42 protein-coding genes (1 of these 42 running past the window's edge) are annotated in these 57,671 nt (G+C 64.0%); 16 read left to right on the forward strand and 26 right to left on the reverse strand.

Annotation, left to right across the window (positions count from 1 at the left end):
- The 3 genes from V7066_RS01135 to V7066_RS01145 form a co-directional block, all read left to right on the forward strand.
- On the forward strand, positions 1 to 1,575 hold a 1,575-nt coding region (locus V7066_RS01135), incomplete at its 5' end, for a TonB-dependent siderophore receptor (protein WP_334181411.1).
- 22 nt (positions 1,576 to 1,597) lie between these two features.
- Positions 1,598 to 3,418: a M14 family metallopeptidase gene (locus V7066_RS01140; protein WP_334181412.1), complete on the forward strand. Its 1,821-nt coding sequence runs from the start codon at positions 1,598 to 1,600 to the stop codon at positions 3,416 to 3,418.
- Between the two features lie 161 nt (positions 3,419 to 3,579).
- Positions 3,580 to 3,924 carry a DUF2322 family protein gene (locus tag V7066_RS01145; RefSeq protein ID WP_334181413.1) on the forward strand — a complete coding sequence of 115 codons (345 nt, stop codon included), beginning with the start codon at positions 3,580 to 3,582 and terminating at the stop codon, positions 3,922 to 3,924.
- Between the two features lie 92 nt (positions 3,925 to 4,016).
- Here the strand turns inward: V7066_RS01145 and V7066_RS01150 are convergent, their stop codons facing one another.
- Positions 4,017 to 4,808: an AraC family transcriptional regulator gene (locus V7066_RS01150; RefSeq protein WP_334181414.1), complete on the reverse strand. Its 792-nt coding sequence runs from the start codon at positions 4,806 to 4,808 to the stop codon at positions 4,017 to 4,019.
- A gap of 93 nt (positions 4,809 to 4,901) precedes the next feature.
- On the opposite strand from V7066_RS01150, the gene V7066_RS01155 reads away from it, so the two are divergent.
- On the forward strand, positions 4,902 to 6,119 hold the full coding sequence (locus tag V7066_RS01155) for an MFS transporter (RefSeq protein ID WP_334181415.1): 1,218 nt from the start codon (positions 4,902 to 4,904) through the stop codon (positions 6,117 to 6,119).
- A gap of 72 nt (positions 6,120 to 6,191) precedes the next feature.
- On the opposite strand, the gene V7066_RS01160 is transcribed toward V7066_RS01155, so the two are convergent.
- Positions 6,192 to 8,252 carry a TonB-dependent receptor domain-containing protein gene (locus V7066_RS01160; RefSeq protein WP_442947286.1) on the reverse strand — a complete coding sequence of 687 codons (2,061 nt, stop codon included), beginning with the start codon at positions 8,250 to 8,252 and terminating at the stop codon, positions 6,192 to 6,194.
- A gap of 514 nt (positions 8,253 to 8,766) precedes the next feature.
- Here V7066_RS01160 and V7066_RS01165 point away from each other — a divergent pair.
- Both V7066_RS01165 and V7066_RS01170 read left to right on the forward strand, forming a co-directional pair.
- A complete protein-coding gene (locus V7066_RS01165) occupies positions 8,767 to 9,204 on the forward strand; it encodes a TonB-dependent receptor plug domain-containing protein (RefSeq protein ID WP_334181416.1) in 438 nt (145 codons plus the stop codon).
- A complete protein-coding gene (locus V7066_RS01170) occupies positions 9,201 to 11,663 on the forward strand; it encodes a TonB-dependent receptor (protein WP_334181417.1) in 2,463 nt (820 codons plus the stop codon). Before V7066_RS01165 ends, V7066_RS01170 begins: the two co-directional genes overlap by 4 nt.
- Before the next feature lie 85 nt (positions 11,664 to 11,748).
- On the opposite strand, the gene V7066_RS01175 is transcribed toward V7066_RS01170, so the two are convergent.
- From V7066_RS01175 to V7066_RS01255, 17 genes are all read right to left on the reverse strand, one after another.
- Positions 11,749 to 14,139 (reverse strand): glycoside hydrolase family 2 TIM barrel-domain containing protein, encoded by a 2,391-nt coding sequence (locus V7066_RS01175; protein ID WP_334181418.1) that lies wholly within the window; start codon positions 14,137 to 14,139, stop codon positions 11,749 to 11,751.
- A gap of 200 nt (positions 14,140 to 14,339) precedes the next feature.
- Entirely contained in the window at positions 14,340 to 15,476 is a 1,137-nt protein-coding gene (locus V7066_RS01180; RefSeq protein ID WP_334181419.1) for a cupin domain-containing protein, read from the reverse strand.
- A gap of 79 nt (positions 15,477 to 15,555) precedes the next feature.
- Complete coding sequence (locus tag V7066_RS01185; protein ID WP_334181420.1) at positions 15,556 to 16,167, reverse strand: hypothetical protein; 612 nt, start codon at positions 16,165 to 16,167, stop codon at positions 15,556 to 15,558.
- A 48-nt stretch (positions 16,168 to 16,215) separates the two neighbouring features.
- Positions 16,216 to 17,196: a sterol desaturase family protein gene (locus tag V7066_RS01190; protein ID WP_334181421.1), complete on the reverse strand. Its 981-nt coding sequence runs from the start codon at positions 17,194 to 17,196 to the stop codon at positions 16,216 to 16,218.
- 307 nt (positions 17,197 to 17,503) lie between these two features.
- Positions 17,504 to 17,848 carry a UrcA family protein gene (locus tag V7066_RS01195; RefSeq protein ID WP_334181422.1) on the reverse strand — a complete coding sequence of 115 codons (345 nt, stop codon included), beginning with the start codon at positions 17,846 to 17,848 and terminating at the stop codon, positions 17,504 to 17,506.
- Between the two features lie 114 nt (positions 17,849 to 17,962).
- The gene (locus V7066_RS01200; protein WP_334181423.1) at positions 17,963 to 18,280 is read right to left on the reverse strand and encodes a hypothetical protein; all 318 of its coding nucleotides are present in this window, start codon (positions 18,278 to 18,280) and stop codon (positions 17,963 to 17,965) included.
- A 378-nt stretch (positions 18,281 to 18,658) separates the two neighbouring features.
- A complete protein-coding gene (locus tag V7066_RS01205) occupies positions 18,659 to 19,597 on the reverse strand; it encodes a LysR family transcriptional regulator (protein ID WP_334181424.1) in 939 nt (312 codons plus the stop codon).
- A gap of 115 nt (positions 19,598 to 19,712) precedes the next feature.
- The gene (locus tag V7066_RS01210) at positions 19,713 to 20,654 is read right to left on the reverse strand and encodes a Vgb family protein (protein ID WP_334181425.1); all 942 of its coding nucleotides are present in this window, start codon (positions 20,652 to 20,654) and stop codon (positions 19,713 to 19,715) included.
- A gap of 29 nt (positions 20,655 to 20,683) precedes the next feature.
- A complete protein-coding gene (gene atzF, locus V7066_RS01215; RefSeq protein WP_334181426.1) occupies positions 20,684 to 22,465 on the reverse strand; it encodes an allophanate hydrolase in 1,782 nt (593 codons plus the stop codon).
- Complete coding sequence (uca, locus tag V7066_RS01220) at positions 22,462 to 26,058, reverse strand: urea carboxylase (protein WP_334181427.1); 3,597 nt, start codon at positions 26,056 to 26,058, stop codon at positions 22,462 to 22,464. The genes atzF and uca overlap by 4 nt, the downstream gene beginning before the upstream one ends.
- Positions 26,055 to 26,690 (reverse strand): urea amidolyase associated protein UAAP2, encoded by a 636-nt coding sequence (locus tag V7066_RS01225; RefSeq protein WP_334181428.1) that lies wholly within the window; start codon positions 26,688 to 26,690, stop codon positions 26,055 to 26,057. The genes uca and V7066_RS01225 overlap by 4 nt, the downstream gene beginning before the upstream one ends.
- 14 nt (positions 26,691 to 26,704) lie before the next feature.
- On the reverse strand, positions 26,705 to 27,529 hold the full coding sequence (locus V7066_RS01230) for an urea amidolyase associated protein UAAP1 (protein WP_334181429.1): 825 nt from the start codon (positions 27,527 to 27,529) through the stop codon (positions 26,705 to 26,707).
- Positions 27,526 to 28,005 (reverse strand): CopG family ribbon-helix-helix protein, encoded by a 480-nt coding sequence (locus V7066_RS01235; RefSeq protein WP_334181430.1) that lies wholly within the window; start codon positions 28,003 to 28,005, stop codon positions 27,526 to 27,528. The genes V7066_RS01230 and V7066_RS01235 overlap by 4 nt, the downstream gene beginning before the upstream one ends.
- Positions 28,006 to 28,018: 13 nt before the next feature.
- On the reverse strand, positions 28,019 to 28,801 hold the full coding sequence (locus V7066_RS01240) for an ATP-binding cassette domain-containing protein (RefSeq protein ID WP_334181431.1): 783 nt from the start codon (positions 28,799 to 28,801) through the stop codon (positions 28,019 to 28,021).
- A complete protein-coding gene (locus V7066_RS01245; protein ID WP_334181432.1) occupies positions 28,798 to 29,613 on the reverse strand; it encodes an ABC transporter permease in 816 nt (271 codons plus the stop codon). Before V7066_RS01245 ends, V7066_RS01240 begins: the two co-directional genes overlap by 4 nt.
- A 52-nt stretch (positions 29,614 to 29,665) precedes the next feature.
- Positions 29,666 to 30,745 carry a putative urea ABC transporter substrate-binding protein gene (locus V7066_RS01250; protein WP_334181433.1) on the reverse strand — a complete coding sequence of 360 codons (1,080 nt, stop codon included), beginning with the start codon at positions 30,743 to 30,745 and terminating at the stop codon, positions 29,666 to 29,668.
- Between the two features lie 136 nt (positions 30,746 to 30,881).
- Positions 30,882 to 31,364 carry a CopG family ribbon-helix-helix protein gene (locus V7066_RS01255; RefSeq protein WP_442947287.1) on the reverse strand — a complete coding sequence of 161 codons (483 nt, stop codon included), beginning with the start codon at positions 31,362 to 31,364 and terminating at the stop codon, positions 30,882 to 30,884.
- 259 nt (positions 31,365 to 31,623) lie between these two features.
- Between V7066_RS01255 and V7066_RS01260 the strand changes: the two genes are divergently transcribed.
- The 4 genes from V7066_RS01260 (at position 31,624) to V7066_RS01275 (ending at position 37,545) form a co-directional block, all read left to right on the forward strand.
- Positions 31,624 to 32,703, forward strand: coding sequence for an MBL fold metallo-hydrolase (locus V7066_RS01260; RefSeq protein WP_334181435.1), 1,080 nt, complete (start codon positions 31,624 to 31,626; stop codon positions 32,701 to 32,703).
- Between the two features lie 23 nt (positions 32,704 to 32,726).
- Positions 32,727 to 33,743 carry an MBL fold metallo-hydrolase gene (locus V7066_RS01265; protein ID WP_334181436.1) on the forward strand — a complete coding sequence of 339 codons (1,017 nt, stop codon included), beginning with the start codon at positions 32,727 to 32,729 and terminating at the stop codon, positions 33,741 to 33,743.
- A gap of 255 nt (positions 33,744 to 33,998) precedes the next feature.
- Positions 33,999 to 34,964, forward strand: a complete 966-nt coding sequence (locus V7066_RS01270; protein WP_334181437.1) for a sterol desaturase family protein — start codon at positions 33,999 to 34,001, stop codon at positions 34,962 to 34,964.
- 169 nt (positions 34,965 to 35,133) lie between these two features.
- Positions 35,134 to 37,545 carry a TonB-dependent receptor gene (locus V7066_RS01275; RefSeq protein WP_334181438.1) on the forward strand — a complete coding sequence of 804 codons (2,412 nt, stop codon included), beginning with the start codon at positions 35,134 to 35,136 and terminating at the stop codon, positions 37,543 to 37,545.
- A 49-nt stretch (positions 37,546 to 37,594) separates the two neighbouring features.
- Here the strand turns inward: V7066_RS01275 and V7066_RS01280 are convergent, their stop codons facing one another.
- Both V7066_RS01280 and V7066_RS01285 read right to left on the reverse strand, forming a co-directional pair.
- Entirely contained in the window at positions 37,595 to 39,160 is a 1,566-nt protein-coding gene (locus V7066_RS01280) for a tetratricopeptide repeat-containing sulfotransferase family protein (RefSeq protein WP_334181439.1), read from the reverse strand.
- Positions 39,161 to 39,272: 112 nt separating this feature from the next.
- Entirely contained in the window at positions 39,273 to 40,238 is a 966-nt protein-coding gene (locus V7066_RS01285) for a GGDEF domain-containing protein (protein ID WP_334181440.1), read from the reverse strand.
- 200 nt (positions 40,239 to 40,438) lie between these two features.
- Here V7066_RS01285 and V7066_RS01290 point away from each other — a divergent pair, with 200 nt between their 5' ends.
- From V7066_RS01290 to V7066_RS01305, 4 genes are all read left to right on the forward strand, one after another.
- Positions 40,439 to 42,022, forward strand: coding sequence for an alkaline phosphatase D family protein (locus V7066_RS01290; RefSeq protein WP_334181441.1), 1,584 nt, complete (start codon positions 40,439 to 40,441; stop codon positions 42,020 to 42,022).
- Positions 42,023 to 42,189: 167 nt separating this feature from the next.
- Entirely contained in the window at positions 42,190 to 44,568 is a 2,379-nt protein-coding gene (locus V7066_RS01295; protein ID WP_334181442.1) for a TonB-dependent receptor, read from the forward strand.
- A 300-nt stretch (positions 44,569 to 44,868) separates the two neighbouring features.
- Positions 44,869 to 47,280 carry a TonB-dependent receptor gene (locus V7066_RS01300; RefSeq protein ID WP_334181443.1) on the forward strand — a complete coding sequence of 804 codons (2,412 nt, stop codon included), beginning with the start codon at positions 44,869 to 44,871 and terminating at the stop codon, positions 47,278 to 47,280.
- 2 nt (positions 47,281 to 47,282) lie between these two features.
- On the forward strand, positions 47,283 to 48,437 hold the full coding sequence (locus V7066_RS01305) for a glycerophosphodiester phosphodiesterase family protein (protein ID WP_334181444.1): 1,155 nt from the start codon (positions 47,283 to 47,285) through the stop codon (positions 48,435 to 48,437).
- A 220-nt stretch (positions 48,438 to 48,657) separates the two neighbouring features.
- Here the strand turns inward: V7066_RS01305 and V7066_RS01310 are convergent, their stop codons facing one another.
- Positions 48,658 to 49,062 carry a MarR family winged helix-turn-helix transcriptional regulator gene (locus V7066_RS01310; RefSeq protein ID WP_334181462.1) on the reverse strand — a complete coding sequence of 135 codons (405 nt, stop codon included), beginning with the start codon at positions 49,060 to 49,062 and terminating at the stop codon, positions 48,658 to 48,660.
- 86 nt (positions 49,063 to 49,148) lie between these two features.
- On the opposite strand from V7066_RS01310, the gene V7066_RS01315 reads away from it, so the two are divergent.
- Positions 49,149 to 50,906 (forward strand): chloride channel protein, encoded by a 1,758-nt coding sequence (locus tag V7066_RS01315; protein ID WP_334181445.1) that lies wholly within the window; start codon positions 49,149 to 49,151, stop codon positions 50,904 to 50,906.
- 305 nt (positions 50,907 to 51,211) lie between these two features.
- On the forward strand, positions 51,212 to 51,670 hold the full coding sequence (locus V7066_RS01320) for a substrate binding domain-containing protein (RefSeq protein ID WP_334181446.1): 459 nt from the start codon (positions 51,212 to 51,214) through the stop codon (positions 51,668 to 51,670).
- Positions 51,671 to 51,859: 189 nt separating this feature from the next.
- On the opposite strand, the gene V7066_RS01325 is transcribed toward V7066_RS01320, so the two are convergent.
- The 4 genes in view from V7066_RS01325 to V7066_RS01340 are tightly spaced (at most 56 nt apart) and all read right to left on the reverse strand, a layout consistent with a single transcriptional unit that may run on beyond the window.
- On the reverse strand, positions 51,860 to 55,123 hold the full coding sequence (locus tag V7066_RS01325) for an efflux RND transporter permease subunit (RefSeq protein WP_334181447.1): 3,264 nt from the start codon (positions 55,121 to 55,123) through the stop codon (positions 51,860 to 51,862).
- Positions 55,124 to 55,126: 3 nt separating this feature from the next.
- Positions 55,127 to 56,278 (reverse strand): efflux RND transporter periplasmic adaptor subunit, encoded by a 1,152-nt coding sequence (locus V7066_RS01330; RefSeq protein WP_334181448.1) that lies wholly within the window; start codon positions 56,276 to 56,278, stop codon positions 55,127 to 55,129.
- Positions 56,279 to 56,283: 5 nt separating this feature from the next.
- Positions 56,284 to 57,561 (reverse strand): TolC family protein, encoded by a 1,278-nt coding sequence (locus V7066_RS01335; protein ID WP_334181449.1) that lies wholly within the window; start codon positions 57,559 to 57,561, stop codon positions 56,284 to 56,286.
- A gap of 56 nt (positions 57,562 to 57,617) precedes the next feature.
- On the reverse strand, positions 57,618 to 57,671 hold the 3' portion of the coding sequence (locus tag V7066_RS01340) for a hypothetical protein (protein WP_334181450.1). 276 nt of this gene lie beyond the right edge of the window; only the last 54 of its 330 coding nucleotides appear in the window; its start codon lies beyond the right edge, outside the window; the stop codon is at positions 57,618 to 57,620.

The raw sequence follows: 57,671 nt of genomic DNA on the forward strand, positions 1-57,671 counted from the left end.
CTCGCCCTGACGGCAGGGCTCACCGCGCGGCTGATCGCCTATGCCGAGGACGGCGATACCTTCCGCGATCACGTTCACCAGTCGCGCTGGGGGTTTCTGCCCTCGATCGGCCTTGCTCTCGGCCCGGACACACGCCTCACTTACGATTTCGAGAAGACGCGCGTGGCCGTGCCGTTTGATCGCGGCATCGTCGTGCTTGACGGCAACTTCGATACGGTGCCGCGTTCGCGGTTCCTCGGCGAGCCGGGAGACGGCGACACCGTGGCCCGCGCCACCGGCCACCAGCTGCGCCTGCAACACGAGTTCAGCGACAGGTGGAGCCTGCTGGTCGGCGGCAGCCTGCGCGATACGCTGCTCACCGGCTTTTCCTCGGATGCCGAGACGGTCGCCTCGCGGCAGGCGCTCTACACCGACGGTCGCTCGCTTTCACGCCAGCGCCGGTCGCGGCGCTACGATGCCCGGCACTATGTTATCCGCGCCGAGCTTGCGGGCGAGTTCGACACCGGCTCGCTCCGCCACCGGGTGCTGATCGGCGCCGACTACGACAGCTTCGACTACGATCAGGTGTTCCTTCGTTTCCGCCCGCCCGCGCTGAGCACGAACCCCACCGAACAGCAGGGCAATGTCATCGACATCTTCAATCCGGTCTATGGACGTTTCCCGCTGCCGACCGGCACGACGATGATGGACCGCGTCGATCGCCAGCGCTCCATCGGCGCCTATGTGCAGGACCAGATCGAGATCACCGAGCGCCTGCAAGTGCGCGTCGGCGGCCGCTACGATCATCTGGAACTGGAAACCGACAACCGCCTGAGCGACGTCTACAGCCGCCGCAAGCGCAGCCGCTTCAGCCCTCAGGCGGGCGTGGTCTACAAGCTGAGCGAGCCGCTGACGGCCTATGCCGCCTACGGCCAGGGCTTCCGCGCCAATGTCGGCACCGACGTAAGCGGCTCGATCTTCGATCCCGAGACCAGCAAGTCCATCGAGGTGGGCGTGAAGCTCACCCTGCTGGGCGGGGCGCTGAACGGAACATTGGCGGCGTTTCAGCTGACCAAGGCGAACGTGCTGGCCACCGATCCCAATGCGCCGGGCTACTCGCTCGCCATCGGCAAGGCACGCAGCCGCGGCGTGGAGTTCGATCTGGGCGGCCGCCTGCCGGGCGGCTGGGACGTGCTGGTGAGCTATGCCTTCGTCGATGCCGAGGCGCGCTCGACCATGGTGGATCCCAACACCGCGTTCCAGGTCCTGCCGGGCGATCCGCTGGTGAACATTCCCCGGCACAACCTGAACATGCAGGTCGCCAGGACTTTCACCCTCAGCGAGCGCGAAGCGCAAGTCGGGGCGGGCATGCAGCATGTCGGCAGGCGTTCGGGCGAGACGGGCACCGATTTCAGGCTGCCCGCGCACACGCTGTTCCGCCTGTTCGGCAAAGTCGACCTGATGGACCGGCTCGAACTGTTCGGATCGGTCACAAACCTGTTCGATGCGCACTGGTACGCCAACAGCTATTCTCCGCTCTGGGTGCAGCCCGGTGCGCCGCGCACCGCGACTGTCGGTCTGCGCGCCCGGTTCTGAATTCCGTCTCAAGGACAATTCGATGTTGAAGTTCGGCACTATCGCCGCCGCTCTCGCCTCCACCTTGCCCCCTCCTGCGCTGGCCGCGACGGAGGGACCTGCTCCTGCCGCAGTCTTGCCGCCCGCGTTGTCATGGTCGGGTGCAAGCGAGAAGCTCGTCGTTCGGGCCGAGGATCCCTGGATCACTCCGGCGGAAGCGGCGGGTTTCCGCACGACGCCGACCTATGATGAAGTGCGCGGCTGGCTGGAGAGGCTCGCAAAGGCCTCGCCGCTCATCAGCGTGGAGAGCTTCGGCAAGACCGGAGAGGGGCGGGATCTCCTGATGGTGCGCGCCAGCATTGGCAAGGGCGGCACGGTGCGCAAACCCGTCGTGCTGGTGCAGGCGGGCATCCACTCGGGCGAGATCGACGGCAAGGACGCCGGGCTCATGTTGCTGCGCGACATCGCCGTGCGCGGCAAGGCGCATTTGCTCGACAAGGTCGATCTCGTCTTCGTGCCGATCCTCAATATAGACGGGCACGAGCGGGCAAGCCCCTGGAACTTCCTCCACGTCCGCGGCCCCGAGGCCAAGGGCACCGAGGGCAATGCCCGCGCCATCAATCTCAACCGCGACTACGCGAAGCTAGACACGCCCGAAGTGCGCGCCATGGTCGCGCTGCTGCGGCAGCTGGACCCGGTGCTCTACATCGATTGCCACGTCAGCGGCGGCTTCGACATGCAGTATGACGTGACGTATACCTACGCCGGTTGGGGCAAGTATGCGCGCCACCGAGCGACCGCGAACTGGCTGGAGCAGCGCTTCGGCCCCACCGTGCAGGAAGCGCTGACCAAGGCCGGGCACGAGCCGATCATCTATCCCAGCCCGATCGACACCCGCAATCCCCAAGCGGGCATCCGCTACAGCCCGGAAGGTCCGCGCTATTCGACCGGCTACGGCGATTTCATCGGAGTTCCGACCGTGCTGGTCGAGAACCACATGCTCAAACCCTATCGCCAGCGCGTACTCGGCACTTACGTTCTGCTCGAGGCGGCGCTCAAGCTGGCTGCACAGGATTCAGGCCGCATCGCCGAGGCCAAGGCGCTGGACCGTGCGGAACGGCCCGCCCGGCTGCTGACCCGCTGGACGCCCGCGAAGGAACCGATCGGCTGGGTGGACAGCTTCAAGGGCGTCGCCTTCGAAACCTACCGGTCTGCCGCGACTGGCCGGATGGAGCAGCGCTGGACCGGACAGCGGATCACGTTCCCTATGCCGATCATCGGTCAGGACGCCGCCGAATCCGTGCGACTGCCCAAGGCCTGGCTGATCCCGGCGGCCCAGACCGAGGTAATCGAAAAGCTGCGTCTCCACGGCATCGGCTTCGAGACGATCGAGGCGGATCGGACTTTTTCGCTCGACACCGTTCGCCTCCAGGACGTGAAGCTGGCGGCAGCACACGATGGCCGCATTCCGCTGGAGGCGCATTTTACCCATGAGCTAGGCGAAGCGACCGTTCCGGCCGGAACCGTGCGGGTGCCGTCCGACCAGCCTCTCGGCTTGCTGGCCGCGGCGCTGCTGGAGCCGGAGAGCCAGGACAGCTTCCTGGCCTGGGGGCTGTTTCCGGAAGTCCTGTCCGCACCGGCCGGGACGGAAGACTTCGTCATGGCGCCCTTGCTGGATGCCCTGCTGGCGTCCGATGCAAAGCTCCGGGCCTCTTTCGAAAGCAAACTGGCCGCCGATCCGGAATTCGCCGCCGATCCCGCCGCAAGACGAAATTGGCTGGCCGAACACCTCCCCAGACGCGAGGCCTTCAGCCGCGTCTATCCGGTAAAACGCGAATTCGCCCCCGCAAACAGCATCGAGTAATCGGCACTTCCGGGATTTATCTGCCGCATTTTTCGGATGCAGCTATCCCCAACCTCATGCAGGGCCGTTCGTCCATCGCGCTGGTCTGACGGCAGGACGATTGATGACCTGCGCGGATGGTGTAACAGCGCGCGCAAATGATCCCTTCAGGAGAACCCAAAATGTCGGCGACGATCGAGCCCAGCGCAACGTTCAAGGAAAATCTGGCGAAATTGCCCTCCATCGAGGGCGTGGGGCGTATCGACCTCGTCAATGCCGAAGGGACTGTCGTTGCCGCCATCGAAAACCAGCCGGGCAAGCAAGGTTCGTTGGCGGTCTATCAATACCTGAACCAGAACTTCGACATCCTGAGCGCCGAGGCGGCAGAGGCAGGTCTGGTCGTCTTCGCCGAACATACGCAAGATGCCCGCAATCGTCCGGGCGCCCATCCCAATATCGACCGCCTGCTCGATATCGCAGCCGGTGCCGATCCTCTGCGCATCGAAGTCGTCGCCAGCCAGGCCTGATCTTCGCGAAACGCGCTCCCGGTCGCGGCCAGCCCGAAGCCTTTCGGATCGGCCGCGACCCGCCCGCAGCGCAACCTGATCGACAGGAACGATCAGTCTCCGCCGCTCTCGGGACGATAGCGGCTCGGCGAAGCGCCCAGGACGCGCCGGAACATCGTCGAGAAATTGCCTGGGCTGTCATAGCCGAGATCGAGCGCGATCGCGGTAACGGAATCTCCAGATGCCAGCCGAGGCAGGGCCACCGACAGGCAGGCCTGCTGCCGCCATTCGGCAAAGCTCATCCCGGTTTCCCGCCGGAACAGCCGCGTGAAGCGGCGTCGGTTCATGGCCAGCGCCTCGGACCACTGGTCGATCGTGTCGTTCGCCTGCGGGCGTTCGAGAAAGCGATGGCACCGCTGCGCCAGAGCGGCATGGCGGGGAAACGGCACGACCAGCGGGATCGCCGGTGCCCGGCCGATCTCGGCTACCAGAAGGTCCATCACCAGCCCGTCGCGGCCACCCTCGTCATATTCGGCGGGCACTTGTGATGCGGCCACCAAAAGCTGACGCAGGAGCGGCGATACCGTGACGACCCGGCAGCTACCGGCGAGGTTTGCACCCGCCTTCTGGTCGATCAGCACGCTGCGCGTCTGCACCGCTCCGACCATGCGCACGGAATGCGGTGTCCCCGCCGGAATCCAGACCGCCCGTTCAGGCGGTGCCACCCAGGCCCCCTCTGGCGTGCTGACGGCAACCACGCCGTGTGCGGCGTAGAGGAACTGGCCACGCCGATGGCTGTGCTCCGCCAGTTCGAAGGAAGGCGGATAGTCGTTGCCGATACCGACGACCGGGCGCGGCACGTCTTCAAAGTCCGCCGAATTGCGCAGGAGGAAAGACTGTCCCATTTGCATAGTTGATTGACCCATATGCGGAAGCGGGACAATCGTAAAACGAATAAGCGGACCTGACGAGAATAAAGTCATAAGGACATGCAGGACATGGCAGCGAGCAGCCCCGGTGCGGCGATGCGCACAGCAGACGATCACACGATCAACGGAACGGTATTCGGAGTGATCGTCGCGATCAGTTTCTGTCACCTTCTGAACGACATGATGCAGTCGCTGCTGCCTGCCATCTATCCTGCGCTCAAGACCGACCTGCACCTGAACTTCGGCCAGATCGGGCTGGTGACGCTAGCCTACCAGATCACCGCCTCGATCCTTCAGCCTCTGGTCGGTCTCTATGCCGACAAGCGGCCGACTCCGCTGGCCCTGCCGGGCGGCACGCTGTTCTCCCTCGCAGGGCTGACCGTGCTCTCCGCCGCCCACAGCTACGGACTGGTTCTTATCGGCGCCTCGCTGCTGGGCATGGGTTCCTCCGTGTTCCATCCCGAGTCCTCACGCGTCGCGCGAATGGCGGCGGGTGGACGGCACGGACTGGCCCAATCCCTGTTCCAGGTCGGCGGCAACGCCGGACAGGCGCTCGGCCCGCTGGCCGCGGCCCTCGTGGTGGTACGGTGGGGACAGTCGAGCCTGGCCTTCTTCGCCCTGCTGGCACTGCTTTCCGGCGCCGTGCTGTGGAACGTCGCCGCCTGGTATCGCAGCCACGGCCTCCAGCGGCTGGCCGCCGGTCGCAAGGCGAAGCCGGATATCGCCCTCCCCAAGGGCCATGCGGCACGCGGCATCGCGATCCTGCTGGCGCTCATCTTCTCCAAGTACGTCTACCTCGCCAGCCTGACGAGCTACTTCACCTTCTACCTGATCCACCGCTTCGGGCTTTCGGTACAGAACGCCCAGTTCCATCTTTTCGCGTTCCTGGCGGCGGTTGCCGTCGGCACCGTCCTGGGCGGACCGCTCGGCGACCGTTTCGGCCGCAAGTACGTGATCTGGTTCTCGATCCTCGGCGCCCTGCCGTTCACCCTGCTGCTCCCCCATGCCAGCCTGTTCTGGACCGGCCCGCTGACCGTGGCGATCGGCCTGATACTGGCCTCGGCCTTTCCGGCGATCGTCGTCTTCGCGCAGGAACTCGTGCCGGGCAAAGTCGGGATGATCTCGGGCCTGTTCTTCGGTTTCTCGTTCGGCATGGGCGGCCTTGGGGCGGCCGTGCTGGGCTGGCTGGCCGACCGGACGAGCATCGACACGGTCTACCAGATCTGCGCATTCCTGCCCGCCATCGGCCTGCTGACAGCCTTGCTGCCGCGCGTGGGCAAGGACTGATCCACGTCCGAAAGCACACGCCCCCACCGGCGACATTGTCTGTCGCCGGTGGGGTTGCGGCATGACCGGCCTTTAGAAGTCAACCGTGGCGGAGAGCCACAGTCGGCGGCCTTCCTGGTTGATCGAGTAGGCCGGGGTGTAGGCGGTCAAAGTTCCGCTCTGATACGGCACATAGACGGCATAGTCCGTGTCGAACACGTTGTAGACGGTCGCCGCCAGGCGGAAAGCGGGGGCGATCTGGTAGGAACCGCCAAGGTGGAAGACTTCGTAGCTGCGGAAGTCTCCCACCGCCGTCTGCTGGGCGTTGTTGCCGCGATAGCGGCTCGACCGGACTTCGGCCCGCGCCCAGAGGCTGGCGGCATCGCTGACCTTCCAGCGCAAGTTGCCGTTCAGCATGTGCTTGGGCATGCCGATCAGCGGCAGGCCCTTCTCCGCCCCGCTGAGCTGCTCGGTCTCGGTATAGGTATAGTTGACCGAGAGCGAGACCGCAGGCGTGAAGGCCAGGCGCGTCGCCACTTCCACGCCGCGCGTGCGCGCCTTGTCGATATTGATCGACTGGCCGAACAGGTCGACAGCGGGGAAGTTGCCGACATCGAGACAGCCCGGACGGTTCGGATTCCCCGCGAAGGAACAGTTGGGAATACCCGGACCGCTGGCGATCTTGTCGTCGAAGTCGTTGTTGAACAGGGTGACGTTGCCGCTGAACATGCCCTTGTCGTCGAAGTAGATGCCGGCTTCGTAGCTGGTGCTGGTCTCCGGCGTCAGACCGGGGGTGCCGATCAGCGGCACGCGGCCCTGGCTGCCGAAACCGATGATGCCGCTGGCGATCTGCTCGACCCGCGGAGTCTTGAAGCCGCGACTGACGCCACCCTTCACCGTCAGTGCATCGGTCATGTTCCAAACCGCATAGGCACGGGGCGACCACTTGTTGCCGAACGTGGAATGATCGTCGTAGCGGGCGCCGCCGGTCACATTGAAGCCGTCCACGACCGTGACCGTCGCCTCGGCAAAGCCCGCCCACTGGGTGAACGTGAAAGGCGCCGGGGCCACGCCGTCGACCATCCTGGCCCGCCAGTACTGACCGCCGACCGTGAAGGCGACCGGCCCCGCCTTGCCCGCGAAACGGCTGTCGACGATGTCGTTGCGCGCCTTCAGGCTGCGCGCGCTGCCCGGCGTGGCGCCGGGAGTGCCGTTGGGAATCAGGCGGCCGATAGTCTCGGTCTCGTTGCGCGTCAGCGTGGTGTCGAGCTGGCCGAAGTCGCCCGCCCGCCAGGTATGGGCGACAACGTAATTGGTACGGTTGAACTTCTGCCGGGGCGCGTAACCACCCGATCCCAGGGTGCCAAGCTGGCCCTCGGTATTGTCGTAAATCTGTTCGTTGCGGTCGAACTCGAACCAGAGGTCGTGGTCTGCATGGGGCGTCACACTGAGACGGCCGCCGTAAGTATAGATGTCGGAGCGCACCGGATTGCGGCCCAGGGTGAGCGCGGGATCGCCCGGAATCTCGATGTTGGAACTCTCGCGGTGCAACACGCTGCCGCGCAGGGTCAGGCCGACCAGATCCTTGACCACCGGTCCCTGCGCGAAACCGTTGATGGACTGGATATTGCCGAAGCGATCGTCTTCCTGGATCGTGCTTTCGGCCGTCGCCGTGCCCACCCAGCGGCTTCCGACCTTGCGGGTGATGATGTTGACGACGCCGCCCATCGCATCCGAACCGTAGAGCGTGGACATCGGGCCGCGCACGACCTCGATCTGCTGGATGGCCGAGAACGGCGGCATGAAGCTGGTCGACGTTTCGCCGAAGCCGTTGGGAGTGACGCCGCCCGGCGCATTCTGTCGGCGTCCGTCGATCAGGACCAGCGTGTAGTCGCTGGGCATGCCGCGGATCGAGATGTTGAGGCCACCGGTCTTGCCCGCCTCGCCGCCGACGTCGATGCCCTGAACGTCCTGGAGTGCCTCGGCCAGACTGACGAAGCGCTTGTCCTGAAGCTCGGTGCGATCGATCACCGTGATGCTGGCCGGCGCCATCGAGATATCCTGCGCATAACCGGCAGCGGTCACCACGATCGGCTCCCCTGCTCCGTCTCCCGCTTCCTCGGCTCGGCCCGGCTGCGCCGCCAGCGCTGCCATGACCATGATGCTTGCTCCCGCCAGTCGGCGCTTCGGTTGCCCGGAAAATGTCGTCACACCTGTTCCCCTGAATTCTGCAAGTGCGAATGACTTGCATTTGCAGGCCACTGGTTATGACAACGGCTCTCTGTCAATCTCCGGTCGGGGCCCGCGCACTCCAGACATCAAATGTTACGACGTGCAAACCTTCCACACATCGAAACTATGAGGTTTGCTAATAGAATATTGTCGGATGTTTCCGAATACGCGTGTGAATTCCAAAGATCCGCTTGCACCGCGCAGAGTACCGACACGCCGAATCCTGCTTGTCGATGGACTTGCCTCGGGGCCTCTTCGCTCCGGTCGACAACACCAACGATCCCGCAATATGGATCATTATTCCAAATATATAGAAGATGTTGACGGCCGGAAAACAATAATTTGTCGGACTAATAGGCGCATCCGCCATCCATTCTCCACCGATTCAGTTGAGAACAGGGTGCGATAGATGACGAAGGACCGACAATGGAAACGAATGGCCTGCCATGCCGCGGCAACCACGATCCTGGCAGGCAACTGGGCCGTTGCCGCTGGGGCCGAGGAGGTATCGCCGCCCGAGGATCCGCAGATCGTGGTGGTCGGCACCCGCGCCAGCCTTGAGTCGGCGATCGCCCGCAAGCGCGGCGCAGACACGGTGGCGGATTCGATCGTGGCGGAAGACGTCTCCCAATTCCCGGACAAGAACATCGGCGAGGCGCTCCAGAGGATCACCGGCGTCCAGTTGCAGCGGGAGTTCGGCGAAGGCGTCGCCGTATCGATCCGCGGCGTCGAACCGGACCTCAACCGCGTCGAGATCAACGGCGTTTCCCTGCTCGGCAACAGCGGCAGCGGCGAACGCGGGGCCGACTTCCGGGAACTGGCCTCGGAACTGGTCAAGTCGATCGACGTGTTCAAGGCTATACGGCCGACATGACCGAAGGCGGCATCGGCGGCACGGTATCGATCCAGACCCGCAAGCCGCTGGAACTGAAGAAGCCGCTGCTCTCGGCCATGCTCTCCGGCCAGGTTCTGGACGGCGCCGACAAGACGGTGAGGCCCCGCGCCAACCTGACGGCGGGGCGCAAGTTCCTGGATGACCGCCTGGGCGTACTGTTCAACGTCACCTACGACCACAATCTCACGCGCGGCGACTTCATCCGCAATACCGAATGGGTGCGCCTCGCAGACTTCAACGGCGACGACCGGATCGTCGTGCCCAATCCGAACTTCAGCGACATCACCTCGCTCGCCGGTTGCCGCCGGGTTCCGCAGGGGCCGGACTTGCGCGCGGCCTGCCAGCGGCAGTTCTACGACAATACCCCCCGCATTCCCCGCTACGGCATCTGGACGCGCGACGACAAGCGCATCTCGGCAATGGGCACGCTGCAATACAAGTTCACCGACAATCTCAACGCCTGGGTCGAAGGGCAATACAACCGCCGCCGCAACCGGATGATCGATTACAACTATGCGATCAACCTTGCCGCCGCCACGCGCTTCGCCACGGGCACGGTGGTCACGGACGAGAACAACAACGCGATCGAACTGATCACGGCGCCCACCGCCCCCACCGACACCACCGGCGCGGGATCCATCTTCAGTTCCACCAAGCGCGACTTCATCTACAACCAGCGCTCGCGCTATCTGTCGGGCGGCTTCGACTGGGAGGCGGATCGCCTTCACCTGACCGGCCTTGCCGTCTCCTCCAAAGCCACGGTGAAGAGCGACAGCAAGACGATCAGCCTCAGCGCTTCGATCCCCTCGATCCTCATCGCGCTCGATCCCGATACGGGCATCCCTCGCTTCACGTTCCCGGCAGGCTACGATCCCTCCGATGTTTCCACCTATACGAGCGGAATCCGTCCTGTCGGCCCGTCGCTGGAGTATCGTCCCGACGAAGTGACCACGAAGGAAACCCAGTTCAAGCTCGACGCCGATTACGATCTGGACAGCCCGGTTCTGCGCAGTCTGGAGGCAGGCGTACAGTACCGGAAGTCGGGATCGCTGCGCTATCGCGGCGGCGGGCGCGTCGAGCCGGACGGAACCACCGAGCCCACCGCCAATGTCGACTACGACGTCGCCATCCGGCCGAACGGCACGACAGCGCTGGTCTGGACTCCGGAAAAGCTCGCGCAGTTCATCGCGGAATCCTCGGAACAGACCCCCGGCACTTTCTTCAACGGCGGCGGCATCGACACCACCGGCCTGCCGCAATCCTGGCTCGCGCCGAATTTCGATGCCGTGGCAGACTATTTCGACCTGTCCGGTTTCAATCGCGACTGCATCCGGACCTGCAACGGGCTGGCGCAGATTCCCGACCACGACTTGTCCGAAACGATCGCCGCGACCTATCTCAAGGCCAATCTCGAAGGCGAACTCTTCGGTCTCTCACTCTCCGGCAATGTCGGCGTGCGCTATGTCACCACCCGCACCCATGTGACCGGCTCCAACGTCCGGCGCGAGCGGGTGACCGATCCCGTCAGCGGCACCAACAGCATCGTGATCGTCGGCACCCAGTCGGTAACGCTGAACAACCGCTACGACGACATCCTGCCCAGCGCCAACCTGGCGGTGGATTTCGGCCGCAACGTCACGCTTCGCCTCGGCTATGCGAAAGTGATGGCCCGTCCCAAGCCGACCGACCTCGTGCCCAATGCCAACTGCATCTACGACCTCACTCTCGATGCCGAGGAGGGAGCGCTGGATACCTGCGCGGCAGGCAATCCCGACCTCAAGCCCTACCGCGCGAACCAGTTCGACGTGAACCTGGCCTGGTATGCCAACCGCGACACGCTGTTCAACGCCTCGTTCTTCTACAAGGACGTGAAGAGCTTCATTCTTGGACGCACGCTGCGCACCGGGGTGGACCTGTTCAAGGACGGGATCCTCTACGACGTGACCCAGCCGATCAACGGCGGCGGCGCCAAGGTCCGCGGCGTGGAGCTTTCCGCGCAGACGGCCTTCACCTTCCTGCCCTCCCCGCTCGACGGCTTCGGAGCCATCGTCAATTACACCTACAGCACGGCGAAGGATGTCGGCCTGTTCAACGAACTGGATGGTTCGGAACTGGACTTTCCCGGTCTCTCCAAGCACAGCTACAACCTGATCGCCTATTACGACAAGTACGGCATCAATGCGCGACTGGCCTATAACGGCAGGAACAAGTACCTGCTGACCGCCGCCGAACGTTCCGGCAATCCGGTTTACCGCGACGGTACCGGCTATCTGGACGCCCGCGTCTCCTACCGGATTCCGGGAACCGGCGTCTCGGTCTTCGTGGAGGCCAAGAACCTCACCGGCGAAACGGAACGCGCGACGGCGGGAGACATGCGCCTGACGGAGATCAGCTATCCGGGCAAGCGTTACCTCGCCGGTGCGACGATGCAGCTCTGAGAGAACCAGCCCGGTCCATGGTCGCCCTCGCCGCCATGGACCGAGCTAGAACAGTTACCGAGTCATCAGGTGATTCCAAAATGCCCTAATCGACAGCCCGCAATTCGGCCGTGCCGGATTTCAGCCCCCCGGCCGTTGCGGTGATCGTGAAACGCCCCCTCCCCGTGCCGCGCACGAGCGCGACGGCCATACCGCCCTCGGCGGCACGGTCGTGCGAGGGGAACGGCGTGTGATCGACCGACGAACCGTTGTCGGTTGCAACGATCTCGCCCGCACCGCTGACAGCGAAGTGCAGGCGATGGCTGGCGGAAGGCACCGTGACGCCGTTCGCATCGACGACCCGCGCACGCACGTAGGTCATGTCGTCGAAATGCGATCCCACCTGGGGTTCGTCTGCCTGCAAGGCGATCCGGACCGGTGCGCCAGCCGTCCGCAGACTGTCCGAAACGCTCGCGGCACCGGCATCGTGGCAGACGGCGCGCACTTCACCCGGCACGTAGCGAACCGGCCAGCGGCGCGGAGACGCATCCTGATGTAGCGGCAGCGTGCCGAGCGAGCGGCCGTTGAGAAAAGCCTCGACCCGCTGGCAATTGCTGTAGACTTCGATCGTTTCCTCGTGCGGAGTGCGGTCGTCTGGCGTCCAGTCGTCGAACAGCGCGACTTTGGGCTTGGGCGTGGCAACGGCGATCATCGTCGGCAGGGCCGGCTGGTTCGGCCCGCCCGCGCCGTCTGTGGCGGGTCCGGCCGCAGCCGGATCGGCGTTGCGAACGAGATGGACGACCGGACGCTGCGACCACCAGCTCTCGCGCTCCATGCCGCTGATCTTCTGGCGCCCCGTGCGGTCGAGCAATCCCGCCGGGTTCTGGATATTCGGCCAGCCGGACCGGTTCGCTTCGCCCAGATAATCGACACCGGTCCACAGGAACATGCCGGAGAACGGCGCATAGTCTCGCACCGGCACCCAATTGCTGCGGTTATGCGCGTTTTCGGTGCCGACGATGCTGCGCTTGGGGTTCTGCTGGCTGGCTGCGATCAGTTCGTTTTCGCGGTAGTTCTGGCCGACGACGTCCAGCATGTCGGCAAGGCCGTTCTCGTAGTCCTTGGTGACGTTCGGGCGAAACAGCGCCATCGTCACCGGGCGCGACGGATCGGCGGCATGCACGATATCGAGGATACTGCGCAGCGCCGCCTTGGCCTGGACGGGATAGGCGGTGTCGTGAATCTCGTTGCCCGCACTCCACAGGACGATGCTGGGGTGATTGCGGTCCCGGCGCACCATGTCGAGCGTATCGCGCTTGTGCCAGTCACCGAAGAACAGGTGATAGTCCTCCGGCGTCTTGGCGACGTTCCATTGGTCGAACAGTTCGTCCATCACGACCAGTCCCAATCGGTCCGCCAGGTCCAGGAACTCGGGACTGGGCACATTGTGGGCCGTTCGAACGGCGTTGACACCCTGTGCCTTCAACGCCGTCAGCCGCTGCCGCCAGACGGCAAGGGGAACCGCCGCGCCCACGGCACCGCCATCATGATGCAGCGCTACGCCCTTGAGCTTGAAATTGCGGCCGTTGAGCCAGAATCCGGTCGCCGGATCGAACCGCGCCTCACGGATGCCGAAAGCCACGTCCTCATTGTCGAGAACGGTGCCGTCGGCGTCGAGCACGCGAAACGAAGCGCGATAGAGCGCCGGATCGTCAATGTCCCAACGATGCACCTGGGTGAGCGACAGATCGAGCGGTAGCGTCACGGTACGTCCACCGGCAAGGTTAGCGATCGGCGTGATCCCGCGTGCGGCTTCGCGGCCGTCGGGATCGGTAAGGACCACCTCCACTTTCGCTTCTCCGGCGCTGTCGGCAGCGTTGCTCACCTCCGCGACGACGGCGATCGTCGCCCGGTCCCCGGCTATCGCGCTGGCCCGGACATAGGCGCCACCCTGCGGAATATGAATATCGCCGGTCTCGATAAGACGGACGTGCCGATAGATGCCCGATCCGGTGTACCAGCGCGAGGAAGGCGCCGCCGAAGTATCGGCACGCACGGCGATGACATTGTTGCCGTCCGGGCGAAGATGGCGCGTCAGGTCGTAGCGCTGGCTGACATAGCCCATCGGGCGATAGCCGACATGGTGCCCGTTCACCCAGATGCCGCTGCGCTCCATGATCCCGTCGAACTCGACGAAATAGCGGCGGCCCGGCTGCGGCCTGATATCCAGCGTCTTGCGATACCAGGCCACGCCGCTCGGCAGAAACCCGTTCTCTCCCGCGGCCTTGGCATTCGCATCGAAGGGGCCTGCAATAGCCCAGTCGTGCGGAACGGACACGGCCTGCCAAGCCGAATCATCGAGGGCACGCGTTTCGGCGCCCTCCGGATCGCCTTGGAAAAAACGCCAACCTTCGGGCAGTTCGGCCACGGCACGCGGGGCGGCAAGCGCCGTGCCGAAGCCCGCGATCGGCAGGCAGAGGATCGCCAGAGATGCCATGATGGCGCGCCGCCTGAGTGCGAAGGACCGGATGTCATTCGAAATGCCTTCGCCATCGCGGCCAGCCTTGTGCGCCACCATATCCATCTCTCCCCTGCACCGTTCCTGCAGTGCATTTTCAATCGTTGCGCCTTCTGGCCCAATCGCGGGGATACTCCACTATTTGCAACCTTGTTTCAATATACGGATTTTTCGAACCGCTATCTTTCCCTGTCGGCATCGACCGGGTTCACCCGCCTGACGATCAGTGGATCAACGGTAGTCAGCGGCAGGACCGGCATATCCTCTGCATTTCCGCCGAAAGTCGCCGCCAGCACGCTTCTCGAAAACGACGAAACCGCCGCCCGGTAGCCGACGTCGGCAGGCATCGGCTGGTCGAAGAAGATCAGGAAGTGGATGTCCTCCTCGCCCAGAACCTCGATCTGGTGCGGATAGGATCGCGGGATGAAATAGGCGTCTCCCGGTTGCAGTTCGTAAGTATCGACGCTGCCGTCCGGATCGAGGATCGACATGCGCGCATGGCCCTTATGAACGTATCCCATCTCGGCCGTTCCCGGATGCCAGTGCGGTTCGCGCATGCCGTTGTCGCGCACGACGACGGAATACATCGCCAGGTTTTTCAGCGAGGGCCAGAACTGCGACCTTGCCACCCGCGCGGTGCCGTAGGGAAAGTCGATGGGAGGCGTTTCGTCGGCGATATCGAACTTGTGGGGATCGGGATACTCGGCAGCAGCCGGAATATCCGCCGCCGAGGACCGCCGCACGAGGATCGGCGAGCCGGTATCGCGCTTGACCGGGGCCAGCGCCGAGGCGGGCAAGTCGAAAGTATTGCCCAGCACGGCATCCGACATCGCCCCGAAAGCGGCATGGAGCGAGAAATCCTCGGGCCGCTCATCGCTGAACACGATGATCAGTTCCGCCGGTTCTTCGCCGACGTTCTCGATGGTGTGGAGCGAACCGGTGGGAATATGGAACATCTCGCCGGGGCGGATCGTGAAGGTTCCGAAGACATCCGCTGTATCCAATACCGAGATCAGCAGCGTGCCGGACAGGCAGCAGGCCAGTTCATCGGCATTCGCGTGCCAGTGCGGCTCGCGGATCGCATCCGGCGCCAGGACCAGCCGCTTCATCGACATGCGCCGCAGCAACGGGAAATTGTCGGCGGTGAGTCTTCTCACCGATCCGAGTTCGCCTTCATAACTCGGGTCCGCATTCAGTAGCGAGCGCACGTGCCGGGATGCAGCCATCTTCATCTCCTCGTCAGGCCATCGGGCAACCGGGATCGGTTGCCGCTGCCGTCCATGAAGATGGGCTCGGGATAAGCGGGTAATACCCATACTTTGGTTGAGACGCCCCGATCGATCGACTGGTCCTTTATACCGCGCAGCCGCTCGATCGCATCGCTTCAACGGCGTGTTATTCGGTAAGCCTTTTCCTGAACAAGGAGCCGATCAAACGGGCCTCCCAGATACGGCCCACGAAATAGAGCGCGGCAAAAATTCCGGCGAAAATATATGCGGCCTTGGGAGAGGCCTTCCTGTCGCCGCCCCGCTTTTCGCCCTTCTTCGGCTTTTCGGGCGCGGGAGCGCCCAGCGCCTTGTCGATCGGGTTCTGGATCAGCATCGCACTTTCCCGCTCGGTCTTCTTCAAGGCTTCGGCCTTGCTCGCGGACTCGGCCGGGGGCTTGTCGAACTTGCCCTTGAGCACGGTAAGCTGCGCGAAGACCAGGAACAGCAGCGGTGCCAGAAAACAGAACAGCAAGGCGCGGCTGGTCAGATTGTAGTGCAGGACGTCCCCGCCTGCTCCTCGCTCGATCTGCAACACGCCGCCGTCGAATACCGACATCTTGTCCTGTGCCGCCGGGTCTATCTTGCGAAAGGTCAGACTGTCGCTGGTCCGCTTGTGGCTGGTTCCGGTCTGCCGGAAGAGCGGCGCCAGCCTGTCGAAGGCATCCTCGCCGGACTGCTCCGGGGACAATGCCAGGCTGCCCCGAACATGCCAGATCCAATTGATGAAGCGTGAATTCATGGGATCGTTTCTCTGGAAGAATGCTGCGATGCTGGCGGAACCTGGTCGTTATTCCGCTGGAACGGCTGTCGTTCGGCCGAACCGCTCCTTCATGGTCTTCCAGCCTTCGGTGAAGGGGAAGGTCATCTGCTCACGGATCGACATGCGGCGTCCGCCTTCCATGCCGAGCAGTTCCGCCTCGCCGTCCACGCAAGTGCCGAACATGCGGTCGATGAAGATGAAGGTGTTGGAGTAATTGCTGCGGCTCGCTTCGAAATCCTGCGAGTGGTGCAGGCTATGGTGCTCGGTCGTGTTGAACAGGTAGCGCCACCAGCGGGGCGAGTTGAAGCGAACGTTGATGTGCTGATAGGTCCCGATCGCCATCCCGAAGGCACCGGCCAGGAGCGCAGCGCGCGGCAGGAAGTCGAAGAACCCGCCGATGCCGAGGCCGATCAGGAACAGTTCCACCGGATTGCCGACCGCGCCCTTGTTGATGTTCAACTGGGTGATGTAGTGGTGCACGGAATGGGTGAGCCACAGGGGATACCAGTTGTGCATCCCCCGATGCATCCAATATTGCCCGAAGTCGAAGATGAACGCGATCAGGAAGGCCTGGAGCAACAGCGGCAGCCCCATGAACCAGCTGAACTTGTCCCAGTCGAACTGGTGCAGGATGCTCTCGATCATCACGCCGTCACCGATATAGTCGTCGACGAGGCGCAGAACGGTATAGCCGAGCCCGACGTAGAACAGGTCGGTGGTCAGTTCCTTCCAGGTCAGGTTCCAGCTTTCGTGGCGCGGGAAGGCCCATTCCAGACAGAGCAGCAGCACCTTGAAGCCGATGCCGATGCCGATGGCGGTCGATGCCTTCGCGATCGAATTGGGCGCATAGTACCAGAAGGCGATCAATGCGAACAGGATCGTCGGCTGGAACCAGGTGAAGACGAACTGCTTCACCGGGCCGCCTTCCACCTTGGGAATGTTCTCCCACCCCACGATGACGGGAGACTGCCCCCCTATGATCCGTTTACCGACGCGAACCCCTTCCATATGCCTGCCCTCGTATAATTCCACCCTATCGGGGGACCCGCTCATTCGAGAGCCGTCACCCGCTGCGGCTCATCGAACGGCCGGAACATGTGCTGTTCATCGACCTGAGCTTGAGTCGAACATCACGAAAGCGGCATCATCACACCAGATGCCAAAGCCATATGCAGACCATAGATCGGGTCTATGTCGAAGCGGTCCAGTCCGGGAAAACAGAAAAGCCCCCTTGCGCGCGGCAAGGAGGCTTTTCTGTTTCCGTCGCGAAATGCAGCCGTCCGGCCGGACTTTCTGGCCCCGCCGGAACCTGCCGTCAGCGGGCGAGAGCGAGCTTTGCTGCCGAAACGCTGGAAGCGTCGGCACGGCGGTTCTCGATGCGGTCGCGGATATCGGCCAGCACGGCGGTGCGGCAATCCTGCGCCTTGCGCTCCAGGGCGAGGTGCACGCTGGCCATGTTCTCTCCGCAGACCGAACGCGCGGCTGCGTCCATGCGGATGGCAAGGCGCTGCTGGCCTTCCGCCGTGGCGAGGTCCAGTCCCTTCAGATCGAGCACGGCCTGATCGCGGGCGAACGGGTTTTCGCCGGTAGATGTCCTAGCAGCGGCCGATGCGGTTGTTGCGAAGGCCAGCGATGCCAGCGCCAGAATGCCAATCTTCATCATCTTCTCCAAAGCGCGGATACAGGATCACGTCTACGGTGACTGACGTCGCCATAGCGCTTTTGGGAAGATCTTGCAATATATCGGGCAACTTTACCGCCCTTTTCAGTCGTTTTACCGCTGCGGTATTACCAGATAGGCCAGTTCAGTAATACTCCCCAACATGCCGATCGGCAGATTGACTTGATTTACAACACTATCCTGCGAGTCCGGATCTTGCGTGGTGACGGCAATGCTCCGCGCTCCGGGCAAGGACCACTCGCGTACATTCTGCACCGGCAAGAGCACTTTCCAGCCTCGCCCGCCTTCCGCGCCGACAAGATGCCCATTGACGCGAACGGGCGCATCGGGACTGCCGCGCGTGCCGGACAGAAGCAGGCAATCGCCGCCGTCGCACGATACCAGACGCGCCTTGTGATGAGGTTCCGCCAAGGCTGGCTGTCCCAGCGCAGAAACCGACACGACACCGCAAAAAGCAAGGCCGCGTAACCAGCGAGAAGACTGACCTCGGGAGAGCCTGGCGAAGCTCACCGACCACTGCCCCGACCAGAACCGCCATCACGCGCGCCCCGGATCGCACCGGCCCGCGCTTCCATACCTTCCCGCAGGGCCCTGAAAATCGTTGAGGCGAATGCCTGAACACTGCCGGTCAAACCCGTCCGCTTTTCAGGGAGATTGGTTCTGAGGATCACCTGTCCGCCTTCATCCTGCCTCTACCCGGCAAGACTGGAGGCAAGCCCCTCATCGAGACAGAGGCGAATTCGCGATGGAAGACATAGATTCCGTTTATGCCCTGGACTGGTGGGCCGATCAGATCCTGGGTTGCGCACGAATCCGGCGGAACACCTCGTCCACGAAAAGCTGCGTGGCGGTATCGCGCTCCGGCTCGGCCCGCGCGAGCAGGAATATGTCGTAGCCCGGTTCGAAGTCCTCATGGAGCAAAGGCCACAGCAGTCCTTTCTCCACATCGGCCTGAACCACCGAAGTCGGCAGAAAGCCGATGCCCACGCCGCAGAGGATCAGACGGCGGACCTCGTTCATATCGTCGGCCAAGGCCGCCACGCGCGTGCCCAGCCGGTAGCGACGGCGCAAGTGGGTGATGATCTCGATCTCGCCCTCGCCCATGAGCACGAAGGCCTCGCTCTTGAGTTCCTGCGGCTGGGTGATGCGATAGCCGAACAGCGGGTGGCTGCGGCTGCAATAGAGTTGCTGACGCTCGACGAACAGCGGCTCATAGACGAGATTGCCGCGCACGCTGTTGTCATAGCCGATGCCCACTTCCACTTCGCCCGCTTCCAGCGCATCGAGCACCTGGCGCCACGACGAGACCCGGATTTCGATCTGGATATCGGGATTGCGCCGGTGGAAGCTGGCGATCGCCTCGTCGAATTCCTCCGAGACGATGGCCGAGACGATCTGGATGCGAACCACGCCCTCGACGCGCTTGGTCGCCTGGGCGATCTGGTGCGGCATCATGCGTGCGGATTCGAGCATATCTTCGCACAGGGCCATCATCGCCTTGCCCGCCGCCGTCATCTCCACGCCCGCTGCCGTGCGGTGAAGCAGAGTGGCGCCGACATGATCCTCAAGCCGCTTGAGCGCGGCGCTGACGCTGGGCTGTTGCTTGTTGAGCTGACGCGCCGCCGCTCCGATACCGCCTGCCCGCACGATATCCACGAACGTGCGCATCAGGTTCCAGTCCACCCGGCTGGCGAACTTCCTGTCTGTCAGCGGCGTGCGTTCGCTCATGCCTTGTTCCGTACCTTTATCATTGGCGCCCTCTTCCATGCCGATAGCATGGCATCGAATCAGGCTGATAGAACAGACCGGCGATGAAGCGCGAGCGCCATGTGCAGGTCCCGCTCTAGCGTCCGGACTTCAGTTCCGACCGGCTCCACCAGGATAGCGTGTGCTCGTCGTGGGCCGAGGTCCAGATGCCCTTGGGCGTCCATCGCAAGGCGCCGCTGCCTGCCGCCTTGCCCTTGCGGGCCTCCACCGTCATCGTCACCGGGTCGATCACCGCAAAGACCTGATCATCGGTCGTGCGCAGCCAGACTTTGCCGGCGCCGGTGTCGATGTCGCCCCACTTGAGATTGTCGCCCACCTTGACGCGCCCGGCGAGCACATTGGTGGCGGGATCGATCCGCGCGACCGTGCCGTCGCCCTGCTCCTGCACCCAGACGCCGCCCTCGCCCGCGATCAGGAAGCCCGGCTCCTTGCCGAGCGGGATCGTCGCAGTGACGGTGTTGGTGGCGGTGTCGATGCGCTGGAGCGATTGCGTGGCAGCGCTCACGGCCCAGACCGCGCCGAAGCCGTAAGTCAGATACCAGGTCCCGCGATCGACGGGGACCGAGGCGAGCACGGCATTCTTCGCCGGATCGATGCGGGCGACGAGGCCGCCGCGATCATCGGCGCCGTTGTCGCTGGCGACCCAGACCGAACCGTCGCCCGCCACCACGTTGAGTTCGCCACTGGAGGCGATGCCGGTGGCAATCGTGGCGACCAGCTTCGCGGTCTTCACGTCGATCCGCTTGACCGCCTTCTCGTCACAATCGGCCACCCATAGCGAGCCGGAGGCAATCGCCATCGCTCCGCAAGGATGCGCCATCGCCACCTCGGCGAGCTTGCGCCCCTTCCCACCGTGGCGTGACCACTGCTCGACCCGGCCCTTGTTAGTGACCCAGACGGTATCGCCATCCACCGCAAGGAAATCCGCGAAGCCCGGCACCTGGATCACCTGCTCCGCGTGAGCGAGCGAAGGCAGGGTGGCACTTGCGGCCAGCAACATCGTCACGAACTTGCGCATGGATTTCCCCCTTGATGAAACGGTGCCGATCAGCCCTTGCTGGCGATATAGGCGCGCCAGCCGCCGAGGTGGGTGATGTCCTCGGCGCCGTTCAGCGCGCGCGGCTCGGACACGAAGCCCTTGACGGTGGTGCCGTCCGCCAGCGTCACGTTGCCGATCGCGAGCGGGGCGGGAACGTCCACGGTGAAGCTGCCGAACTCGGCGACGCCCAGTTCGTAGACCTCCACCTTGATCGGTGCGCCGCCCTCGTCATGCACCAGCGCGGGCTTGGGCGGCACGCTGTCGGCAATGGCATAGAGCTTATAGCTGCTTGCGGTCTCGAATGCGCCGACGAACTCCGCCTCGCGCGAAGTCAGCTGCCAGTGCAGCGGCATGTCCTTGAGATGGGCTCCGACGACGGCGAGTTTTACAGTCTGCATCTTTCCCTCCAGATCGAGTGGCGGCGGCGCGGGGAGATCCGCAGCCGCAAGGTAGGTATCCGCCGCATCCAGCAGGGCGCGGTCGGTGTCGGCCGGGCCGATCAGGGTGATCCCGAAGCCCGTGGCATTGGCGCGAATGCCCGCCGGAACCGCAAGCGCGGCCATGTCCAGCAGGTTCACGAAATTGGTGTAGAGCCCGAGATTGCTGTTGAGCGCCACCGGGGCGGCCAGCATCTCGGACACGCGGTAGGTCGTGCCGGTCGTGGGGAAGGCGAGCATGTCGACATCCTCCCACAGGAGGTCGGCATGGCGCTTGAGATCAGCCATGCGGTAGATGCCGTTGAACAGTTCGACCGCGCTCATGTCCTTGCCCGGTTCGACCACCGCGCGCACGGTCGGATCGACGGCGAGCGGATTGCTGGCGAGGATGCCTTCCATCGCGGCGGTGCGTTCGGCCACCCAGGGGCCGCCGTAGAGCAATTGCGCAGCCTCCAGCAGCGGGGCGAGATCGATCTCGACGATTTCCCCCAGGCCAGCAAGGGTCTCCAGCGCCTTGTCGTAGAGGTATTCGGCCTCCACATCGCCGAAGAAAACGCGCTGCTCGCGGCGTGGCACGCCGATGCGCCTTGTCCCCAGCGGACGGTCGGCCAGAGCCTTGGAATAGGGATCGCCCACGTCGAACCCGGCCGCCACCGCGTCGATCAGCCGCGCATCGGCGGTATCGTCGGTGAAGACGGTGATGCAGTCGATCGTCCGGCAAGCGGGGACGAGGCCGCGCGTGGACCAGCGGCCTTTAGTGGGCTTCATGCCGATCAGGTGGTTGAAGGCGGCAGGCACGCGGCCCGATCCGGCGGTATCGGTGCCGAGCGCGAAGGGCACCAGCCCTGCCGCCACCACGACCGACGAGCCCGAACTCGATCCCCCGCTGACATAGGCGAGGTTCGAGGCATTGCGCGGAATGCCGTAGGGGCTGCGCGAACCGTTGAGGCCGGTGGCGAACTGGTCGAGGTTGGTCTTGCCCACGCAGACCGCCCCGGCCGCCAGCAGGCGCTCGATCACGCCCGCGTCGGTTTCGGGTTCGTAGGCGAAAGCCGGGCAGGCCGCCGTCGTCTCGAAACCGGCAACGTCGATATTGTCCTTCACCGCGAAAGGCACACCGGCCAGCGGCAAGTCCTCGTCCGCCGCGACGCGCGCATCCACGGCGCGGGCGGCGGCCAGCAGGTCCTCGCGGCTGGCCCGACTGATCCAGACTTGCGGCTGGACGGCATCGTAAGCCTCGATCCGGGCCAGCGCATCCTCGGCAACGGCGACCGCCGTGGTCTCGCCGCTCTTGACGGCAGCGGCGATCCGGCTCGCGCTCTGGCGGTTCAGCTTGTCGTTCAGCACGGTCATGCGCGCCTCCGCAGGGCCAGCATCGGCGCGCCGGGCTGCAAGGACTGCCCTTCCCGCATGTAAAGCGCCTCGACCGTCCCGCTACCGGGACTTTCCACCGGACATTCCATCTTCATCGCCTCGATCACCGCAATCTTGTCACCTGCCTCGATCCGGTCGCCCGCCGCGACCAGCAACCGGGCGACGCTGCCGCCATAGGGCGCTTCCACAAGGTCCGATCCTTCCGGCAGCACGATCGCCGTTTCCGCAGGCGCATCGGCTTCTTCCAGCTTGGCGGCATGATCGAACTCGCCCAGCCGCTGCCATTCCTCGCGCTCGGCATCGAAGGCGGCCTTCCGGGTTTCCTCGAACCGCGCGATATCCTCGGCATTCTCGGCCAGGAAGGCACGGTAGTCGGACAGGCGGAACTCGGACGGCTCGATGCGGATCGACCGACGCCCGGTCGGAAATTCCCGGCGCCAGTCGGCCAGCTCTTCAGCCGTAACCGGATAGAAGCGGATCTGGTCGAAGAAGCGCAGCAGCCAGGGCTTGCCTTCGGTGAAGGCATCGGTCTGCCGATAGGTGTTCCAGACCTGAAGCGTACGCCCGAACAGCTGATAGCCGCCCGGCCCTTCCATGCCGTAGATACACATGTAGGCGCCGCCGATGCCCACCACGTTGGGCGGGGTCCAGGTTCGGGCGGGATTGTACTTGGTGGTCACCAGCCGGTGGCGCGGATCGACCGGCGTTGCCACCGGCGCGCCGAGGTAGACGTCGCCCAGACCCATGACGAGGTAGTTCGCCTCGAAGATCAGGTTCTCCACCGAGGCCTGATCGCGCATACCGTTGATGCGGCGGATAAACTCGATGTTGTCCGGACACCAGGGCGCATCGTCGCGCACGGTGGCCATGTACTTCTCGATCGTTTCGATCGTGGCCGGATCACGCCAGCTCAGCGGCAGGTGAACGATGCGCGAGGGGATCGCGAAGTCCTCCAGATCGCCCAGCCGCTCTTCCGCCGCCATCAGGGCGCCGAGAGCCGTCTGCTGGGTCAACGCCGCACCGTCGAAATGCAGCTGGAGCGAGCGGATGCCGGGAACCACGTCAATGACGCCCGGCAGATCGAGCCGTTCCAGCTCGGTCATCAGCGCATGGACGCGGATGCGCAGTTCGATGTCGAGGACGATCGGACCGTACTCGACCAAGATGTTGCGGTCGCCCTGCTGGCGATAGACCGTACGCGGGCGTCCCGGTGCCTCGGGGATTTCCGCGAGAATGGGGGAAAGGTCGGCAACCGCGCGCAGCGGCGAGGGAGCAGGCGGCGCTCCAGTCGCCACCAGTTCGCGCTGCGCGGTTTCCGCGGCGATCGCATCCTCGATGGTGACGGGCGCGAAGCGCAGGCGATCGCCCGGCGTCAGTTGCCCGATCTTCCAGCGGTCGGCCGCGATCACCACGAAGGGACAGACGAAGCCACCCAGCGACGGGCCGTCCGGCCCCAGGATGATCGGCATGTCGCCGGTGAAGTCCACCGCGCCGATGGCGTAGGGATTGTCATGAATGTTGGAGGGGTGCAGGCCCGCCTCGCCGCCGTCGGTGCGCGCCCAGCGCGGCTTGGGGCCGATCAGGCGTACGCCGGTGCGGTTGGAGTTGTAGTGGACCTTCCATTCTGAGCCGAGGAAGGTCTCGACATCCTCTCCGGTGAAGAAGTCCGGGGCGCCGTGCGGACCGTAGAGCACGCGCAGGGTCCAGTCGGTGCCGATCTCGGGCAGGTCCACGGCGGGCAGTGTCGCCTCCGTAGCCTCTCCGGCAAGATGCAGCGTGTCGCCCGCGAGCAGGCGCCGCGCGGCATGGCCGCCGAACTGGCCGAGTTCGAACGTGCTGCGGCTGCCCAGGTAGGGCGCGATGTCGAGCCCGCCCGCAAACAGGATGTAGCCGCGCAGACCGCCCGTCGAAGCCCGGCCCAGCGCCAGCGTCTGCCCCGCCGCGATATCGATCGGCACGCCGCGCGATACGGGAACGCCGTCCAGCGTCGCACCGAAATCCGCGCCCATCAGGCAGATGCGCGCCGCCGCCACGAAAGTCAGGGTCGGCCCGGTGACGGTGGCCTCAAGCCCCACCGTGCCTTCCGGATTGCCGAGCAGACGGTTGCCGAGGCGGAACGACTGGTCGTCCATCGGCCCCGAGGGCGGCACGCCAACGCCCCAGAGCTTCTGGCGCCCCGGCCAGTCCTGCACGGTCGTTGCGGTGCCGCCGCTGACCACGCGGATCGAGCGGGGGTGATAGTCGATGGCATCCAGAACCCGGGTCGAAACCTCGCCGCCGGTGAAGGCGGGCGAGCGGACGACATCGCGCAGCCAGCGCACATTGGTCTCGATACCGTCGATCCGGCTGCGGTCGATCGCCGCCTGCGCCGCCGCCACCGCTTCCTCGCGGGTCGGGGCATGGACGATCAGCTTGGCCAGCATCGGATCGTACCAAGCGCTGACCGTGCTGCCCGATGAACACCAGGTCTCGACGCGGATATCCTCGGGGAATTCGACGCAGGTAAGCTGGCCCGAAGTCGGCCGGTAATCGAGCGAAGGGTCCTCGGCATAGAGGCGCATCTGCACCGAATGCCCCCTGGGCGTGGGTGCCGGGCCATCGAGGAAGGCGAAGTCGCCCGCGCCGCCGCGCACCATCCATTCCACGAGGTCGATCCCCATGACCTCTTCGGTCACCCCATGCTCCACCTGAAGGCGGGTGTTCATCTCCAGGAAGAAGAACTCCTCGCGATCGGCATCGTAGAGATATTCCACCGTCCCCGCCGAGCGGTAGCGTGCCGCCTCGCCCAGCCGCACGGCCGAGGCTATCAGTTCCGCGCGGACATGCTGCGGCAGCAGCGGCGCCGGGGCTTCCTCGACCACTTTCTGGTTGCGGCGCTGGAGCGAGCAGTCGCGCTCGCCCAAGGCCATGACGCGGCCTTCGCCGTCACCGAACAGCTGCACCTCAATGTGCCGCGCGCGGCGCACGTAGCGCTCGAGAAAGACGCTGGCATCGCCGAAATTGCTGAGGCCGAGGCGCGCGACCGTGGCGAAACCGTCGCGCAAGTCCGCCTCGTTCTCGCAGACCTTCATGCCGATGCCGCCGCCCCCGGCCGTGGCCTTGAGGATCACCGGATAGCCGACATCCACCGCCGCGCCGACCGCTTCCTCCTCGTCGGTCAGCAGGCCGGTGCCCGGCGCCAGCGGCACCTCGTGCGCCGCGGCCAGCGCACGGGCGCTGTGCTTGAGGCCGAAGGTGCGGATGTTGTCCGGCGTCGGGCCGATGAAGACGATCCCCACTGCCGCGCAGGCCTCTGCGAACTCGACGTTCTCGGCCAGGAAGCCGTAACCGGGATGGATGGCCCCGGCGCCGGTCTTCTTTGCCGCATCGAGGATGGCGGCGATGTTGAGATAGCTTTCGGAGGCCTTGGCCGGACCGATGAGCACGGCCTCGTCTGCTTCCGAGACATGGTTCGAGCCTTCGTCCGCCTCGGAATAGACGGCGACCGACTTCAGGCCCATGCGTCGCAAGGTGCGGATGATGCGGGTGGCGATCGCGCCTCGGTTGGCGATCAGAACCGTGTCGAAGCTCATGCGACGACGATCATGCGCACGGGGGTCGGGTTGAAGCCGTTGCAAGGGTTGTTGACCTGCGGGCAGTTGGAGACGACGACGACGACGTCCATTTCCGCCCGCAGGTCAACAGTCAGGCCCGGCGCGGAAATTCCGTCGACGATGCCCAGCGACCCGTCCGGCTCGACCGGTACGTTCATGAAGAAGTTGATGTTGGAGACGATATCCCGCTTGCCGCGCCCCTCGGTGAGGTTCGCTTCCAGGAAATTCTCGACGCAGGCGTGCTCGGCCTTGGTGTGGTGGCCGTAGCGCAAGGTGTTGGATTCGCACGAGCAGGCGCCGCCGATGGTATCGTGATAATCGACCGAGGTGGCGGCGATCGTCATCAGCGCATTGCCTTCGTTGGAGAGCAGCTTCGTTCCCGCGCGCAGGAACAGGTTGCCCTGCGCAGAGACGGTGTCCTGCGCGCTGTAGCGCTCGGCATCGTCCGCTGCCGAGTAGAGCAGGAAGTCGACGGCCTGGTTGCCTTCGAGGTCGACGATGCGCAGCGTCTGGCCCGCCGCTACGTGGTGCAGCCAGGGCGCGCGGGCGGGAACGACGACATCGTGGATGACGGTGCCGTCAAGGCCGGACATGTGGGGATCGGTGCTCATGATCGCGTGTCCTTTCAGCGGCGGAAGTAGTCTTCGACGTTGGTGAAGGCACGCAGGCCCTCGGGCGTGGCATTGCGGACGGGATCGTCCTCGGCCGTCACCGGCCCTCGCCATGCCGTGGCGCGCAGCGGGGTCACGCTCCATTCGCCGCGCGGATCGAGGACGTGCGGGACATTGGCGATCACCACGATCACGTCCATTTCCGCACGCAGCACCACGCTACGCCCCGGCGCGAAGGGGCCGACCTGCGGCGTGATCGTGCCGTCTGCCTCGATCTTCGCGCCCTTGAACAAGGTCACGCAGGGGTGAACGTCACGGCGGTTCAGACCGTGCTTGGCGGCACCGAGCAGGAACCTGTCGCGCCCATTCGGGAAGGCGCCGCTGTTACGACCCTCGCCGTACTTCGCGACATTGGTTGCAGCGTTGGAAGTGCCGCAGAACGTGTCGTGCGTACCGGCATCGTCTTCGAGAATACTGAACAGGACCCGGCCCATATCTGACAGCAGCAGTTTACCGGCGCCGAGATAGGCGTTCCACTGGATCTTGACCGTGTCAGCGACATTGAGCCGCTCTGTCGGCATCTCGGCATTGAAGACGAGCAGCGAGGCGCAGGCATCGCCCTGAAGGTCGATCAGGCGCAGGCGCGACCCGCGTGACAGCCGCCGCGTGGCATAGCCGCCCGCCGCGATGGTTTCCTCCCACACGAGGTCCGCGGTATCGACACCGCCGGGCAGATCGTCCGCCACCGGGGGCAGCACCGGCATGCTCTCGACGACGGTGCCGCCCTGGGCCCGCGCATGGTCCCGCGCGGCAAGCGGATCGGCCAGGGTCTGGGTCATGAAGGCGCTCCGATGCTTTGAATGTCTTCGTCGCCCTGATCGTAGAGCGGCGGCAGAAGGGACGTCGTGGTGACCAGCTCCAGTTGCTGCACCCCGCGTACCCGGCGAATGGCGTCGCAGAGTTCCTTCAGTCTTGCTGCAGGACCCTGCACGAGAAGAACTTCGAGTGACTGGTCGTCCTCCAGCACGACATGCTGCGAGGAGATCACTTCCTTGAGATAACCGGCCTGCGTCTGCGAGAGCTGGTGGCGCACCCGCCCGCGCTCGCTGCGGTAGACCAGGGTAATCGTTCCGGCGAACATCTCCTCCGGATGCATGAGCGAGCCGTGCTCCGTCAGAGCGTGGCGGATCAGTTCGGCGATCAGCTGGGAGCGGGAAGGCAGGCCGCGTTCCGCCACCATCAGGTCGAGCTGTCTGAAGAGATCTGCCGGGAGGCTCATGCTGAGCCGCGCCAGGCCTGTGGATTCGGAGCCCATGCCCACTCTCTTTTCAGTTATTACTATTTAGGTCAATCGTAATATTTTCCGTCTGTTCGGAATCGTCTTCGGCACGCTCGCGCATCGGCAGGTCGTAGACCACGGTGGCCCCGAAACGGTGCGGCGCGTGCGGGTCGTGACGGCGCTTGTCGAGCGCCAGAACACGGGTGCCGAGCGTGAAAGCCTCGCGGATATCGTGCGTCACCATGACGATGGTCAGCGACCGTTCCCGCCAGAGGCTGCGGATCAGCTTGTGCATGTCGGCACGGATACCGGGATCGAGCGCCCCGAACGGCTCGTCGAGCAAGAGGATGCGCGGCCGCTTCACCAGCGCCTGGGCGATCGCCAGACGCTGCTGCATGCCGCCCGACATCTGCGCGGGATAGAGATCGAGACTGTGCCCCAGGCCCACGGCCGTCAACATCTCCCTCGCCTCCTCCTCGGCGGCACGGCGGGCGCTGCCGAACAGGCGACCGAGTACCGGCGCCTTCTCGCACTCCATCCCCAGGATCGTGTTGCGCAGCGCGGAGAGGTGCGGGAACACCGAATAGCGCTGGAACACGACACCGCGGTCGGGACCGCATTCGGGCCTCAGCGGGGTGCCGTCCATCAGGATCGTGCCCTGGCTCGGCCCCTCCTGCCCTAGGATCAGGCGCAGGAAGCTGCTCTTGCCCGCGCCCGAGGGGCCGACGATGGAGACGAAGGATCCTTCCTCGATATCGAGGTTCAGTTTCTCGATGATGATGCGGTCGCCATATTCGACCCAGACATCGCGAAAGCTCAGCAACGTGCTCAATGGCTTTCTCCATGCGCCCAGGGGAACAGCCGCCTGCTGAGGAAAGTCAGCGCCACGTCCATGACGATGGCCAGAAGCGCGATCCAGGCGACGTAAGGCAGGATCACGTCCATCGACAGGTAGCGGCGCACCAGGAAGATGCGGTAGCCGAGGCCCACGTCCGATGCGATCGCCTCTGCCGAGATCAGGAAGACCCAGGCCGGTCCCAGCGCCAGGCGCATCGCATGGAGCAGGCGCGGCATGGCCTGCGGCAGGGCGACGCGGATCATGACCTGCCAGCTATTCGCTCCGAGGGTCTGCGCCTTGATGATCTGCTCGCGCGGCAGCGCAGCGACATGGGCGGCGATGTCGCGGATCATGACCGGTGCGATGCCGATCACGATCAGCGCCACCTTGGCAGTCTCGCCGAGACCCAGGGCGATGAACAGGATCGGCAGCAGCGCGATCGGCGGGATGACGGCAATGCCAGTGACCAGCGGGCCGAACGTGGCGCGCACCGGCGGCAGCACGCCCAGCGCCAGCCCCACCGTCAGCGCCATCAGCGTCGAGATGCCGAGGCCGATGCCGAGGCGCTGGATACTGGCCAAGGTATCGGCCCAGAACACCAGTTGCCCGGTCAGCTGGTCCGGCACGAAGAGCAGCGCTGCCATGCTATCGGCCATGGCGCCGGGTAGCGGCAGGATCTTGTCCGCCGGGTTCACCGCATGGCGGTTCGCCGCCATGACGATGTAGACCAGCACCAAGAGCAGGATCGGCACCGCGCCGAGGAGCAGCCGCCCCCCTCGCCCGACCTGACGATTCACCCAACGCATTGTCGTGATCCCGTTTTGGTTGATGCACGAGCCATCGACTGGCCCGAAGAACTCAAAGCTTGCCGTCAGCCGCCATCTTCATGAAGCTGTCGTCGAAGCGCAGCGTCACATGCTGGGCGTCGCCGAGCGTCTTGCCGCCGGGGAAGGCCATGCCCACCGCATCGGCCGAAGTCGCGCCCTTGAACAGACCCTTCGAGAAACTGAAATCGCGTACCCGCGTCATCGTCGTAAGCAGTGCAGGGGCATCCGTTGCCGCAACCGCCGCCTTCGGGTCGGAATAGAGATATGTCGTGCTGAGCTGGCTGTCGAACGCCTCGGGCGCGGAGCCTGCCAGCTTCGCCATCGCCGCGCGGGCAGCCTTGCCCTGGGCGTCCTGACGCACCATCAGCGCAGTCGTCTCGTACCAGATGCCGGCCAGCGCCTTGCCGAGGTTCGGATTGGCCTTGAGCGTGGCGGTATCCACGCAGAGCAGGTCGAGGATCTCGCCGGGAATGTCGGCGGAACTGAACACCTGCTTCGCGCCCGGCTGCGCCTTCATCGAAGTGAGCTGCGGGTTCCACGCGACCGCGACCTTGACGTCGGGGCTGGCGAAGGCACCGACGATATCGGCATCTCCGGTGTTGACCGTCTTCACGTCCTTGAGCTGCAGGCCGACCGAGTTGAGCCCCCGCGCCAGCAGATAGTGCGATACCGAAAGCTCGACCAGATTGACCGACTGCCCCTTGATCGCCTTCAGGTCGCCTGCACCCTTCATCAGGATGCCGTCGTTGCCGTTGGAATAGTCGCCGACGATGATGGCGCTGGTATCCTTGCCGCCCGCAGCCGGGATCGTCAGTGCATCCATATTGGCTACAGTGACACCGTCCAGCTTGCCCGCGGTGTACTGGTTGACCGATTCGACGTAGTCGTTGACCTGGACGATATTGATCTTGAGGCCGTACTTGTCGGCCCACTTCTTCACGATACCGGCCTGCTGGGCATAGGGCCAGGGCATCCAGCCCGCATAGATCGACCATCCGATATTGAATTCGGTGCGCTTGGGTGCTTCGCTCGGCCCCTGGGAGCAGGCGGCGGTAGCGAGCACCCCGGCCATCAGCGTGGCCCTGGCAATGCTGCGGATCGATACGATCATGACTCGGTCCCCTTTCGCAGTGCAGCATTGCCGCAATCGAGGACGTTGTCCATCATTAAAATATTACGCTGCGAAGATTCTGTAATACTGCATCGAGCCGCGCCATCCGGCAGTCTCCGGCCAGCCGCCGCGAAATTCAGACGACCTCTTGGCCTGCCGCCTGCGCCTTGCGCGCACGCCGCGCGGAGCGCCTGCCTGCTCCCGCGGCCTCACCTTTATCGTGGAGCGGCGGCAGCAGCGCCGTGGTCGTGACCAGTTCGAGCTGGTGCACCCCGCGGATCGCCCGCAGCGCATCGCACAGTTCCTTGAGGCGGGCCGCAGGCCCCTGCACCAGCAGCACTTCGAGCGACTGGTCGTCCTCCAGGAAGACATGCTGCGAGGAGATGACTTCCTTGAGATACTCGGCCTGGCTCTGCGCCAGTTGCTGACGAACCCGCCCACGATCGCCGCGATAGACGAGGGTGATGGTGCCGGCGAGCATTTCCTCGGGCCGGGTCAGCGCCTCATGCTCGGCAAGAGCGTGGCGAATCAGTTCGGAGATGAGTTGCGAGCGAGACGGCAACCCGCGCTCCTCCACCATCATGTCGAGCTGGCGGAACAGGTCGGCAGGCAGGCTCATGCTGAGCCGGGCCAGGTTGGCGGCATCGCTGCTCACGCGGCATCCCCTTCGGCCAAGGTAACGATCGGGGTAACAATCAGGCGGTACATCGGCTCCATGCCTACCGGCCGGCAAACGATCCGTCCAGAGTAGCTGGCCGTCCAGAACACGCCGCCACCTCATAAACCGCATCGATGCCAGCCATCGAATTATTACCATTGCAACAAAACGTATTATCGATACCGTTGCCATCATGGTGCGGGCAGTTTGGGGACCTTCCGTGGCGCAAGATTCAACATGCACTCCGCTGCCGGCTGCAAAGCCGCCGGAGCCTTATTATCCCAACGGCAATATCGCGCTGGGATACAACCTTCCCGGCGTGCGCAATACCGACAGCGCCGTATCGCTTCATCGCGGGCAGCCGGTCGTCCATGACTACGCCTGCGACGGACCGGCGCCCGGAACCCTTGCCTTCCGCTGGACCTACGGCTCGAACGTCGCGGCGAAGAACCGCGATCCGCGCGTCCAGGTGGTGCAGTACAACGAGGACACTTTCGTCCTGCGCCAGAACGTCTGCGTCCATTGGGAAGCGCCTTTCACCTACCTGCTGTTCGGCAATGCCGGCGCCTTGCTGATCGACACCGGCGCCACCGCCGATGCCCGGCACTATCCCCTGCGCGAGACCGTCGATGCCATCGTGACGCGATGGTGTCAGGCCCGGGGGCGTGCTTCGATACCGCTCACCATCGCCCTGACATCGGGCGAGGACATCGCGCAGAACCAGGGACTGGTGCAGTTCGCCGGACGCCCGGGAACCACAGTGGTCCCTAAGCCGCCCGCGGTCATGAAACAGTTCTACGGGCTTGGCGCCAGTTGGCCCTCGGGCATGGGCCGCATCGACCTCGGCGACCGGGTGATCGAGGTGATCCCGACGCCTGGCAGCCACAAGGACGGCGTCAGCTTCTACGATCCCTACTGCGACCTTCTCTTCACCGGCGATCTCCTGTTCCCCGGCAAGATCAACATCGGCAACGACCGCGATTTCCTGGCCTCGCTGGAGCGCCTGAGCGACTTTGCGGCGAGCAAGCCGGTCAAATGGCTGCTCGGCGGCCATGTCGAGATGATGTTCGTGCCGGGCCGGTATTACCCGCGCTTTGCCACCTACAAGCCCTATGAGCGGGTGCTGGAAATGACCCCGGATCTCATCGACGAGGCGATCGTCCATGCGCGCGCGGTCCAGGGCAAGGAGATGATGCTGATCCGCCCGGATTTCGTGCTGTGCAACGGCGTCAGCCCAGACCAGAAAACCAAGGTCTGGCCCGAAGGCGTGCCCAAGATCGACGCGCCGCACCCGTTCTAAGCCCTTCGAACACCAGGAACTCCATGATGGATCGCCGCACGTTCCTTGCCCACAATGCCGCCATCGCGGCCGTTCCCCTGACCGGCGCAGTGCTGACGGCGGCAACCGATGCCGCCTCCGCTGCCACCCGTCCGGCGCCGATCGATTTTCGCAGCAATCTTCCCGCGCCGGGCGCTTTTCCGAAGCGGTGGATCTGCGGCTCGTCATCCTGCATGGACAATACCGATCCGCCGGTGCAGGTTCACTGGTACAACCCGCATACGGCGATCCTGCGCCAGAACAAGGCCTACAGTTACGAGGCTCCCTTCGCGCCGCTCTACTTCGGCAACGACCGGGTGCTGTTGCTCGACGAAGGCTATGTGCAACTGCGCAGCGACTGCGACTATCGCGCCGCCGTCGACCAGTGCATCGATGAATGGTGCCGCCGCAACGGGCGCGATCCCGCCAGCCTGGAACTGCTGGTCGCCTTCACCCATCTCCACGCCGATCACTACGCGGCGACCAACCAGTTCGCCGACCGTCCGAACACCCGCTGCATGGGCCTGACCCACGAGGAAATGGTCGGGTTCTGGGGTATGACGAACTATCCGGAAGAACGCGTTTCCCTCGACCTCGGCGGGCGCGAGATCCTGATCTGGGGTTCTCCCGGCCATGTCGTATCCGAATTCGCCTATTACGACAGCTATACCCAGATCCTATATACCGGCGACATGTTCTACCGCGGACGCTGCTACATAAGCTTCTGGCAACCGTGGTTCGACAGCATGAAACGACTGATCGACTTCTGCGATACCCATCCGGTTACCCATGTCATGGGCTGCCATGTGGAGATCAGCAAGGACGGGCAGGACTACGCGTACGGCATGACCTGGCAGCCGGACGAGGCGCCGGTGGAAATGACCGTCCAGCAACTGCGCGAAGCCTATGCCCATGCGCAAAAGATCACCGAACCGGGTATTTACTTCACCGGCACCGTCTTCCTCTGCAACCAGACACGCGGAACGACGACCATCGATCGCAATCCCTATCGTTACGACTGACAGCGTGCAGCGAATCGCTTTCCCCGCACAGTCGCAGCGAATGACGCAGTTTCCGCGTTCGGGACTGCCGCGAACTCGGCAGATATCCGGCGTTTATAGACGATTATGGCCGGAAGCGGATCATGGTAAATTAATACTCTTGACGAGAAATGTAATATCCATACCGTGTATGAAGTCGCCTGGCAGAGCGATGAAAATCCGGGAGAGAGAATCTGTAACAACAGGCCGGTCCACCGGCCTGGAGGGGGGTTTTCGATGGAACAACTGCCAATCTCCAGTACGGTTCTCTCGGACGAAGGTTCGCGTGACGGACTTTCAGGTCCCGATCGGACCGCGAAGCAGAAGCTCTTCGACCTGATCCCGGCAACCTACATCGTCGCGATCACTGCGTTCTGGGGCCTGGCGCCAAAAGGGCTGGTAGAAGCCCCATGGACGCTGACCATCGTGACATCGCTGATCACGCTCAGCGTACTGGGGCTGGAATGGGTCAACGAACGCCACGCAGGCTGGCGCATGAACCGGCGGGAATTCCTCACCGACCTGTTCTACGTGGTGCTGAGCACGACCGCGATATCCTGGGCCTCCACGAAGCTGGCCGAAGATCCGCTGAAGGCATTGAAGGCCTCGCTCGGTATTTCGACCGAATGGGCGATGCACCTGCCGTTCCTGGTGCAGGTCGCCATGGTGATCTTCATCATCGAATTCGGGCAGTACTGGATGCACCGCCTGATGCACAATTTCACGCCCCTCTGGCTGACACATGCGCCGCATCATCACATCACCCAGCTCAATGCCGCAAAGGGCTATGTCGGCAATCCCATCGAACTGTTCCTGATCAGCCTGAGCGTGCTGGCCCTGTTCGATCTGCCGATCGCCGCCGTATTCTGCGGGGTGAACATCCTGGGTTCCGTTTCCACGTTCGCCCACGCCAATGTTCGCGCGGATCCGCCGAAATTCTATTCACTGATCTTCACGACGATCCGGCACCACAGCCTGCACCACTCTACCGACTACGAAAGCACCCGCTGCAATTACGCCAATTCGCTGATCCTGCTGGACCGTGTGTTCGGCACCTATCGCGAAGGAGAGGCCAGCGTGGTCGGGCAGGACGATCTCAAGCGCTTGTCGATCCGCGAACAGTTCGCCTTTCCTTTCAGGCCCCTGATCGATCGACTCATCCCCAAGGACAAGACGCATAATCCGGTTCGGACAGCCCATTGAGCGCCGAACCCACCAGATCCCCGATCGGCTGAGAGGTCAGGTCGGAAACGAGAGACGCACCGGCGCAACATCCGCGAAGATGGCCGGTGGTCATAAAAGAACTGTCTCCCGAAAGCCCGGCGCAGGCAGGCCGGACGCGGGAGCCTCAGACCAAGGACAGGGAAGCAACATGACAGATCGCGCGAAATTGAGGGCAGTTCTGCTGTCCGCGACGATATTCACCGGCACTCTGGCCGCGATGCCGGTTCTCGCACAGGACACCTCGGCCGTTGCCGCGGATTCGGGTGATGCCATCGTCGTCACCGGCACCCGCCGCGCCACGACGATCATGGACACGCCGATCAACATCTCCGCCATCGGCGCCGAGGAACTCAACCGCCAGCGCATCGACGACGTGCGCGATCTGGCCGATTTCACGCCCGGCCTTACCATCTCGGACACCGGCCCGGGCTCTACCGGCTCGATCGTCCTGCGCGGGCTCAATGCTTCGGACGTCAGTTCGGACGGCCTGAACTACGACGACTCGCTGGGCATCTATCTCGGCGAAGTTCCGCTCTACTACGACTTCAAGCTGCTCGACATCGCCCGCGTCGAAACCCTGCTCGGGCCGCAAGGCACGCTCTACGGTCTCGGCACGCTGGCCGGCGCAATCCGCTACATTCCCAACCGTCCGAACACCGACGCCTGGGAAGCCGAAGGCCACGGCCGCCTCTACGCCAAGGGCCATTCGGACAACTTCGGCTACCAGGCCGACGGAATGATCAACATTCCGCTGGTGCGCGACCATGTCGCGTTCCGTTCGGCCACCGGCTACTACTACGACCCGGGCTTCATCGATTACCCGCTGCTGCTCCAGACGCCCGGCGTTTCGCTGCCGCAGCCGGGCGGCACCCAGGGCGTGACCCAGCCGGAATTCGCCGCCAACCTGCGCCGCCGCGAGGACGTCAACTTCGAGCGCACCTTCACCACGCGCAACCAGTTGCTGCTCCAGACCACCGAGGACCTCAAGGCGATCTTCACGTATGCCTTCCAGCGCACCAAGACCGACGGCGCGCAGTCCAACAGTGCCGGTGTCATGGGCACGGGCAAATACCAGAACGCCAGCCGCTACGAGGAGCCGGTGAACCGCCGCGCCCACCTCGCAAGCATGGAAATCGACGCCAACATCGCCGATATCGTCGATCTGGTCTCGACCACGGCCTATACAAACGTGCGCAGCCGTTCGCAGAGCGACAACACCGACCTCCTGCTCGATCTCGACTACGACTACGAACTGTTCCCCGCCTTTTCGAGCTGGAACGAGAGTGACGGTCGCCGCAAACAGTTCAACCAGGAAATTCGACTGGTTTCGCGCCACGGCGGCCCGTTCAACTGGGTTCTCGGTGGTTTCTACAACCGGCAGAAGTACCATAACGACTACGCCGAGCACGTTCCGGGCCTTTCGGACTTCTACGGCGTAACCGGCAATCCCGACGACCTCGAATATGTCAGCTACACCAAGTCGAAAGTCACCGAAAAGGCGATCTTCGGCGAAGGCACGCTGAAGATCACGCCGTCATGGCAGGTGACCGGCGGCGCGCGCTACTTCAAGTATACCTCCGACGTCCAGGGCGCGCTCGTGCTGCCGCTGCTTGGCGATCCGCTCAGTCCCTATGACGTGGACGCTGCGGGCGGCAAGGCGAAGAAGGACGGCTGGGTGTGGAAGCTCAACACCTCGTACAACTTCACCCCGGATCTCATGGTCTACGCGACCTACAGCAAGGGCTACCGCATCGGCGGCCCGAACCGCGTCGCCCCCTGCCCCGATCCCGTACCGGCCAACCAGCAGAACGCCTGCGCCCTTCCGAACGAAGTCCAATTCGGCCCCGACAAGACGAAGAACGCCGAGATCGGCGTGCGCATGCAGTTGTTCGACCGCAAGCTGGCGTTCAACTTCGACGTCTTCCACATCAAGTGGGACGGCATCCAGGTCGACTCCGCCACTTACTACGGCGTGACCGGAATCACCGTGAACGGCGGCTCGGCCAAGTCGCAGGGCTTCGAAACATCGTTCCAGTTCAAGCCGGTGCCGGAACTCTCCATCCAGGGCACCTACTCCTACACCGATGCCAAGCTGACAGAGGACGTTCCGGGCATCATCACCATCCGCACCACGCCGAACGACTATGACGGACGGCCCAAGTTCACCCAGCTCGACGCGCTCGACGGCGACCGCCTGCCGGGTTCGGCCAAGAACTCGGGCAGCCTCGGCGCGACCTACACCGTCCCCGTGGGCGAAGGCAGCGTGAGCGCCAACTGGACGGCGACCTATCGCGGCAACGTGGTTTCCCGGATCGGCTGGGATCGCGGGTACGGCGACAAGATTCCCAGCTATGTCCTCCACCGTGCCAGCCTGACCTACGAAACCGACAAGTACTCCGTAAGCCTGTTTGCGAACAACATCTTCGACAAGTACGCCGTCGTCTCAGTGGGTCAGGATCGCTCGCGCATCGGCGTCAACGACGGGGTTGCGGTGCGCTACTATCGCCAGGCCGTGATCACTCCACGCACGGTCGGCGTCGAGGCCCGGATCAAGTACTGACCGGACCTGCCGAAGAGACGCCGCCGCTCGAAAGGGCGGCGGCGTCCTGCTATGCGGTCGCTATTCCCTGCTCTTCCAGCCAGGCGCGGGCCGGTGCCAAGGCCTCTGCATGGGCCCGCCACTTGCCGATCCCGTCGCGGTTGATAGGCCGCCGCACTTGCGCAGCGCTGGGAGTTGCCACCGCCGCGCGGTTTTCATGGAACGACAGGCAAGCCTCGTCCCATTCCAGTCCGCAATGCGCCAGCAACCGGCGCGTCTCCCCTTCCTGATCGGCCACCAGCCCCTCATAGGACAGTTGCAGGACGGCGCCCGGCCACAGCCGCTCCCACAGCCCCATGAGCCGGTCGAACCGCGCATAGTAGCGCGCCGTATCCATGAGATCGTAGGAATAGGCGTAGTAGGCCGACTGGCTCGCGAACAGGTTCTTGTAATTGCTCCAGAGCGTATCCAGCGGTGCCCGCCGCAGGCAGACCACCCGCGCATCCGGCAACGCCCGCAGGATATGGCCGATGTAGAGGAAGTTCGCCGGCAGCTTGTCAGTGAAGCGGGGCTTACCCTGTCCACAATGAACTCTGGCCCGCGCCAGATAGGCCTCCCCCAGCGCGGCCGGATTGATCGCGCCGCTCGCCGCGACGGTATCGGCATCGAGCACGCGGCGCGACGATGTGCCCGCCTGCTTCTTCACCGCCAACGGCATCGCCTGCAACTCGCCCGCCGCCTCGACTTCCGGGTGCGAGGACAGGATGCGATCCACCAGCGTCGTACCGGTGCGCGGCATCCCGACGACGAAGATCGGTGCTTCCCCGTACCGCCCCTCGCCTTGTGCCAGCGAGGCCGGTCCACCGGAAAACAGCGCTTCGATCGCATCGAATATCGCCTCATCCTGCCCGAAGTCGTAGCCGATCGCCTGTTTCTGCGCACGGTTGGCTGCGGAGAGATGGCGCAGGGAAGCCGCCGGTTCGCCAAGGTCTTCCAGTTCCTTGGCCAAGGCATAGCGGATACGCAAGTCGTCAGCGGGAAGCGAAGCCTGCGCCAGGGCTGCCTCCAGCCGCGCGACGTTATTGGCCTCGGCTGTCTGGCGCGAGAGGATCGCCAGCGCATAGTGCACGCGCGCATTGCCGGGATCATGCGAGAGGATCATCTCGTAGTGAGATCGGGCCTGATCGACCTTGCCGGTGAACCCGCTCGCCGCAGCCAGATTGTAACGATATTCGGCATTCTGCGGATCGCGCTCGACCGCAGCGGCGAAAGGCGCCAGCGAACCCTCGTGATCGCCCAGCCGGGCCAGAACACAGCCGATCGTGTCGAACGTCAAAGCATCCCCCGGTCCGGCCGCCATCGCCCTGGAAGCAGCGGACGCAGCCTGATCCTCACGTCGGACCAGGACGAGCAACTTCGCCAATTGCGCCAGATACTCGGCCTTGGCGCCCCGCTCGACGGCAGCTTCGATCAGAGGGATTGCCTTCACCGCATGGCCGCCCTCGGCCAGGACCATCCCAAGCAGGAAATAGCCCTCCGGCCGATCCGGCGCGGCATCTATCAACCTTTCCGCCATCGGCACCGCCTCTGAAAGATCTCCGCGCGCAATGGCTCTGCGGACTTCCAGCTCAGACATCGAGCGGGCACGTACAAGAAAGCCAAACTTTTCGTTTCATCAGCACCTACACCGTCTCTCCGTCAGCCAGGCGAGAAAATCGCCCCGGCCATCATGAGCCTGCCGAGCGGCGTTACGCCGAGAATGTGGAGCTGACCCGATTCCGCCCTTCCTGCTTGGCTGCGTAGAGCAACTTGTCGACCGCATCACAGAAGTGGAGCGCATCCCCCTCGAAAGGCGGAATCACCGTCCCGACGCCGACACTCGCGGTCACGAAAGCGCTGCAACTGGACCTTTCGTGCCGGATATGCAGGCCCTCGATCACCGCGCGGCAACGCTCCGCCAGGACGGCCGCCGCAGCTTCGCTCGTTTCCGGAAGCAGGAGGACGAACTCCTCGCCGCCATAGCGGGCGACGATGTCGCGAGGGCGCCCCCCGATCTCCTTCAGCGCGCCGGCTATCCTGACCAGACATTCGTCGCCCTGAATGTGGCCATAGAAGTCATTGTAGTCCTTGAAATGGTCGATATCGAGCAGGATCAGCGAAAGGGGATGCTGACCGGTCTGGGCCGCTTTCCACTCCGCCTGAAGCCGTTCGTCATAATGGCGTCGATTGGAGGTCGCGGTCAGGCCATCCTCGAACGAAAGAGCCTCGAGCTTCTTCTGCATCTTCATCAGTTCGTGCTCGATGCGCTTTCGCTCGCTGATGTCGAACATGAAGCCGACCAGGCTATCGACCTCTCCATCCTCGCCGCGCACCACATGCACTACGTCACGGATCCACACATAGCGGTCATCCTTGGTCAAGGCCCGGTAGTCCGCCTCGTGATCCTTGCCTGCGACCGACTGCGAGACGCAAAAGTTGACCACATGTTCGCGATCGTCGGGATGGATCCGGGATGCCCAGTCGTCCACCGACATCCAGCTGTCCTGGGACCAGCCGAGGAGCGGTTCGATCTGCGGACCTATGTACGCGAACCGCATCGTTGCCCAATCGATCTTCCATGGAATGGCCAATGTCGATTCCAGCAGGGTCTTGTAGACGGCAGGGTCGACTTCCAACCCCGGCGCGGCAGCGGTCAGCGAGTCTTTGGCAGCCATGGTTGGGTTCATCGAGGATCCGGTCCTGTAAAATCGTTTCAGAGGCATTGCCGCGGAATCGCGTCACGCCATTTATCTTCCGGCAGGCAGATTTCCACAAGGTTAAGCGTCTTCTGGATGCGGGCCTGACCAAAACCGACAATGCCCAACCGAGGATGCCTTGTCACGAGACAGTAACATTCAATGCCGATAGGCCCGGAATGTCCCAGATATTCCAGCACCTCCCCCTCCTCACATATTCACGCCGTAGCGTCATCGGAGGCGCCCTTGCCGCGGGGTCGCTGTTTTCGATCGGCGTCCACGCCGCCGCCGGCTTGCCCCAGGGCCTGTTCTCGCTCGGCGTCGCTTCGGGCGATCCCGAACCCGACAGCGTCATTCTCTGGACCCGGCTCGCGCCGCAGCCGATGGAGCCCGATGGCGGCATGCCTGCCGTGCCGGTCCCCGTGCGCTGGGAAATCGCCGAGGACGAAGCATTCGCCCGCATTTCAAGGTCCGGCATGGCGCGGGCCGAACCGCACTGGGGCCATTCGGTCCACGTCGATGCACGCGGACTGCGCCCGGGCCGGACCTACTTCTACCGCTTCATCGCCGGAAGCGAAGCAAGCCCGGTCGGGCGTACACGGACTGCGCCGGCGCGCGGCGCGGCGGTCGATCGCCTGCGCCTCTGCTTTGCCTCCTGCCAGAAGTACGAAGCTGGCTTCTATGCCGCCTGGCGCCATGTCGTGGAGGAAGATCCCGACCTGATCCTCTTCCTCGGCGACTACATCTATGAAGGCGCCCCAAGCAAAAAGGACGCGGTGCGCCTGCACCGCAATCCCGAACCCATGGACCTCGCGGGCTACCGCGTGCGCTATGCGACCTACAAGCTCGATCCGCTTTTGCAGGCCGCTCACCATGCCGCTCCCTGGGCCTTGACCTGGGACGACCACGAAGTCGCCAACGACTATGCCGGCGCGCTGGACCAGGGCAACGGCGATCCGGTCGCCTTCCTGCGCCGCCGGGCGGCCGCATACCAGGCCTATTACGAGCACCAGCCGCTCCGCGCCCGCCCGCCGCGCGGCCCGGACATGCGGCTCTATCGCACGCTCGACTGGGGCAGCCTGGCGCAGTTGCAGATCATTGATGACCGCCAGTATCGCGGCCCCCATGCCTGCCAGCCGCCGGGCCTGGTCGAAGCGCACAAGCCCTACCTCAGCAAGATTTCCGACTGCGCCGACCTTTACGATCCCGCCCGCACGATGCTGGGCGCCGCGCAGGAGAAGTGGCTGGACGAGAGCCTCGGCAAGACGACCGCGCAGTGGAACCTGCTCACCCAGCAGACCCTGATGCGCCAGACGGTCCAGCATTATCAGGACGGCAAGGCTGAGTATTCGGCCGACAACTGGTCCGGCTATCCGGCCGCGCGCGACAGGATATTCCGCCGCTGGGCCGAGGCCGGAACCAGTAATCCGCTGGCGCTCGGCGGGGATATCCATGCCTTTGCGGCCGCCGACATCCAGAATCCCTATCGTCCGGATGGCGCGCCGATCGCCTCCGAATTCGTCGGCGGCTCGATTACCTCGCTGCGGCCCGATCCCGACTTCAAGTCGCTTGCCGCCACCAATGGACTGGCCTTCGCCGAGAACGAGGTGCGCGGCTACGGCCGGCTCGATATCGATGCGAAAGGGGGAAGCGTCACCTATCGCGGCCTGGCGGACGCCCGGCGCGAGGATTCCGCGATTTCCGACATCGCCCGCTTTTCGCTGGAGGCCGGAAAGCCCGGCCTTCATGTCGAAACAGTCTGATCCGGTAAAAACACGGATTGTAACAATAGAGACATGTTAGCCGAATATCGGGCGCCTCACGCAAGTACGTCCGGCTTAAAATCATAATTTTATTGCCCGATTATTCCCTCTCGGTCCGCCGTGGAGGGGGCGTGGTTGCGCGTCCATTCCACAGGGGGAATATTCGAATGCCCGTTTCCATCGCTCGCCGCCAGATCGGCACATTCCTGTTGCTGTCCGCGAGCCTGCTGCCGATCGCGGCGACCTCCGCCCATGCCGAAGAGGCTGCAATCGGAACCGAGAGCGCAGCCGACATCACCGTCGTCGCCCGCAAGCGTTCGGAAAACGCCCAGACCGTGCCGATCCCCATCACGGTCATCGCCGCTGAGGAACTGAAGCGCCAGAACCTCACGAACTTCACCAATTTCCAGAACAAGTTCCCGGCCTTCTCGGTCTACCTGACCAATCCGAAGCAGCTCAACCTCGGCATTCGCGGCATCGGCAACAACGGCTTCAACACCGACGGCATCGACGGCTCGGTCGGGGTCTTCGTGGACGGTGTCTACACCGGCCGCCAGGGCATGGTCTCGAACGACTTCAACGACATTGCCGACGTCGAATTGCTGCGCGGGCCGCAGGGCACCCTGTTCGGCAAGAACACCACGGCCGGCGCCGTGCTCATCAACACGCTGAAGCCGGAATTCGAACTCGGCGGTACCGGCGAAGTCAGCTTCGGCAACTTCGGCCTGCGCGAGGTCAAGGCCAGCATCACCGGGCCGCTGATCGCCGACAAGCTGGCGTTCCGCGTCTCCGCCTTCGACAGCGACCGCGACGGCACCTACCGCAACCTCTACAACGGCAGCCGCCAGAATGCGCGGCAGGGCTCGGGCATTCGCGGCCAGTTGCTGGCGACTCCGACCGACAACCTCTCGATCCGCCTGATCGGCATGCATGGCGAGCAGGACTTCAACACGATGTCGCCGGTGATCCTGTCGGTCTACAACCCGGCGGCACTTCAGGCCCGCATGGCGGCGGCCGGCTATACCCTGCTGACCAGCAATGCCAAGGACCGTTACGTCAACATCGACGGCGCCCTCAACGCCCAGACCAAGGCCAATTCGGCCAGCGGCGAAATCAACTGGGACCTGGACGGGATCGGCACCTTCACCTCGATCACGGCGTGGCAGAAGTGGTCCTGCTTCACCAACAACGACAACGACTACACCCAGCTCGACGCCATCACCGACTACGGTTCGTGCAACAAGGAACGCCAGTTCAGCCAGGAACTGCGCTGGTCCACGCCTGCCGACCAGCCGGTGGAGGCGACGCTGGGCGGCTTCCTCAGCCGCCAGCGCCTGCAAGTCGATTCCCGCATCGAATTTGGCCCCCAATACAACATCTGGGCCGCCAACCCGAGCGCGACGGCCTTCTCCACCGTTGGCGGCAGGACCTGGGCGCAGGGCGCCTATGCAAGCCGGCTGGACGGCTTCGGCATCGCCAGCCAGGCGGTATTCCACACCGATACCGATGCGCTGTTCGGCAATGTCACCTGGCACCCCGACGCTGCCCGCAACCTCTCGATCGACGTCGGCCTGCGCCAGACCTGGGAGCGCCGCTCGCAGCTCTATGACGGTCAGGTCGTTTCCAACCCCGGCAACCTCAACACCGCACAAATCAACGCGATGTCGGCCGCGGGCGCCAATGCCCAGCTCGGCCATGTCGACACCAGCCTGAAGGACAGCGCGCTCTCGGGCGAGGCGGGCATCAACTACAAGGTCACGCCCAGCATCTTCCTCTACGGCAAGTATGCGCGCGGCAACAAGTCGGCGGGCTTCAACCTGCTACCGATGGTCGACGCCCAGGCGATCGCCGTCGGCGCCGGACAGACCGTGAAGGGCGAAACCGCGGACAACTTCGAAGTCGGCATCAAGGGCACGTTCTTCGACGAGAAGGTCCTGCTCAACCTCACCGCCTTCCACACCAAGGTGAAGGACTACCAGGCCAACCAGGCCGTGGGCGTCGGCAATACCGCGCTCAAGTTCCTGTCGAACGTGGGTTCGGTGACATCGAAGGGCATCGAAGCGGAAATGCAGACGTGGCTGCTGCAGGGCCTGCACACCAAGGGCTTCGTCGCCTACAACAAGGCGACTTATTCCTCGTTCCACAACTCGGTCTGCCCGGCGCAATCCACCGCCCTCACCTGCGACCTCACCGGCCGCCAGGTCGCCTGGGCACCGAAGTGGACCGCGGACTTCACCGTCGACTACACCGTGCCGATCAACGACAGCACGCAAGTCTACGGCCTCTTCGACGTGAACTGGCGCTCGAAGCAGAACACCACGATCACGCTCGATCCCTCGGCCGAAATCGGCGGCTATGCCCTCGCCAGCGCGCGGGTCGGCACCCTGCTCGACAATGGCCGCCTCGACGTACAGTTCTGGGCCGAGAACCTGTTCAACAAGGCCTACTTCATCAACCTGCTGGGCTATACCAAGTCGACCGGCATCATTCAGGGCTATCCGGGCAATCCCCGTACTTACGGACTGACCGTTCGCGTAAAGATGTAAACCGGGAGCGAGGCAGGCGGCATGTCGCTTGTCTCGCCCAACCCTCGGCTCGGGAAGAAGCCAAGGCGTGGAGCCTCCGGCTCGAGACGGCAACGCGGTAGTTCGACGGAGCCGGGAGCAATGACCGCCAGGACCCATCTTGCCATCTCCGTTAGCCGGCACGCTTGGCCCGCTTGACTAAGTGTCAGTAATGAATGGTTATTACGCAACAAAAATGACCGCAGGCTGTCATAGTTCAGCCCTAGCGCCGACCCCAGCGATTGATTGAATCGTTTGCACAAACAGTTCGGGGTTTTCACGATGTCAGGTTCGCGCCTCTTGCTCTCGACACTTTCGCTGAGCGCCATGGCCACCGCCTCACTGCTGGCCGCGACGCCAGCTTTCGCAGCCGATGCCGCTGCAAACGCCGCCTCCGCCGATGTCGGTGACGCCAACGCCGATGACGATGCTTCCGGCGCGGGCGGCGCGATCATCGTGACCTCGGCGAAGACCACGCGTTCGGCCACCGAACTGCCGGCTGCGGAAATCCAGAAGATCCTGCCCGGTATCTCCGCCTTCGGTGCGATCCAGACCTTGCCCGGCGTGATGTACCAGACCGCCGATCCGTGGGGCAACAACGAGCAGAACATGTCGCTGTTCATCCACGGCTTCGCCATCAACCAGTTGGGTTACACGCTCGACGGCCTGCCGCTCGGCGATCTGTCTTATGGCAACATCACCGGTCTCACGCCGCAGCGCGCCGTCATCTCCGAGAACATCGGCAATGTCACCGTCGCCACCGGCGCGGGCGATCTGGGCATTCCCTCGCTGAACAACCTGGGCGGCGCGATCGAGACGACCTCGTCCGATCCGCTCAAGCGCATGGGCGTTCAGATCGCGCAGACGGTCGGCAGCTACGACACTTCGCGTACCTTTGCCCGGATCGATTCCGGCACTTTCGGTGCGGACCAGGGGTCGAGCGCTTATATCGCCGCTGCCCGCCAGCGCGCCCGCGCCTGGGACTTCAACGGCAAGCAGGGCGGTTGGCAGGTCAACGCCAAGTACGTGCACGAGAACGATGCCGGCAAGCTGACCGCGTACTTCGACTATTCCGACAAGCAGGAACCCAACGAGGACGGCACGACGACTTACGTCAACCCGACCACTGCGGCCCAGGCCTACGCCCCCTATGTCCGTCCTTACCTCTATCCCGACTGGCAGGCGGCGCTGGACTATGTGGATGCCAACGGCAACACGCCCACGGCGGAAGGCAGCAACTACCGCAACTATTTCTCTGCCGCGCTGCGCACCGACTACCTCGGCTACCTCAAATATGACGCCAACCTCACGGACAATGTCAGCTGGTCGAACCAGGCCTACTATCACCACAACGACGGCCAGGGTGTGGTCGCCGGTCCGCTTGGCCAGTCGCTCTCGGTGGCGAAGGCCTATTACCCGACCCTTTCCATCGGCGAGCTGGTCGATGCTACCGGCGGCAGCGGCTACATCACTCGCGTGACGCAGTACCGCGTCGATCGCGGCGGTCTCGTCTCCACCCTGCGCGCGCAGGTCGCCAACCACGCCATCGAATTCGGCGGCTGGTACGAGCGCAACAGCGGCACCATCTGGCGCAACTGGTACGCGCTCGACGTCGATAACCCTACCGATCCCTACCACTGGCAGCACGATCCGCTGTTCACCCAGTACCAGATGGAGTATCGCACCGACACGCTGCAGCTGCACCTGCAGGACAAGTGGGAAGTCTCCGACAAGCTGACCGTCGAGGGCGGCGTGAAGACCAGCCTGGTCCGCGCCAAGGGCTGGTATCCGATCCAGCCGATCGCGGGCTCCTATTCGGGCATGGTTGGCGGGTTGCCTTCGGGCACGATCACGACCAGCAACTGGTTCCTGCCCGCGATCGGTGCGAAGTACGACTTCAACGGTTCCGAACAGGCCTATTTCAACGTTCAGAAGAACATGCGCAACTTCGGCACCGCGCCGTGGAGCACCGGCAGTCAGGCCGCGTTCGACTATTTCAAGGAAAGCGGCAAACCGGAAACCTCGTGGACCTATGAAGCGGGCCTGCGCAGCCGCCACGTGTTCCCCGGCTCGTTCCTCTCCTCGTTCGATGCGCAGGTGAACTACTACCACGTCGATTTCTCGAACCGACTGCTCGCGGTCAGCACGACGGTCGGCGGCCTTGGCGGCAGCTCGATCACGGGTGGCACCACCTCTCTGTTCAACGTCGGCGGCGTGACCACCGATGGCGTGGACGCGGCGTTCACGCTGGGCCTGGGCGGCGTGGTGTCGATCTACGAAGGCCTGTCGTACAACAACTCGAAGTACAACGACGACTATTCCAACGGCACCACCACCTATGCCACGGCCGGAAAGCAGATTCCGGGCAGTCCGAAGTGGATGAGCAAGACCGTCGTCTCTGCCAATATCGGCCCGTTCCAGGCCCAGTACACCGGCATGTATATCGGCAAGCGCTATGCCACCTATACCAACGATGGACCCGTGAAGTCCTACTTCATGTCCAACGGCCGCATTGCTGTGGACCTGCCGGCCGACCTCTTGCACCTGCAGAAGGCCTCGCTCGCGCTGAACGTCACGAACATCTTCGACATCAAGGGCGCCTCGACGATCTCGACCAGCCAGCCCAGCTCGGTCTATGCCGTCTATCCGATCGCGCCGCGTCAGTGGTTCCTGACGCTTTCGGTGGGAATGTAAGCATGGCGGACACCCCCCTCTCACGGCGCGCTCTGATCCGGGCCGGAGCCGGTGTCGCAACTGCGGGGGTCGCGCTTGGCGCGGCTCCTTCGGTCTTGGCGGCAACCACCGGGGCTTCAGCCCCGAAGACGAAGCCGCTCGTCATCGCCCATCGCGGTTGCTCGGCGCTGCGGCCCGAACATACTCTGGCCTCCTATGCCCTGGCGATCCAGCAGGGCGCGGATTTCGTGGAACCCGATCTGGTCTCCACCAAGGACGGCGCGCTGATCGCCCGGCATGAAAACAACATCGCCGACACCACCAATGTCGCGGATCGTCCCGAGTTCGCGGACCGGCACACCACCAGGATCATCGACGGGCAGACGGTCACGGGCTGGTTCACCGAGGACTTCACCCTCGCTGAAATCAAGACCCTGCGCGCGGTGGAACGACTGAAGGCCATGCGCCCGGAAAGCAACGCCTACTCGGGCCAGTTCCAGTTGCTGACGCTGGAAGAGATCGCCGATTTCGTGGCCGCGGAGAGCGCCGCCCGGGGCCGCACGATCGGCCTGATCCCCGAGATCAAGCATTCCTCCTACTTTGCCAAAATCGGCCTGCCGCAGGAACAGCGCTTTCTCGACCGGGTGGCGAGGAGCCATTACCTCTCGACCGCGCCGGTCATCGTGCAAAGCTTCGAGGTCGGCAACCTCAAGTGGCTGCGCCCGCGCATCGGTGCCTACAGCAAACTGCAATTGCTGCAGCTGACGATCCCGCTCGACATGCGCCCGGCGGATATCGCGGCGGCAGGCGGCACACTGACCTTCAACCAGATGCACACACCCGCCGGTCTTGCCGAGATAAAGACGTATGCCGACTGGGTCAGCCCGATCCTTCAGGGAATCATTCCCTTCGGCGATGCCACCGGCAAGACCGGACCGCTCGGCAAGCCGACCACGCTGGTCCGGGATGCCCATGCGGCGGGCCTGCTCGTCTCCACCTGGACCGTGCGTCCGGAAAACAAGTTCCTGCCAACCGATTTCCAGGGCCCGGGCAGCGATGTCGCACGGCAGGATAAGGCCTGCATCGCCTACATGCAGCGCCTGATCGCGACCGGCATCGATTCCTTCTTCACTGACGATCCCGGCCTTGGCCGCCAGGCCGTCGACCGCGTCGCTTGATCGCAATGGCTTCCCCCCGGTTTAGAGCAGTTGATCCGAAGCAATCGGATCGAAAACCGCTCTAAACCGGGGGCGCCGAACGGCTATGGGGATTGCCGGAGGCCCTAAATCCCGAGAGAAAGCGGAAAAGCGTTTTCGATGAACAAGGCGACGAGCCAGTTTGCCTCCGTTCGCCAGCGGACTGTCAGCATGGTTCCGGATCATGCGCAGTTCACCTGTGCTAATCGAATTGTCTGAGAATATTCGATAGCTCTGGCCGCAGACGCTGGATTTCGTCGCGATGCGTGGCAGACAGCTCTTCCAAAATCCCGAGAGCCTTGTCCGTCAGGCGGAGCAATGCACGGCGGCGGTCATTTTCGGCCGTTTCTCGCGTGATCAACTCCAGTCCCGCCAGCCGATCTACCAAGCCCGTCGCGCTGTGCGGTTTGAGCACCAGTTGGTCGGCGACATGCCCGACGGTGGCCTGATCGGGCTGCGCCGCGCGGATCGCCAGCAAGGCCTGATGCTGCTGGGGCGTCAGCCCCACGCGCGCGGCATGGGCCTCGCTAAACGCCAGAAATCGGCGGATCGTATGGCGGAATTCGGCCAGCGCCGCATAGTCGGCATCGTCCAGTGCGGTATCCATCGCCGTCACGGCAGTCTCCAAGGTTGATTTATATCGCATTGCGATATATCTGCTCCGCCATACGCGGAACAAGGCGATAGCAGAAGATGTCAGTTACACCCATTCGCTCTGTCGAGAGCCATCCACTGGGCGATCACAGCGTCGACAGTCGCATGCCCCTTCTGGCCCTGATGGCCATAGTGGTCGGTGCTTGCGGAGCGCTGGGCGCCTGGGTTCTGGTCAAGCTGATCGCAGTGGCCACGAACCTGTTCTGGTTCGCTCGGCTGTCGGCCGATGCCGTTTCGATCACCGACGCCTCCGTGGGTGTGATGGTCGTCGCGATCCCGGTTATCGGTAGCCTGATCATCGGCCTTATGGCCCGCTTCGGCTCCGACAAGATCCGCGGCCACGGCATTCCGGAAGCCATCGAAACCATTCTTTATGGCGAAAGCCGCCTGTCTCTGAAGGTTGCCATTCTGAAGCCGCTCTCCTCCGCGGTCTCGATAGGCAGCGGCGGCCCCTTCGGCGCAGAGGGTCCGATCATCATGACGGGCGGTGCCATCGGCTCTCTCTTCGCCCAGTGCTTCCACCTGAGCGCCGCAGAGCGCAAGACCCTGCTGGTCGCCGGCGCCGCCGCAGGCATGACCGCGATATTCGGCACACCGCTCGCCGCGATCCTGCTGGCTGTCGAAGTCCTGCTGTTCGAATGGAAGCCTCGCAGCTTCGTCCCGGTCGTGGTGGCGGCGATCATCTCCTATGCCTGCCGTCCTTTCCTGCTGGGCGCGGGTCCGATGTTCGCCATGACGGCAACCCTGCCCGGAACCTCGTGGGATCTGTTCGCCTCGGCCGCGCTTGGCATCGTGGTGGGCATCGAAGCCATGCTGCTCTCAACCTCGCTTTACCGCGTCGAGGACTTGTTCCACAGGCTGCCGCTGCACTGGATGTGGTGGCCGGCGGTCGGCGCGATCGCGGTCGGCCTGGGCGGGCTTGTCGACGCCCGCGTGCTGGGCGCCGGTTACGCCAGCGTCGATGCACTGCTGAACGGTTCACTCGCCCTGAAGCTGGTCGTTTCGCTGCTGGTCGTAAAGGCGCTGGTCTGGCTGATCGCCCTGGGTTCGGGGACTTCGGGCGGTGTCTTGGCACCGCTTCTGATCCTGGGCGGCGCGGCGGGTTTCCTGCTGGGACAATTCCTGCCCGGAAACCCTGCGTTCTGGGCGATGATCGGCATGGCCGGCATCATGAGCGGCGCAATGCGTGCGCCGCTGACCGGCGCGCTGTTCGCGGTCGAACTCACGGGGCATTTTGAAGCCATTCCTTGCACCATTGCGGCTGCCGCCGGTGCCTATGCCATCAGCGTACTGTTCATGCGCCGATCGATCCTGACCGAAAAGATCGCCCGGCGCGGACGGCACGTGCTGCAGGAATACGCCGTCGATCCGCTCGATCTGCTGCAGGCCGGCCAGATCATGACCCCTGCCCCGGAAACCCTGCCGGCCTCCATGACGACCGCGCAGGCAGTCGCGTTCTTTGCCGAAGAAGCCCGGCACCGCAGTTATCCCGTGGTGGACATGGATAACCGCCTTGTCGGTATCGTTTCCCGTGCGGATGCTCTGCGCTGGCAAACCGCAACCGGCACGCAAGACGTATCTTTGGGCGAGACGATCTCCGATGCCGACCTGCCTGTAGCTTTTCCCGAGACACCTGCAGGTGTAGTCGCCGACCTTATCATCGAGACAGGAATTGGCCGGATTCCGATCGTGGAGCAAAGCAGCCGCATGGTAGTCGGTCTGCTCTCGCGGCAGGATCTTCTCAAGGTCCGGGGCACATCCCGAATCGCAGAAGTCGACCGCTCACGCTTCAGTTAATTTCTCCGGGAAACCACATGGGACCGACTGCAATGCGCCCTTTGCCGCGATAGGAATCTTGCGTGCAAACGGAAGAAGGCCGGAGATTCCGTCTGACCCTGCTGATGATTACCAGAAAGCCTTCGATCTCTTGTCCGACTGCGTTGCACTGCACCGACATGCTGCATGGGACGAGGCAACCATGCTCGCTGCGGTGTCTGCTCAGGCGGTCGCGAAGGCCACCATCGGATTGCGGAAGCCGTGACGAACCTTGACGAAGACTTCATCTCGAAACTGATCGCATGGGATTTTCGGCGACTGGAACAATGTCCGCTTCCCACCCGCTAGAGCCGTCCGACATGGTTGCGACCAAGCTGGCGGAGAACCCCCGAATTCTGTGCGCAGCGCCGGACTATATCAGACGGTTCCGCAAACCGGAGACCATTGCGGATCTCGTCAGTCATCCGTGCATCAAGCTCCATGGCATCGACACGTGGCCATTCATGAGAAGCAAGGCACTGGAACGGGTTCGGGTCGATGGTCCGATGTCGACGAGCACCGTCGATGCCGTCCGTTCCGCGGCCATTGCAGGCGTCGGGGTCGCCATGATGACGTATTGGGACGTCTACAGGGATCTCGACAGCGGTATTCTCGAGAGAATCCAGCTATCAGATGCTGAGCCGGACAACCTGAACATCTTGGCCGTTTTTCCAAGCCGGAAGCAGATGCCCCCGAGGCTTAAAGCGCTGATCGACGCTCTCCGTGCAAGACACGGCAGCGGGTAATGGTGTGCGGTGCAACGGTTTGTCCTACAATCTCGGCAGCACGCGACCAAAACCGGCTACTCATGTTTTACTCGAGAACGACCGGTCTCGCCATGTCCAGCCAGTAAAGCGGATTGCCAGCCCCCCTCTCCCAACATCCTTGCATTCGCGCCGGCGGTATGACCGTGCGCGTGGCCGGCCCGGCTGTGATCATGCGCCATGGGTCACCTTCTCGTTCTGAGCGGAGTGCGGATGGCGGAAGTCGTCGCCCTCATGCTCCTCGTTGTAGTGCTCGCTGGGAGCGATCTGCTTTTGCCCGAAGCGGGCGTAGAGGGTCGGCAGAACGAACAGGGTCAGCAGGGTCGCCGAGATCAGGCCGCCGATCACGACCGTCGCCAGCGGCTTTTGCACTTCGGCGCCTGCACCTCCTCCCAGAGCCATCGGCACGAAGCCGAGGCTTGCGACCAGGGCTGTCATTGCCACTGGGCGCAAACGCTGCATGGCGCCGATACGTGCTGCCTCGGCCCGCTCCATGCCCGACCGGATCAGGTCCTGGATCGAACTGACCATGACGAGTCCATTCAGGACCGCGATGCCGGACAGGGCGATGAAGCCCACCGCTGCCGAGATCGAGAAGTCCATGCCCCGCACGAAGAGGAGCAGGACGCCGCCGACCAATGCGAAGGGAACGCCGGTGAAAACGATCGCGGCATCACGAACGCTTCCGAGCGCTCCGTAGAGCAGCAGCAGGATGAGAATGAAACATGCGGGGATGACGAGTTGCAAGCGCTCGCTGGCCGACTTCATATTTTCGAACTGGCCGCCCCATTCCAGATAGCTGCCAGCAGGCAGGCGAACCTTCTGGCCAATAGCGGCCTGGGCATCCGCAACCACGCGGCCGACGTCGCGGCCGCGCACGTTCGCCTGCACGACCACAAGACGCTTGCCGTTCTCGCGGCTGATCTGGTTAGGGCCATCGACGATACGGATATCGGCGACACTGGCGAGCGGTACGTAGGCGCCACCGGGAATCGGCACCTGGACCTGTTGGAGCAGATTGATGTCCGCGCGCTGGGCATCCGAGAGACGGATCACCACCGGAAAACGGCGGTCGCCCTCGAAGATCATGCCGGAAGTTCGGCCGCCGATCGTGGCGGTGACGGTATCCTGCACGTCCTGCGCGGTGACGCCAAGGCGGGCCATGGCATCCCGGTTCACCTTGATGTCGAGCATCGGCAGGCCAGCGGTCTGCTCGACCTTCACGTCGGCGGCGCCTTGGGTCTTGCGCAGGATGCCGGCAATCTGTTCGGCGGTACGGTTCATCGCGTTGAAGTCGTCACCGAAGACCTTCACCGCGATGTCACCGCGAACGCCCGCGATCAGCTCGTTGAAGCGCATCTGGATCGGCTGCGTGATCTCGTAGGCATTGCCGGGGAACTTCGCGAGTTGACCTTCGATGCGCGAGACGAGTTTCGCCTTTTCCAGCTTCGGGTTGGGCCATTCCTCGCGGGGCTTGAGGATGACGAATATGTCCGTGGCGTTCGGCGGCATCGGGTCCGATGCGAGTTCGGCCGTGCCGGTCTTGGAGAAGACGAACTTCACCTCGGGCTGCTTCGACATCATCCGCTCGATCGGCACCTGCATGGCCTGGCTCTGCTGGACCGACGTCGCGGGGATACGCAGGGCCTGGATCAGCATGTCGCCTTCGTCCAGTTGCGGCAGGAAGACCTGTCCGAGCGACGTGAAGGCAGCAGCGGCAAGCACGAGACTGCCGAGCGCCGCACCGATGGTGAAGGTGGGGCGTCTCATCGCCCGGTCGAGACCCGGCTCGTAGCGCTTCTTCAACCAGGTGACGATCCGGCCATCCTCTTCCTCAACCCGGTTGGACAGCCAGATGGCGATCAGCGCGGGAACGAAGGTGAGCGACAGGACGAAAGCGAAGGCCAGGGCCATGATAACGGTGAGCGCCATCGGCACGAAGGTCTTGCCCTCGACACCGGTAAGGGTGAGCAACGGAACGTAGACAAGGATGATGATCGCCTGGCCGTAGACCGAGGGGCGGATCATCTCGCGCGCCGCGGAGGCGACGGTGGTGAGGCGCTCCTTCACGCTGAGGAGGCGACCATGATGGTGCTGGTCCTCGGCGATCCGGCGCAGGGCATTCTCGACGATGATGACCGCGCCATCGACGATAAGGCCAAAGTCGAGGGCACCAAGGCTCATCAGGTTGGCGGAGACACCCGCCTTCAACATGCCGAACCCGGTGAGCATCATCGTGACAGGGATGACGAGCGCGGCAATCAGCGCTGCCCGGAAATTGCCGAGCAGCAGGAAGAGCACGATGATGACGAGCACCGCACCTTCGCTCAGGTTCTTTGCCACGGTCTTGATGGTCGAATTCACCAGCGCGGTGCGGTTCAGCACCGGCTGCACGACCACGTCGGGCGGCAGCGAAGCGTTGATGGACTGCAGCTTGTCGGCGACTGCGGTCGCGACCGTGCGGCTGTTCTCACCGATCCGCATGATGGCGGTGCCGACAACGACTTCGGTGCCGTTCTCGGAGGCCGAACCCATGCGGATGGCCTGGCCCGAACGGACCGATGCAACCTGATCGAGCGTGATAGGCACGCCCTCTCGGGTGGCAACTACGGTGCGGCCGAGTTCCGAAGCATTGCGGATCAGCGCATCGGAGCGGACGGCAAGACCTTCGCCATTGCGATCCACAAATCCACCGCCGACGCTGGTATTGTTGCGCTCCAGCGCGTTGCCGAGATCGGTCAGCGAGATGTTGAGCGAGGCGAGGCGCTGGAGGTGAGGGACGACGAGGAACTGCTTGGCATAGCCGCCGATGGAATCGACACCCGCAAGGCCTTTCGTGCTCTTGAGCAGCGGGGTGACGATCCAGTCCTGCGCGGTGCGTAAATAAGTCGCCTTCTCGGCCCCGGTCGTCAGGCGCTCGCCTTCGGGTGTGATGTAGCTGCCGTCGGGCTGCTGGCCCGGTTCGCCGGGGCGGTGCTTGTCATCGGCACGGTGCTGGAGCTTGACCGTCCACATGTAGACCTCGCCAAGACCGGTCGCGATCGGCCCCATTTCCGGATTCACGCCTGCAGGGAGGTTCTCCGCAACGCCCTGGAGACGTTCGCCGACCTGCTGGCGGGCGAAGTAGATATCGGTGGAGTCCGAGAACACCGCCGTCACCTGCGCAAAGCCATTGCGGCTGAGCGAGCGGGTGAATTCGAGACCGGGAATACCGGCCAGCGCCGTCTCTATCGGGAAAGAGACCTGCTTCTCCACCAATTCAGGCGAAAGAGCGGGCGCGCGGACGTTGATCTGGACCTGGTTGTTGGTGATGTCCGGCACTGCGTCGATCGGCAGACGGGACAGTGACGCCGCGCCGATAACGGCGGCAATGGCGGTGAGAAGCAGGACGAGCCAGCGCTTCTCGACCGCCCATGTGACTACGCGGGCGATCATGGCTCAGTCCTCCACCGCTTCGCTCTTGCCCAGCTCGGCCTTGAGCGTGAAGCTGTTGACAGTGGCGATCTCCTCGGTGCCCTTGAGGCCCGACTTGACGATGATCATCTCTCCGGCGCTGTCGCCCAGAGTGACGGGGGTCGCCTGGAAGCCGGTCTTGGTACGAACGAAGACGACGGTCTTGCCCTCGTCGGTCTGGACGACCGTGATCGGCACCTTGACCGCATTGCCGCCGTCGTTGTCGGTCAGGGAGATCGATGCCGTAACCGGCTCGCCAACCCGCCACTGGCCAGCGCGATTGTCGAGCGTGGCGATCACCGGCACAAGGCGGGTGGTGGTGTCGAGCGCCGGAGATACAAAGGTCACTCGCGCGGTGGCTTCACGACCTGCTGCCTTGACCGTAACGGAATTGCCCGGGCGCACGCGTCCCGCATCCTGTGGCTGCAAGTTGAGCGAGAGCGAGACGCTGGAGAGGTTCGCCACGCGAAACAACTCGGCATCGGCGGCGACGGTCTGGCCCAGCACGACGCTGCGTGCGATGATCTGGCCGGAAATAGGCGAGGTGATGGCGATACGGTTCAATGCGCCGCCGCCTGTCCCTGCCGCCGATACCTGCTGCTGGGCGAGGCGCAGCGCGATGCGGGCTTCGATCGCGGCAGTACGGGCGGCGATGAGATCCTGCTCCGGCGAGACCTTCTGGGCGAACAGGCGCTGTTCGCGGTTGAGGTTTGAGTTGGCGAGCGAGAGTCGCGCCCGTGCCGCTTCGATCTCGGCATTAAGCGAGGCCGCCTCGCGGCTCTCGATCACGGCGATGGCCTGACCTCGGTTGACCGACTGGCCGAGGTTGCGGGTCAGTGAGACGACCCGCCCGCCAATGGCCGCGGAGACAACCTGCATGCCCTGTGGATCGCCGTCGATCGTCGCGGGCAGGTCGATGGTGCCCGAACCGCCGATCGTGGGACGCCCCAGCTGGATCCCGGCCGAACTGATCTGCTCGGCGGTCATGACTACCTTGCCCTCGACTGGCTTGGCATCGATCGCGGCAGGCGTTTCTTCGGGCGGACCTTCTAGGGCTTTGTCACTGCCGCCACAGGCCGAGAGGGCCAAGGCGAGCGAGAGAGGCAGGGCGGCGTAAGCGAATGTATTGCGCTTCATGGCGATCAGTTCCCCCCTTGAGGTGCGACGGCGGGCGCAGTCAGGCGCTCCAGCTGCGCGCGGGCATTCTGGTAGGATGCGAGAGCATCGATCGCGGCGACGCGCGTGTCGGCAAGAGTGCGTTCGGCATCGAGCAGATCAAGTTGGCTGAACTTGCCTTCCCGATAGCCGATGCGGGCGATGCGGGCTGCTTCCTGAGCGGCCTGCAAGGCCGGTCCCGATGTCGCTCGCGCCGTGGTCGCAGCGTTGTCGGCATCGACCTGCGCGTTGGTGATGGCCTGCTCGATATCGAGCGCCGTCACCCGGCGATTGGCCTCGGCCTGGATACGCTGGGCGCCAGCCTGTGCCAGCGCCGCACCGCCATTGTTGAAGATCTGGAGCGGGATCGACACGGTGAAGACCGCAGCGAAGTCCTTCGTTGCTTCCAGGCGGCGCACCGACGGACCGACGTCGATGTTCGGCACCCTGTTTGAGTTGGCGAGAAGAACACCTGCATCGGCGATGGCGAGGTCCGCATCGGCGGCAGCCAGTGCCAAGGTTCCCTGGGGCCTGATCGGCTCCGAGGGACCGTAGGAGACAGATGCGGAAGGCAGTCGATCAAGCAAGGCCACATCCAACGGACCATCAAAGGCCCGGCCGATACGGCGTTCGAGATTTGTACGCGCAGCACGCGCAAGGCGGTCCTGCCGTTCGACATTGGCTTCGGCGTTCACCCGAGCCACGTCAGCGCGCTGCTGTTCGAGCGGCGAGGCGCGGCCGGCCTGAACCCGGACGCCAGCGGCGCGAAGCGCGTCACCGGCGATCCGCGCCTGGTCCCTAGCCGTAATCAGGCGGCGCTCGGCTGAGACCGCTTCCACGTAAAGCTGCGTCACCTGCAGGCGAACGTCGGCGGCAATGATCGCTGCCTGAAGTTCGGCGCGGGACAACTCGGCGTTTGCCACCGCGACGCGGGCGCTGCGCTTACCGCCCAGTTCCAGGGTCTGCATGAACCCGACAGTGGCCTCATTGCTGCGGACTCCGGAGTAAGAGCCGGTGCCCATGACGTTTTCTATCTGCCCTTGAGCAACCGGGTTGGGACGAAGGCTTGCGACGGTTCGGCCTGCCTTGGCTGCATCGACACCTGCTCGGCCTGCTGCCATGGCTTGAGCGGAGCCACCGGCAGCGGCAACAGCTTCGTCAAGGGTTAGGATTACTGTGCCGGAAGGCGCGTTCGGTGCTTCCTGCGCCTGCACCGTTGCGGCACAGGACGCCGCGGCGAGCATCGCCGCGAGTATGGTCTTCATGATATGAATTTCCTGACGGAGGATTCCTGGTCGACATCAGCCGACCGGCGGAAACGTCAGGTTCGTGGAGGGCGCGGTGTTACGTTGCCGTCTGTCGGATCCAGCGGGAG

This window comes from Novosphingobium sp. (genome assembly GCF_036820275.1).
Classification (GTDB): domain Bacteria; phylum Pseudomonadota; class Alphaproteobacteria; order Sphingomonadales; family Sphingomonadaceae; genus Novosphingobium.

Coding starts and splice junctions, on each gene's coding strand:
- V7066_RS01140 (WP_334181412.1), top strand. CDS start 1,598: ATGTTGAAGTTCGGCACTATCGCCGCCGCTCTCGCCTCCACCTTGCCC.
- V7066_RS01145 (WP_334181413.1), top strand. CDS start 3,580: ATGTCGGCGACGATCGAGCCCAGCGCAACGTTCAAGGAAAATCTGGCG.
- V7066_RS01150 (WP_334181414.1), bottom strand. CDS start 4,808: ATGGGACAGTCTTTCCTCCTGCGCAATTCGGCGGACTTTGAAGACGTG.
- V7066_RS01155 (WP_334181415.1), top strand. CDS start 4,902: ATGGCAGCGAGCAGCCCCGGTGCGGCGATGCGCACAGCAGACGATCAC.
- V7066_RS01160 (WP_442947286.1), bottom strand. CDS start 8,252: ATGGCAGCGCTGGCGGCGCAGCCGGGCCGAGCCGAGGAAGCGGGAGAC.
- V7066_RS01165 (WP_334181416.1), top strand. CDS start 8,767: ATGGCCTGCCATGCCGCGGCAACCACGATCCTGGCAGGCAACTGGGCC.
- V7066_RS01170 (WP_334181417.1), top strand. CDS start 9,201: ATGACCGAAGGCGGCATCGGCGGCACGGTATCGATCCAGACCCGCAAG.
- V7066_RS01175 (WP_334181418.1), bottom strand. CDS start 14,139: ATGGCATCTCTGGCGATCCTCTGCCTGCCGATCGCGGGCTTCGGCACG.
- V7066_RS01180 (WP_334181419.1), bottom strand. CDS start 15,476: ATGGGTATTACCCGCTTATCCCGAGCCCATCTTCATGGACGGCAGCGG.
- V7066_RS01185 (WP_334181420.1), bottom strand. CDS start 16,167: ATGAATTCACGCTTCATCAATTGGATCTGGCATGTTCGGGGCAGCCTG.
- V7066_RS01190 (WP_334181421.1), bottom strand. CDS start 17,196: ATGGAAGGGGTTCGCGTCGGTAAACGGATCATAGGGGGGCAGTCTCCC.
- V7066_RS01195 (WP_334181422.1), bottom strand. CDS start 17,848: ATGAAGATTGGCATTCTGGCGCTGGCATCGCTGGCCTTCGCAACAACC.
- V7066_RS01205 (WP_334181424.1), bottom strand. CDS start 19,597: ATGAGCGAACGCACGCCGCTGACAGACAGGAAGTTCGCCAGCCGGGTG.
- V7066_RS01210 (WP_334181425.1), bottom strand. CDS start 20,654: ATGCGCAAGTTCGTGACGATGTTGCTGGCCGCAAGTGCCACCCTGCCT.
- atzF (WP_334181426.1), bottom strand. CDS start 22,465: ATGACCGTGCTGAACGACAAGCTGAACCGCCAGAGCGCGAGCCGGATC.
- uca (WP_334181427.1), bottom strand. CDS start 26,058: ATGAGCTTCGACACGGTTCTGATCGCCAACCGAGGCGCGATCGCCACC.
- V7066_RS01225 (WP_334181428.1), bottom strand. CDS start 26,690: ATGAGCACCGATCCCCACATGTCCGGCCTTGACGGCACCGTCATCCAC.
- V7066_RS01230 (WP_334181429.1), bottom strand. CDS start 27,529: ATGACCCAGACCCTGGCCGATCCGCTTGCCGCGCGGGACCATGCGCGG.
- V7066_RS01235 (WP_334181430.1), bottom strand. CDS start 28,005: ATGGGCTCCGAATCCACAGGCCTGGCGCGGCTCAGCATGAGCCTCCCG.
- V7066_RS01245 (WP_334181432.1), bottom strand. CDS start 29,613: ATGCGTTGGGTGAATCGTCAGGTCGGGCGAGGGGGGCGGCTGCTCCTC.
- V7066_RS01250 (WP_334181433.1), bottom strand. CDS start 30,745: ATGATCGTATCGATCCGCAGCATTGCCAGGGCCACGCTGATGGCCGGG.
- V7066_RS01255 (WP_442947287.1), bottom strand. CDS start 31,364: ATGAGCCTGCCTGCCGACCTGTTCCGCCAGCTCGACATGATGGTGGAG.
- V7066_RS01265 (WP_334181436.1), top strand. CDS start 32,727: ATGATGGATCGCCGCACGTTCCTTGCCCACAATGCCGCCATCGCGGCC.
- V7066_RS01270 (WP_334181437.1), top strand. CDS start 33,999: ATGGAACAACTGCCAATCTCCAGTACGGTTCTCTCGGACGAAGGTTCG.
- V7066_RS01275 (WP_334181438.1), top strand. CDS start 35,134: ATGACAGATCGCGCGAAATTGAGGGCAGTTCTGCTGTCCGCGACGATA.
- V7066_RS01280 (WP_334181439.1), bottom strand. CDS start 39,160: ATGTCTGAGCTGGAAGTCCGCAGAGCCATTGCGCGCGGAGATCTTTCA.
- V7066_RS01285 (WP_334181440.1), bottom strand. CDS start 40,238: ATGGCTGCCAAAGACTCGCTGACCGCTGCCGCGCCGGGGTTGGAAGTC.
- V7066_RS01290 (WP_334181441.1), top strand. CDS start 40,439: ATGTCCCAGATATTCCAGCACCTCCCCCTCCTCACATATTCACGCCGT.
- V7066_RS01295 (WP_334181442.1), top strand. CDS start 42,190: ATGCCCGTTTCCATCGCTCGCCGCCAGATCGGCACATTCCTGTTGCTG.
- V7066_RS01300 (WP_334181443.1), top strand. CDS start 44,869: ATGTCAGGTTCGCGCCTCTTGCTCTCGACACTTTCGCTGAGCGCCATG.
- V7066_RS01305 (WP_334181444.1), top strand. CDS start 47,283: ATGGCGGACACCCCCCTCTCACGGCGCGCTCTGATCCGGGCCGGAGCC.
- V7066_RS01310 (WP_334181462.1), bottom strand. CDS start 49,062: ATGGATACCGCACTGGACGATGCCGACTATGCGGCGCTGGCCGAATTC.
- V7066_RS01315 (WP_334181445.1), top strand. CDS start 49,149: ATGTCAGTTACACCCATTCGCTCTGTCGAGAGCCATCCACTGGGCGAT.
- V7066_RS01320 (WP_334181446.1), top strand. CDS start 51,212: ATGTCCGCTTCCCACCCGCTAGAGCCGTCCGACATGGTTGCGACCAAG.
- V7066_RS01325 (WP_334181447.1), bottom strand. CDS start 55,123: ATGATCGCCCGCGTAGTCACATGGGCGGTCGAGAAGCGCTGGCTCGTC.
- V7066_RS01330 (WP_334181448.1), bottom strand. CDS start 56,278: ATGAAGCGCAATACATTCGCTTACGCCGCCCTGCCTCTCTCGCTCGCC.
- V7066_RS01335 (WP_334181449.1), bottom strand. CDS start 57,561: ATGAAGACCATACTCGCGGCGATGCTCGCCGCGGCGTCCTGTGCCGCA.